The sequence below is a fragment of the Streptomyces sp. NBC_01017 genome, assembly GCF_045162795.1.
Lineage (GTDB): Bacteria > Actinomycetota > Actinomycetes > Streptomycetales > Streptomycetaceae > Streptomyces > Streptomyces machairae.
Genome location: NZ_CP108683.1, coordinates 8,529,078 through 8,584,796, shown reverse-complemented (window position 1 = coordinate 8,584,796; position 55,719 = coordinate 8,529,078). Strand labels below are relative to the sequence as shown.

Genomic DNA, 55,719 nt, shown 5'->3' with positions numbered 1-55,719 from the left:
GTGGATCAGCGCGACGAAGGCCGCGAGTGCCATGCGCCACTCGAAGGCGATCGCCAGATAGATCACCACAAGGACCAGGAAGATCCCGAGTCCCTGCCAGGCCTTGTTGGCGATCTGCTCACCCCAGCTGGGGCCGACCAGCTCGCCGGTGACGTCGCTCTCCTCGACGCCGAGCTTCTCTGCCAGTTCCGCCGAGACCTTGTTGGCCTGCTGGGTGTCGATGCCCGCGACCTGGATGCGCAGCGTGGCCTCGTCGCCTTCGCCGAGCTTCTGCACGATCGCGTCGTGGCCGGACGCCTCTTCCGCGTACTCCTGCGCCTGGGACACCGAGACGCTGGTCTTCGGGGTGTTGAAGACGGCCCCGCCCTGGAACTCGATGCCCATGTTCAGGCCGCGCACCGCCAGGCCGACGATGGCCGTGATGGTGATCAGGATCGAGAGGCCGTACCAGAGCTTGCGGTTGCCGACGAAGTCGTAGCCGACCTCGCCACGGTGCAGTCGGGCGCCGAGGTTGCCGAGCTTCGACATTCTCACGCCTCCTTCGGGTCGACAGGGCCGGCGGGGTGGGAAGGACGGCGCGTACGGCGCAGCGGTGGCTTGGCACCCAGTCGCTTGGGATCGAGACCGGACCAGCTGTGGCCACTGGAGAAGAACTTGCTGCGGGCCAGGAGCGTCAGCAGCGGCTTGGTGAACAGGAACACGACCACCACGTCGAGCAGGGTGGTCAGGCCGAGCGTGAACGCGAAGCCCTGGACCTTGCCGACGGTGACGATGAAGAGCACCGCGGCGGCGAGGAACGACACGAAGTCCGAGACCAGGATGGTGCGCCGGGCGCGCGGCCAGGCACGCTCGACGGCGGGCCGCAGCGAGCGGCCCTCGCGGATCTCGTCCCGGACGCGTTCGAAGTACACGATGAACGAGTCCGCTGTGATGCCGATGGCGACGATGGCACCGCAGACGGCCGGAAGATTCAGCGCGAAGCCGATGGTCGGGCCGAGCAGAGCCATGATCGTGTAGGTCAGGGCCGCGGAGATCAGCAGCGAGAGGATCGCGATCAGCGCCAGGCCGCGGTAGTAGACCAGCAGGTAGATGACGACCAGGGCGAGACCGATCGCACCGGCGATCAGACCGGCCTTCAGTTGCTCACCGCCGAGCGCGGCGGTCACCGTGGTGACGCTGTCCTCCTGGAAGGACAGCGGCAGGGCGCCGTACGACAGCATGTTGGCGAGGCTCTGCGCCGAATCCTGGTTGAAGTTGCCGGAGATCTCGGCGCTGCCGCCCGTCAGGGCTTCGCGGACGAACGGGTCGGAGACGACCTCGCCGTCCAGCACGATCGCGAACTGGTTCTGCGGGGACTGGTTCTTGGCCAGCTTGCCGGTGGTGGCGGCGAACTTCTTGCTGCCCTCGCCCGTGAACTTCATGTTCACGGTCCAGCCGGCGCCGCTCGTCGTCTGGAAGACGGCCTGGGCGCTCTTGACGTCCGTGCCGTCGACCTCGGCCGGGCCGAGGATGTACTTCTGCCACTGGCCCTGCGAGTTCTGACCGCAGGCGACGGTGGGATCGGTGGGCTTGGCGCCGTCACCGGCCTTGGCGCGGGCCGCCTTCTTCGAGCAGTCCAGCGCGGCGTACTGCGCTTCGAGCTTGCTGGTCGAGGAGTCGCCGGAGGGGGTGCTGCTCGCGGACGGGGAGCTGGTGGAAGAAGCGCTCGCGGACGGCGTGGTGTCGGCCTTCAGGGCGTCGGTGACCGCGCGGCCCTGCGTGGTGGAGCTCGCAGAGGGGCTGGTGGAGCCGGAGGGGGAGGTCGCCTTGTCCTTGTCGGCGGAGTCGCCGGACGCACCGCTGGAGGCGCTCGGCGAGGGGGTGGGGGTCGCACCGCCGCCCGACACCTCGGTGGCGACGACCGGCCGGAAGTACAGCTTGGCGGTGGTGCCTACCTGGGCCCGGGCTTCCTTGGAGTTCGTGCCCTTGGGGATGTTGACGATGATGTTCTTGTCGCCCTGGGTCTGAACCTCGGACTCCGAGACACCAAGACCATTGACACGGCGCTCCATGATCTCGACCGCGGTGTCCATGTTGGTCTTGTTGATCGCGGATTCCTGGCCGGGCTCGGCAACCGCGCGAAGCGTGATGCTCGTGCCGCCGGCCAGGTCGATACCGAGTCGCGGAGTGGTGTGCCCCGAGGCGAACATCCCTCCGGTGAGCGCCGCGATGGCGATCAGGATGAGGGCCAGCGAGCGCCCTGGCTTGCTCTGGGCGCTCGCGTTCCGGCCCTTCTTAGGTGCTGCCACCTTCTCGTACTCCCTCTCGGGCCGCCTCGCACCGGATCAACGGGCGGGCGGCCATGACATGGTGTCGGGATCCCGTGCGAGCTCAGCATGCCCGGGGGCGCGCAGGCGTGGCCCGCGCGCCCCGGAGCATCGCTACTTCGCGTCGGTGTCGCCGTCGGTCTTCTTCGGCTCGTCGTCCGTCTTCGCCTCGGCGGCCACGGCTTCGGACGGCTCCTCGACCTCGGCGTCCTTGTCCGCGTCCTTCTTTCCAAGGTCGACGGACTTCTCGTCGGAGGCGGCGGGCTCGTCGGCCTCGGTGAGGGAGGAGGCGTCGTCCGGGACGACATCGGACTTCAGGTCGTGCTCGATGCCGTGCACGATGCGGTTGTACTCGTCGTCGGAGAGGACGGCACCGATCGCGTTCTTGGCGAAGAGGAGCTCCACGCCCGGTCCGGCGTCAACGAGGACCGTGTCGTCGCTGACCTCCTTGACGGTGGCGTACAGGCCCCCGATGGTGCGGATGCCGCTGCCGGGCTGCATTTGGTTCCGCATGTCGGCCGCCTGCTGCTGCTTCTTCTTGGCCGACCGGGTCATCAGGAACATGGCCCCGATGAGCACGATGAACGGGAGGAGGGTCACGAGACTCACGGGTCGGAACTTCCTTCACACGACCGCGATGGTGAGCGGCCTGATGGTTGGGGGTATGTGTGCCGCCGACAAGGGCGGCATCGGCGGAGTCTAAGCGAGTCTCCGCGCATGGAACAACGCTCAGCATGGCACTGGGGTTCCTGCTCCGGCCAGTGTGCTCGCCGTGACCGGGCCATCACGTCCCGAACAGGTCCTGTTGTCCGTTTCCCGCAGCCTGCGAGCCCGGCGGGGTGAGGCCGAGATGCGCCCATGCCGCCGGGGTGGCGACCCTGCCGCGCGGGGTGCGGGCGAGCAGGCCCTCCCGTACGAGGAAGGGTTCCGCGACCTCCTCGACCGTCTCGCGCTCCTCTCCCACCGCGACGGCAAGCGTGGACAGGCCGACCGGGCCGCCGCCGAACAGTTTCAGCAGGGCCTCCAGAACACCGCGGTCGAGACGGTCGAGCCCGCGCGCATCGACCTCGTAGACGGCGAGGGCGGCGCCGGCGATGTCCCTCGTGATGATCCCGTCGGCCTTGACCTGGGCGTAGTCGCGGACGCGGCGCAGCAGGCGGTTGGCAATACGGGGCGTGCCGCGGGAGCGGCCGGCGATCTCGGCGGCGCCGTCGGCCTCGATCTCCACCTCGAGGAGGCTGGCCGAGCGGTGGATGACGCGCTCCAGCTCGACGGGCTCGTAGAACTCCATGTGCGCGGTGAAGCCGAACCGGTCGCGCAGCGGGGGCGGCAGCAGACCCGCGCGCGTGGTGGCGCCGACCAGGGTGAACGGGGGCAGCTCCAGCGGGATGGCGGTGGCACCCGGCCCCTTGCCGACGATGACGTCGACGCGGAAGTCCTCCATCGCCATGTACAGCATCTCCTCGGCGGGCCGGGACATGCGGTGGATCTCGTCGAGGAAGAGGACCTCGCCCTCCTGCAGGGAGGACAGGATCGCGGCGAGATCGCCGGCGTGCTGGATGGCGGGGCCGCTGGTGATGCGGATGGGGGCGCCCATCTCGGCCGCGATGATCATCGAGAGTGTGGTCTTGCCGAGGCCGGGGGCGCCGGAGAGCAGCACGTGGTCGGCGGTGGCGCCACGCGCGCGGGCGGCGCGCAGCACGAGGTCGAGCTGTTCGCGGACCTTCTCCTGGCCGATGAACTCGTCCAGGTCCTTCGGGCGCAGCGCGGCCTCTACGGCCTGGTCCTCACGGTCGGCGGACGCACCGACGAGCCGCTCGGCGGCGGGGGTGTCGGTGGTGTCGTCCCAGTTCATGGAGTGTGCCTCGCGGTCGCGGTCGGTTGGATCGTACGAGGATCAGGGCGTCCCCGGAGCGGCGCCTTCGGGCCTTTCCGTGGCACCGCTCGATCAGCGGGCTCTGTTCAGGGTCTGAAGCGCGGCCTTCAGCAGCTGCCCGACCTGGGGCGTGCCCTCGGCGGCCTCGGCCTGCGGAGCCACCGCGGCGACCGCCTCGTCGGCCTCGCGGGTCGCGTAGCCGAGGCCGATCAGCGCGGCGTGCAGCTGGTCGCGCCAGCCCTGGGTGACGGGAGCGCCCACCGCAGGCGCGCCGATGGGCTCGCCCAGGCGGTCCTTCAGCTCCAGGAGCAGCTTCTGGGCGCCCTTCTTGCCGATGCCGGGGACGGCGGTGAGCGACTTCTCGTCGGCGGTCGTAACGGCTCGGCGCAGGGCGTCGGGCGAGTGCACCGCCAGCATCGCCTGGGCCAGGCGCGGGCCGACTCCGCTCGCGGTCTGGAGCAGCTCGAACGTCTGCCGTTCGTCGTCGTCCGCGAAGCCGTACAGCGTGAGGGAGTCCTCGCGCACCACCAGCGAGGTGTGCAGCTTGGCGGGCTTGCCGAGGCGCAGGGTGGACAGGGTGTTCGGCGTGCACTGGACGGCCATGCCGACTCCGCCCACCTCGACGACCGCGGCGTCCGGAGCGAGTGCGGCCACTGTGCCACTGACGAAGGCGATCATGCCGTACGGCCTTTCGGTGCTTTGGCTGTGTGCAGGGCGACGGCCTGCTGGAGTCGGTTCTGCGCGGGGCCGCGCCAGATGTGGCAGATGGCGAGCGCGAGGGCGTCGGCGGCGTCGGCCGGCTTGGGCGGGGCGCTGAGCCGCAGCAGGCGGGTGACCATGGCGCCGACCTGGGCCTTGTCGGCGCGACCGCTGCCGGTGACGGCGGCCTTGACCTCGCTGGGCGTGTGCAGCGCGACGGGGATGCCGCGGCGCGCGGCGCAGAGCATGGCGACGGCGCTGGCCTGGGCGGTGCCCATCACCGTACGGACGTTGTGCTGGCTGAACACCCGCTCCACGGCGACGAATTCGGGCCTGTGCTCGTCCAGCCACTGCTCGATGCCCTGCTCGATGGCGACGAGGCGGTGTCCCAACTCGGCGTCCGCAGGCGTCCGTACGACGCCGACGCCGAGCATGGTGAGCGGGCGTCCGGCGACGCCCTCGACCACGCCGACTCCGCATCGGGTCAGCCCCGGGTCCACCCCCAGTACACGCACCCCGGTACCTTCCGTTCGATTGCCTGTTTGTGCAGGCTATCGGGTGCCACCGACAACGCCGGGCAGCAACTCCCGGCAAAGCGACGGGCCGACGGGTGCGTCCCGTCGGCCCGTTGAGCCAGTGCAGCTCGCGGCAGCGCTATGCGTCGACCTTTTCCATGATCTCGTCGCTGACATCGAAGTTGGCGAAGACGTTCTGCACGTCGTCGCTGTCCTCGAGCGCGTCGATCAGCTTGAAGATCTTCTTGGCGCCTTCCTCGTCCAGTTCGACCTGGACGGACGGCACGAAGCTGGAGTCGGCGGAGTCGTAGTCGATGCCGGCCTCCTGGAGGGCGGTGCGGACCGCGACCAGGTCGGTGGCCTCGCTGATGACCTCGTAGGACTCGCCGAGGTCGTTGACCTCCTCGGCGCCGGCGTCCAGGACGGCGGTGAGGACGTCGTCCTCGGTCAGCTCGCCCTTGGGGACGATGACGACGCCCTTGCGGCTGAACATGTAGGACACCGAGCCCGGGTCGGCCATGTTGCCGCCGTTGCGGGTCATGGCGACGCGGACGTCGGAGGCGGCGCGGTTGCGGTTGTCCGTCAGGCACTCGATGAGCACGGCGACGCCGTTCGGGCCGTAGCCCTCGTACATGATCGTCTCGTAGTCGGCGCCACCGGCCTCGAGACCGCCGCCACGCTTGACCGCGGAGTCGATGTTCTTGTTCGGAACCGACTGCTTCTTCGCCTTCTGGATGGCGTCGTACAGCGTCGGGTTGCCCTCGATGTCAACGCCACCCATGCGGGCCGCGACCTCGATGTTCTTGATCAGCTTCGCGAAGAGCTTGCCGCGTTTGGCGTCGATCACGGCCTTCTTGTGCTTCGTCGTAGCCCATTTAGAGTGGCCGGACATCTGCCTGTCTCCTTCGCGTAACCCATCTATGAACGAACGCCAGAGATCCTACAAGGACTCGGCTGTCCGGTCCGCGCGCACCATGTCGACGAAAAGGCCGTGCACGCGGTGGTCGCCGGTCAGTTCCGGGTGGAACGACGTGGCGAGCGCGTTGCCCTGGCGGACCGCGACGATGTGGCCGTCGTGCTCGGCGAGGACCTCGGCCTCGGCGCCGACGGACTCGACCCAGGGGGCGCGGATGAAGACGCCCTCCACAGGAGCGCCCGCGATGCCCTGCACGTCGACCGCCGCTTCGAAGGACTCGTTCTGACGTCCGAAGGCGTTGCGGCGCACGATCATGTCGATGCCGCCGATCGTCTCCTGGCCCGAGCGCGGGTCGAGGATCTTGTCGGCGAGCATGATCATGCCGGCGCAGGTGCCGTAGACGGGCATGCCGCCCCGCACGCGCGCGCGAAGGGGCTCCATCACGTCGAAGAGGACGGCCAGCTTGGAGATGGTCGTGGACTCGCCGCCGGGGATGACGAGGCCGTCCACCTCGGCGAGCTCTTCGGGGCGCCGCACCGGCCTGGCCACGGCGTCGGCCGCGGCCAGGGCGATGAGGTGCTCCCGTACGTCGCCCTGGAGGGCCAGGACGCCTATCACGGGTGTGTTGCTCATGGGATGTGGTGCCTTACCAGCCGCGGTTGGCGTAGCGCTCGGTCTCGGGGAGGGTGTCGCAGTTGATGCCGACCATGGCCTCGCCCAGGTTGCGGGACGCGTCCGCGATGATCTTCGGGTCGTCGAAGAAGGTGGTCGCCTTGACGATGGCGGCGGCGCGCTTGGCCGGGTCGCCGGACTTGAAGATGCCGGAGCCCACGAAGACGCCCTCGGCGCCGAGCTGGCGCATCAGGGCGGCGTCGGCCGGGGTGGCCACGCCACCGGCGGAGAACAGCACCACCGGGAGCTTGCCGAGCTCGGAGACTTCCTTGACCAGCTCGTACGGGGCGCGCAGGTCCTTGGCGGCGGCGTACAGCTCGTTGTTGTCGAAGCCGCGCAGCTTGGCGATCTCGTTCTTGATCTGGCGCAGGTGGCGGACGGCCTCGACGACGTTGCCGGTGCCGGCCTCGCCCTTGGAGCGGATCATGGCCGCGCCCTCGGCGATGCGGCGCAGGGCCTCGCCCAGGTTGGTGGCGCCACAGACGAAGGGGGTCGTGAAGGCCCACTTGTCGGAGTGGTTGACCTCGTCGGCCGGGGTGAGGACCTCGGACTCGTCGATGTAGTCGACGCCGAGGGACTGCAGGACCTGGGCCTCGACGAAGTGGCCGATGCGGGACTTGGCCATGACCGGGATGGAGACGGCATCGATGATGCCCTCGATCATGTCCGGGTCGGACATCCGGGCCACGCCGCCGTCCTTGCGGATGTCGGCGGGGACCCGCTCGAGGGCCATGACGGCGACGGCGCCCGCGTCCTCGGCGATCTTCGCCTGCTCCGGAGTGACGACGTCCATGATCACGCCGCCCTTGAGCTGCTCGGCCATGCCGCGCTTCACGCGTGCGGTGCCGGTCTCGGGGGCCTGGTTTTCGGAGATGGACACGGGTTGACCTCGCTGTGTGAAAGAGGGTTACTGCAAGCATCGAGGAAACGTGAGGTGTACGGGCCACTTCAAGGGCCAATGGTGAGGCGGTGGATCGTTTTGCCTGCCGGGGCGCCGCCCTGACCCGGCCGCGTTAACGTCCTTGCATGGAACAGCGCATCAGCCTGGTCACGCTGGGAGTCCTTGATGTGGCACGCTCCCGGGCCTTCTACGAGGCCCTGGGCTGGCGGGGCCAGGAGGTCGAGGAGACCGTCTTCTTCCAGGCGGGCGGACTTGCCCTGGTGTTGTGGGGCCGCGACAAACTGGCGCGGGACTGCGGGCTGACCGACGGCACGGCGGGCACGCCGGCCGGCTTCGGCGGGATCGCCCTGGCCCACAACGTGCGCTCCGACGCCGAGGTCGACGAGCTGCTGACGGCCGCGGAACGGGCCGGGGCGACCGTCACCAAGCCCGCGGCCACCAACGCCGTCGGCTTCTACTCCGGCGCCTTCGTCGACCCCGACGGCCACGCCTGGGAGGTCGCGCACAACCCCGGGTTCCCGCTCGCCGCCGACGGTTCCCTCACGATCCCCGACTTCGGCACGTCCTAGGCGGGCCGGTCCGCCAGGGCCGTCGGCGGCTCGTCGTCCATCTCGAAGGCCAGCGGAAACGGGGCGTGGCCCGCCAGGCGGAACAGGCGGACCTTGCGGTGGCGCCGCAGCGCCCTGGCCGCCCGTACGGCGTCGTTGTGGAAGCGGCGGGCCATCGGTACCCGGCGGACCGCCTCCGTCAGCTCACGGGCCGCTTCCTCGCCCCCGGGCGCCTCCCGGACGGCCTCCACCTGCTGGGACTCGGCGAACACGGCCCGCAGCGCCTGGCTCAGCTCGCTCTCGGCGACCTCCCGCTGCTCCTCCTCGGCCTGCCGGGCGGCGTGGGCGGCCTCGTACAGGACGATCGACGCGGCCGGATCCAGCACACCGGAGGTGGCCAGTTCCTGGGCCACCGAGGCACGGCGCAGCAGCTGCGCGTCGAGCGCGGCACGCGCCGCGTCGATCCTGGCGTGCAGCCGGTCCAGGCGGCCTGCCGTCCAGCTCAGGTAGAGGCCGATCGCCACGAGGACGACGAGGATCCAGATCAGAGTTGCGGTCACGGGCGGCACACTAGCTCCGCCGGGTCAGCCGAGGTTCGTGCGGGGCGTCGGTGTTGCGTGCGCGGCGGCGGTGTTGCCGTAGGACCGGCGCCTGACACAACTCGGCGCTCGCTCGCCCTCAGTCCCGCGCCAACCCCAGCCGAGCCCGCAACCCGCCGGCCCCGCCGCTCCCGGTCCGCTCGTCCGCGGCCACCGCTGTCGCCCCGGCCGTGACCGTCTCGTACACCGACAGGATGTCCGCCCCGACCGTCGACCAGTCGAAGCGGCGTACGTGCGCGCTCCCGCGCTTGCGCAGCTCGGCCCGGCGGACCGGGTCCTCCAAGAGGCGTACCGCCGTCTCGGCCAGGGCGTCCGCGTCCTCGTTGGCGAAGAGTTCGCCCGCCGCGCCCTGGTCGAGGACCTGGGCGAAGGCATCCAGGTCCGAGGCCAGGACGGGAGCGCCGGCCGACAGCGCCTCGACCAGGATGATCCCGAAGCTCTCGCCGCCGGTGTTGGGGGCCACGTACAGGTCGACGCTGCGCAGGAAGCGGGCCTTGTCCTCGTCGCTGACCATGCCGAGGAACTCGACGCGGGGGCGGAGCTCGGCGGGCAGGGACTCCACCGCCTCCTCCTCGTCGCCGCGGCCCGCCACCAGAAGCCTGGTCTGCGGGCGGGCGGCGAGGATCTTCGGCAGGGCTCTCATGAGGACCGGCAGGCCCTTGCGGGGCTCGTCGATGCGGCCCATGAAGCCGATCGTGTCGCCCTGCCAGTCGGGGTTGGGCTCGGCCTTGGCGAAGAAGTCGACGTCGACGCCGTTGGGGATGACGACCGCGTCGCCGCCGAGGTGTTCCACCAGCGTGCGGCGGGCGTACTCGCTCACCGCGATCCGGGCGCTGATCTTCTCCAGGGCCGCCTGGAGGATCGAGTACGCGGCGATCATCGCCCGCGAGCGCGGGTTGGAGGTGTGGAAGGTGGCCACGATGGGGCCCTGCGCGGCCCAGCAGGCCAGCAGGCCGAGGGACGGCGACGTCGGCTCGTGGATGTGGATGACGTCGAACCGGCCGTCGTGCAGCCAGCGGCGGACCCGGGCCGCCGAGAGGAAGCCGAAGTTCAGGCGGGCGACCGAGCCGTTGTACGGGACCGGCACCGCGCGGCCCGCCGAGACGACGTACGGCGGGAGCGGGGTGTCGTCGTCGGCCGGGGCCAAAACGGACACCTCGTGGCCGAGCCGGATGAAGTACTCGGCGAGGTCGCGGATGTGGAACTGGACGCCACCTGGCACGTCCCAGGAGTACGGACAGACGATGCCGATCCTCACGGACGCTCTCCCGCCGGGCCGTCGGCCGGTCGTGGTTCCAGGTCGGCGAGCCACAAGCGCTGGAGCATGTGCCAGTCCTCCGGATGTTCGGCGATCCCCGTGGCGAAGGCGTCGGCCAGCGCCTGTGTCATGACAGACGTCTTCTCGGCCCGGGTACCTGTCTCGGGTACCTCGATCGGGGGATGGATCCGCCCCTGCATGACGGGCGAGTCGTCGTACCAGAGCGTGACGGGGAGCAGGAGGGCCCCGGTCTGCTGGGCCAGCAGCGCCGGGCCGGCCGGCATCCGGGCCGTGTCGCCGAAGAAGTCGACCTCGACGCCGGACGCGGACAGGTCACGGTCGGAGACCAGGCAGACCAGGCCACCGTCGCGCAGCCTGCGGGCCAGCGTGCCGAAGGCGGTGCCACCGCTGTGCGGCAGGACCTCCATTCCGAGGCCCTCGCGGTAGGCGACGAAGCGGTCGTAGAGGGTTTCGGGCTTGAGGCGTTCGGCGACCGTGGTGAACGGCGTCTCCAGCTCGGTGGTGACCCACGCGCCCGCGAGGTCCCAGTTGGCCAGGTGCGGAAGGGCGAGTATCACGCCGTTCCCGGCGGCCAGGCCGTCGGTCAGGTGGTGGACGTCCTTGACGTCGAAGCCGCCCTTGACGCGCTCGGCGCTCCAGGCGGGCAGCCGGAAGGACTCCATCCAGTAGCGCAGGTACGACCGCATGCCCGCGCGCGAGAGCTCGGCCAGGCGCTCCGGGGTCGCGTCGGGCACCACACGCGCGTAGTTGCTCTCCAACCGCTGGACGCCCTTGCCCCGCTGCTTCCAGGCGAGGTCGGCGATGGTGCGGCCGAGCCGTACCGCCACCGGCTCGGGGAGCTTCTTGACGGTGCCCCAGCCGAGTCCGTACAGCGCGTCCGTGAGGCGGTCCTGGGCGCTCACTTGGCGGCCTCGCTCCCTTGGGAGGCCTCCCGCGGCTTGTCCTGCGTGTCCGCGGCGGCCTCCGCCTCGGCGGACTCGCGACGGACCGTGACGACGCGCTGGATCAGCGTGACGAGGCTGCCGACGGCGACGATCCACAGGGCGACGGGCAGCAGGTACTGGATGCCGGGCACCCCGAACTTGTGCAGGCCGGCGAAACCGGCCGCGACCAGCGAGATCACCAGTCGCTCGGCGCGCTCGACGAGACCGTTGACCGCGACCGGCAGGCCGATCGACTCGCCGCGTGCCTTGGTGTACGACACCACCTGGCCGCTGGCCAGGCAGAAGATCGAGACGGCGCACAGGACGAGGTCGTCGCCCCCACCGGCGTACCAGAGGATGAAGCCGCCGAAGATCGCGCCGTCGGCGACCCGGTCGAGCGTGGAGTCCAGGAAGGCACCCCAGCGGCTGGAGCGGCCGAGCTGGCGGGCCATGTTGCCGTCGACGAGGTCGGAGAACACGAACAGCGTGATCACGACCGTGCCCCAGAAGAACTCGCCCATGGGGTAGAAGACCAGCGCGCCCGCGACCACACCGGCGGTGCCGATGAGCGTGACCGTGTCCGGGCTGACGCCCCGCCGGATCAAAAACGCGGCGAACGGTGTGAGAACACGCGTGAAGAATGCACGCGCGTACTTGTTCAGCATGGCCTTCCCGAGGGTCGGTGTGGCGCCGCGGCCCCTGCTGGCCACCGGCTGGCCCATCGTAGCCACGCGTGCGTGCGTGCGACCGCCGGGCACTCGTACCCGGGTCCGGCGGGCAGGTCCACCCGCGGCGGATGGCGCGATCGCGTCCGCCGTATGGACGCACCGTGACGGGAGTGGAAAGCTCGAAGGACCGCGGGCGTCACCGGAGCCGCCATCGCACGCGGAACGGTATGTCCGCGCCCACAGTGACCTCACCGTGCACGGGAGGCAGGATCATGGGCGACAAGGCGAATGCACACCCCGGAGCCGCCGGCAGGGCTACAGCGGCCGACCACCCCGCGTCCGTACGGAATGTGGTACTGGTCGGCCACTCCGGATCGGGCAAGACCACCTTGGTGGAAGCCCTCGCACTCACGGCGGGGGCGGTGAACCGGGCGGGCCGTGTCGAGGACGGCGGCACCGTCTCGGACTACGACGAGATCGAGCACCGGCAGCAACGCTCGGTGCAGCTCTCCCTGGTGCCGGTCGAATGGGACGGCATCAAGGTCAACCTTCTGGACACCCCCGGATATGCCGACTTCGTCGGGGAGCTCAGGGCCGGTCTGCGAGCGGCGGACGCGGCCCTTTTCGTCGTCTCGGCCTCGGACGGTGTGGACGGCTCGACCCGCATGGTGTGGGAGGAGTGCGCGGCCGTCGGCATGCCGCGCGCGATCGTCGTCACGCACCTGGAGTCCGCGCGGGCCGACTACGAGGAGATGACGCGGATCTGCGCGGAGGCCTTCGGCGGCGAGGACCCGGACGCCGTGCTCCCGCTGTATCTGCCGCTGCACGGCCCGCAGGCCCCCGACGGGCACGCACCCGTGACCGGACTGATCGGGCTGCTGTCGCAGCAGCTGTTCGACTACTCCTCCGGGGAACGCAAGGAGTCCGAACCCGGCGACGACCAGCTGCCGCAGATCGAGGAGGCCCGCAACCGGCTGATCGAGGGGATCATCTCCGAGTCGGAGGACGAGACCCTGATGGACCGGTACCTCGGCGGCGAGCAGATCGACGTCAAGACGCTGATCGAGGACCTGGAACGGGCCGTCGCGCGCGGTGCCTTCCATCCCGTCCTGGCCGCGGCGCCCGCGGCCGACGGCGCCCGGCAGGGGCTCGGCACGATCGAGGTGCTGGAGCTGATCACGCGCGGGTTCCCGACGCCGCTGGAACGCGAGGCGCCCGCGGTCACCACGGTCGACGGCAAACCGCGCGCACTGAAGGTGTGCGACCCGGACGGGCCGCTGGTCGCGGAGGTGGTGAAGACCGCGTCCGACCCGTACGTCGGCCGGGTCTCGCTGGTACGGGTGTTCTCCGGCACTCTGCACCCCGACGAGACCGTGCACGTCTCCGGGCACGGCCTGGAGGACCGCGGCCACGAGGACCACGACGTCGACGAGCGGATCGGCGCCCTGTCGGCGCCCTTCGGCAAGCAGCAGCGCACGCTCAGCCACTGCATCGCCGGTGACCTCGCGTGCGTGGCGAAGCTGAGCCGCGCGGAGACCGGCGACACTCTGTCGGCCAAGGACGACCCGCTCCTGATGGAGCCGTGGCAGATGCCCGACCCGCTGCTGCCGCTCGCCATCCAGGCACACAGCAAGGCCGACGAGGACAAACTCTCGCAGGGCCTGTCCCGTCTGGTCGCCGAGGACCCCACCATGCGACTGGAACAGAACCAGGCCACCCACCAGGTCGTGCTGTGGTGTCTGGGCGAGGCTCACGCGGACGTCGCACTGGAGAGGCTGCGCAGGCGCTACGGCGTCCAGGTCGACGTCGTACCGCACATGGTCTCGCTGCGGGAGACGTTCGCGGGCAAGTCGGCGGGCCGCGGCCGGCATGTGAAGCAGTCCGGCGGGCACGGGCAGTACGCGATCTGCGAGATCGAGGTGGAGCCCCTGCCGGGCGGTTCGGGCATCGAGTTCGTGGACAAGGTCGTCGGCGGCGCGGTGCCACGGCAGTTCATCCCCTCGGTGGAGAAGGGCGTAAGGGCCCAGGCGGCCAAGGGAGTTGCGGCCGGCCATCCGCTCGTCGACGTCCGGGTCACGCTGCTCGACGGCAAGGCGCACTCGGTGGACTCCTCCGACGCCGCCTTCCAGACGGCCGGTGCGCTGGCGCTGCGTGAGGCGGCTGCCGACGCGAAGATCCATCTGCTGGAGCCGGTGGCCGAGGTGTCCGTCCTGGTCGGTGACGACTACGTCGGCGCCGTGATGAGCGACCTGTCCGGGCGGCGCGGCCGGGTTCTCGGCACCGAGCAGACCAACGGCAGCCGCACGCTCATCAGGGCCGAGGTGCCCGAGATCGAGATCGGGCGGTACGCCGTCGATCTCCGCTCGCTGTCACACGGCACCGCACGCTTCAACCGTTCGTACGCGCGGCACGAACCGATGCCGGCGCAGATCGCGGAAAGGATTCGGGAAGAGGCGCGCGTCGCCTCGTAGTTGGCGCCCGGCGCCACCAAGTGGCCTGTGTGGATCGCTCCCCTCCGCGTCGGCGGGCGGCTTCGGCCGTCCGCCGACGATTGTCGGTGGCGGAGGATACGCTGATCATTGATCAACAGGTGTGCGAAGTACGGAAGTCGGGAAGGCCGCAGAAGCGACAGTGGGCGGCGATCGGGGGCGGGAATGACCGTTGAGAGCGGTTACGCGGACATCTTCGGTCCGCAGGTGCCGCGCACGGCAGGTGAGGGCCAGACGGCGACGTTCGCGTTGGCCTCGGCGGCCTATCGGGACAATCCGTACGAGGACATCAAGAAGGCCGACAACGAATGGCACCAGACCGACATCAAGGCGGGCCGCGGCTGGGCGAGGATCTTCCGTCCCAACCTCGGTGAGGCCTTCTCGCGGGCCGTGGTCGACCGCATGCTCGGCAGTGGCCGCAAGCCCCTGATCCAGTCCTTCGGCACCGAGCCGCAGGTCGTCGTCGAGCACTGTCTGGCCGCGAACAACATCCGCAAGGCGCGCGACCGGATGCTCAGCGCCATCATGGTGATCTGCGGCGTGCTGTTCCTGCCCGGCCTGTTCGTGTGGCTGCTGGTCTTCACGCTGCGCACCACCATCGTCAAGCGGGACGAGAAGCGCGGCGGCGCCCTCGCCTCGGTGCTGCTGGTGGCGGCGGGCGCGCTCGCCGTGCTCTTCCTGCTCCGCATGCCGTTCACCGGCTTCTGGGGCTGGTATGCGCGGGCCTCGGTCCTCATGCCCGTGGTCGGCTGGTTCTGGGCCAAGCAGGTCTGCGAGCGCACCGCGAGGGATCTGCGGGAGCGCTGGGACAGCCTGCTGGCCGGCAGCAGCGTCGGCGCGAAGGTGCCGGAGGCGGTGCCGACCAGCCCCACCGAGACCCAGGCCGAGCAGCTGCGCCAGTCCCTGGCCAAGCTGAGCGCCGAGCAGCAGTCCAACTCCGTGTTCTACGCCGGGCCCAAGGGGATACTCGGCATGGGCACACGCTGGGGCAGCTGGCAGCTGGCCGAGGACCTGGTGGCCGCGGACTCCACGCGGGAGATCCACCCGTTCCGCAGTTGGGACGTCATCCGCTCGATCCACGACCAACTGCGCATGCTGGAGCGCGGTCCGCTGAACACCGGTGGTTTCCCCAAGCCTTCGATACGGCACTGGGTCGTCACGCCGATCGCGGAGGGCGCGAAGGCGGTGTCCCGGCCGGAGGGCACGGACGTCGAGGCGTACCAGGTCAAGAACCACGCGATACAGGACATCTGCAACAAGCAGCAGTTCGGCAGCGGTGACCGGCACTACCTGGGCGTCCAGTGGACGCTCTGGGACGGCCAGTTGATCATCACCATGCTGATCACGGTGACCGTGCTGCACGAGACGTTGCGCATCGAGGTGACCGGTCATGCCCTCGGTCCGGTGAACGGGCTCTTCCAGGAGAAGCCCGAGGCGCCGACCAAGGAGGTCACCAAGTCGTTCAAGCCGTGGGAGACCCGCAAGGTGAAGCTTCCGCTGGTCAACCCCGACGAGGTGGTGCGGCTGGCGGTGCGGGCCCCGATCTCCTGGTATCCGCCGCTGCTGAACTGGCTCGGCGGGACGATGGGGCTGCCCGAGCCGTTCGGACTGCGGCACGCGTGGGCGGACCAGCCGTGGCGGCACCGGTTCATGGCCGACGACGCGCTGCGCGCGGCCACGCCGGTGCTGCGGGTGGTGCATGCCGCGGCGATCAAGGTGCTGAACGAGAACGGCGTGGACACCGACAAGTTCGGTTCCCGGTCGGCGTTCCTGAGCACGGCGGTGCAGGATCCGATGCCGAGGAAGGCCGACGTGTACGACGCATAGCTGTGGTGCCCTCGGCTTTCGAGGGCACCCTCTACTGCAGGTTGTCGCGGATCAAGCCGCAGGCCAGGCCTCCGCCAGCATCTTCCGGGTGTCGGCCAGCAGCTGTGGCAGTACGCGTGTGTGCCCCACCACCGGCATGAAGTTCGTGTCGCCGCCCCAGCGCGGGACGATGTGCTGGTGGAGGTGGGCCGCGATGCCGGCGCCGGCGACCGTGCCCTGGTTCATGCCGATGTTGAAGCCGTGGGCCCCGGAGGCGGTGCGCAGGGCCGTCATCGCCTGCTTGGTGAGGGCGGCCAGCTCGACGGTCTCCGGCTCGGTGAGGTCGGTGTAGTCGGCGACGTGACGGTAGGGCACGACCATCAGGTGGCCGCCGTTGTACGGGTACAGGTTGAGGACCGCGTACACCTGCTCGCCGCGCTTGACGACCAGCCCGTCCTCGTCGGACTTGGCCGGGATCGAGCAGAAGGGGCAGCCGTCGTCCGCGCCGGGACCGGTCGGCTTGTTCTCACCCTGGATGTAGGCCATCCGATGGGGCGTCCACAGGCGCTGGAACGCGTCCTGGATCCCCACTCCCCACTGCTGCTCCGGCTCACTCGTCATGCGTGCAGCATATTGCTTCGCCCGTTCGCGGCGTGTCGCCGGGGCGACGGGAGGACGGCCACCGGCCAAGCTGGGCCGGTGGACGACGACAGCCCCTACGCCCGCTGGGAGCAGCGCACCGAGATCCCCCTGTTTCTGGCATCGCTGCTCTTCATCGGCGCCTATGCCGCCCGCGTCCTCGACGTGAGCATGGCGTCCGGCTGGCAGCGCCTGTGCGAGTTCACGATGCTCGCGCTCTGGCTGCTGTTCGCCGCGGACTACCTGGTGCGCCGGCACCTCAGCGGACAGCGCTTCTTGCGCTTCGCCAGAACGCACTTCCTGCACACGGTCGTGGTGATCCTGCCGCTGCTGCGGCCGCTGCGCATAGTCCCGCTCTACGACGCCATCCAGCATCGGCAGGGGGAGCCCCGGCTCTCCCTGCACGCGCGCGTGATCGCCTACGCGAGCCTGTCGACCCTGCTGCTCGGCTTCACCGGCGCGCTCGCGGTCTACCAGCAGGAACGTGGTGCGCCCGGGGCCACGATGCTGTCGTTCGGGGACGCCGTGTGGTGGGCCGCAGCGACCCTCAGCACGGTCGGCTACGGCGACATCACGCCGGTGACCACGGGCGGCCGGGCGATCGCGACGGTGATGATGGCCGGCGGGCTGGCCCTGCTCGGCGCGGTGACGGGATCGTTCTCGTCCTGGCTGCTGCAGATCTTCTCCAGCGAGAGCGACAGGAGGCCCCCGGAAAGCTGACGCTCCCGGGGGCCCTCGATCACCGCCGGATCAGATCTGCGTCCGCTCCTCGACCACCTTCGCGATCTTCGCGATGGCCTCGTCGAACGGGATGCCGTTCTCCTGCGAGCCGTCGCGGTAGCGGAAGGAGACGGCGTTGTTGGCCATGTCCTCGTCGCCCGCGATGACCATGAAGGGCACCTTCTGCTTCTGGGCGTTGCGGATCTTCTTCTGCATGCGGTCCGAGGAGGAGTCCACCTCGACCCGCAGGCCCTTCTTCTTGGCCGCCGCGGCGAACTTCTCCAGGTAGTCGACGTGCCCGTCGCCGATCGGGATGCCGAGGGCCTGGACCGGGGCCAGCCACGCCGGGAAGGCGCCCGCGTAGTGCTCCAGGAGCACCGCGAAGAACCGCTCGATCGAGCCGAACAGCGCGCGGTGGATCATGACCGGACGCTGCTTGGCGCCGTCCGGACCGGTGTACTCCAGGTCGAAGCGCTCAGGCAGGTTGAAGTCGAGCTGGATGGTCGACATCTGCCAGGTGCGGCCGATGGCGTCCTTGGTCTGGACGGAGATCTTCGGCCCGTAGAAGGCGGCGCCGCCCGGGTCCGGGACCAGGGGCAGACCCTGCTTCTCGGCGACCTGGCGCAGCGTCTCGGTCGCCTCCTCCCAGACCTCGTCCGAGCCGACGAACTTCTCCGGGTCCTTGGTGGACAGCTCCAGGTAGAAGTCGGTCAGGCCGTAGTCGCGGAGCAGGCCGAGGACGAAGGTGAGCGTCTTGTCGAGCTCCTCCGACATCTGCTCGCGCGTGCAGTAGATGTGCGCGTCGTCCTGCGTGAAACCACGCGCGCGCGTGAGGCCGTGCACGACGCCCGACTTCTCGTACCGGTACACGGTCCCGAACTCGAAGAGGCGCAGCGGCAGTTCACGGTAGGAACGCCCGCGCGCGTCGAAGATCAGGTTGTGCATCGGGCAGTTCATGGGCTTGAGGTAGTAGTCCACGCCCTCGTCGAGCTGCATGGGCGGGTACATGCCCTCGGCGTACCAGTCCAGGTGCCCGGACGTCTCGAAGAGCTTCCCCTTCGTCGCGTGCGGGGTGTAGACGAACTCGTAGCCCTCCTCCTCGTGGCGGCGGCGCGAGTAGTCCTCCATCACGCGGCGGACGATGCCGCCCTTGGGGTGGAAGACGGCGAGGCCGGAGCCGATCTGCTCGGGGATCGAGAACAGGTCGAGCTCGTTGCCCAGCTTGCGGTGGTCGCGCTTCTCGGCCTCGGCGAGGAAGTCGAGGTAGCCCTTGAGCTCGTCCTTGGTCGGCCAGGCGGTGCCGTAGATGCGCTGGAGCATCGGGTTCTTCTCGCTGCCGCGCCAGTAGGCGGCCGCGTTGCGCATCAGCTTGAACGCCGGGATCGCGCGGGTAGACGGCAGGTGCGGACCGCGGCAGAGGTCCTTCCAGCACAGGTCGCCGGTCTTGGCGTCCAGGTTGTCGTAGATCGTCAGCTCGCCGGCACCGACCTCGACGTCCGCGCCGTCGTCGGACGAGGCGGAGCCCTTGAGGCCGATCAGTTCCAGCTTGTAGGGCTCGGCGGCGAGTTCCGCACGGGCGTCCTCGTCGCTCACCACACGGCGGGCGAACTTCTGCCCGCGCTTCTGGATCTCCTGCATCTTCTTCTCGACGGCCTTGAGATCCTCGGGCGTGAACGGCTTCTCGACGTCGAAGTCGTAGTAGAAGCCGTCCTTGACGGGCGGGCCGATGCCCAGCTTGGCCTCGGGGAAGAGCTCCTGCACGGCCTGCGCCATCACGTGCGCGGTGGAGTGGCGCAGGATGTTCAGGCCGTCCTCGGAGGAGATCTCGACGCCCTCGACCTCCTCGCCCTCGGAGAGCACGTACGACAGATCCCTGAGCTCGCCGCCCACGCGCGCGGCGATGATCGAGCGCTCGCCGGCGAAGAGGTCGGCGGCCGTAGTGCCCGTCGTCACCACGCGTTCTTCCCGCTCGGAATCGCGTTGGATGATCACACGGACGTCTGACACCGGTCTCTCCTGACTGAAGGTGGAATGCGGCGCCATACCAGGAGCGCGCGCATTACGCGATCGTACCGACCTCGGAGGGCCGACCGCGAAACGGTCACCTTCAGTCCCGGGCGGGCATCCCTCAGTCCCCGGCGTCCTCCCCGCCGCAGGCCTCCTCGAAGAAGTCCAGGTCCTCCTGGAGCGACTTCATCAGCCGGTCCCGTTCGGCCTCGTCCACCTGTACCGGTACGACGCCGCAGGCCCCGGTGACCTTGCGGAAGCCGCCTCGGCTCTCCAGGCGCCCGTGCACCCGCACCGGCAGCCCGACCAGGTGGGCGTGCCCGGCGATGCGGTACGACTCCTCGTCCAGGGTCAGCCGGACGTACGGGATCTCGGCGCCGGCGATGACGCGCAGCCGTACGGTGCCCTCCCCGCGCGTTCCCGACCGGCGCATCCGTACGACCGCGCCGGTGATCCTGACCGGCACGGAGGGTTCCTCGCGCAGGTAGCGGGCCCCGGCCTCGCGCAGCACGGGCAGGTCGCCCGGCGAGAACTCCACCGGCTCGACCCCGCTCGCGCAGTCCTCGGGCACCCCTGCGGCGGGCGCCCACTCGACGGCGATGCGCGCCCCCTCCGTACCGCGGACGAGGGCGATCAGGGCCTCGGTGAGCTCGCGGCTGACGCCGGCCTCGACGGCACCGTCGAAGGCGTCCATCCCGCCGGTGGCCCGCTGGTAGTCGATGGCCTCGCGGGCGGCGTACAGGGCCTGGTGGAGACGTACGGCGAGCGGGCGGCCGGCGCCGACGGGCACGAAGGCGGCGAGGTGGCCGCCGCCGGCCGCGGAGCCGACGAAGACGCTCTCCAGCATCGCGGCGGCCGAGCGGCGGTGCCGGGCGCCGTAGTAGCCGGCACGCGCGCGCGTGGCGAGCGCCGCGGCGAGGAGCATCTGGCGGGCGGCGGTGCGCAGTTCCTCCTCGACGGTCCAGGGCGCGGCCCCGGCGGGCCCGCTCGGCGCGTCCCGCCACCAGCGGACCTCGTCGCTGGGCACGGCGAGCCCGACCAGCACCTCGCGCGCGGAGGGCATGCCGCTGCGGGAGAGCGCGACGAGCGCCTCGCCGAGCAGGTCGTCGCTGTCGGGGAAGGCGCGGGACTCGGGGACGAGCAAGCTCGTGCCGTTGCCGCCCGGTCCCGGCGGGGTCCAGCGGCCGTAGCGTCCCGCCGCTCCCCCGCGCCGCTGCCAGCCGTGCCGGTGCAGCAGGGCGCTGAGCACCGCGGGGTCCACCTCGCCGGGCTCGGGGGGACGGTCCCAGGACGCGTGGACCGGGTGCGGCCTGACTGGCCGTACCGGCTCCTCCAGGGGGCGGTGTGTCATGGTCTGCCTCCCGTACCGACCCGCGTCATGATCTCGCAGAGCGCCCGGTCGTCGAAGATGCGTGAGGTCGGTATCCGCACCGTGGTGCGGCGCCGGCCGGTGATCGCGTGGCCGGCGAGGTTGACCCAGTAGCAGCAGTGCCGCAGGTCGAGCCGGTCGTGACTGGCACGCAGCCAGTCGTCCTGGGTGCGCGGAACGAGCATCACGACGAGGATCTTGTGCACCGAGACCGGGGTGCGGGCGAGCTTCGCCAGGTGGTCGTTGTCGAGCGTGAAGGAGAAGAACCGGCCGCGCGGGTTCGGCGCGATCTGGTAAGTGGCCTTGAGCTGCACCTTTATGGTGACTTCGTCGTCGACCGTGTGGCCGGGCGCGCTGTGGCTGACGTGCCAGTCGATGCCGTTGTCCGGAAATGGCTGCGACAGGGAGCACCCGGCCGCCGCCGCGACGGCGTGCAGATACCCCACCTGCAGTGTCTCCATGCAGGCGGTGGTGGCGAGTGAACCGCGATGGGGGCCCGTGCGTTCGGGCAGCAGCCCGCCCCGCTCGGGCTGCGCTATCGCCATGACCAACAGCCTTCCACGCAGAGTAAATCCCCGTACCGGGCCGCTGAACTGCAAAGACCCGCACTCCTGTTGTGTCCTCCCGGCGTACGCCGCAAACAGCCCGGGTATCACCAAACGGGCAGAAGACGGTACGTCAGCTGCCGTGGGTGAACGAGGGGTTGTGTTGGTATGGCGTGCTGGTATGAGGGCCCGCTGGTGGCGTTCGACACGGAGACGACAGGCGTGGACGTCGAGACCGACCGGATTGTTTCGGCGGCCGTCGTCGTCCAGGACGCCCCGGGTACCCGGCCGCGGGTGACCCAGTGGCTGGTGAACCCGGGTGTCCCGGTGCCGGAAGCGGCAACGGCGGTACACGGACTGACGGAGGAGCATCTCCAGCGCAACGGCCGCTGGCCGGCGCCGGTGATGCAGGAGATAGCCGAGGAGTTGGCCGGTCAGGCCGCGACGGCCCGGCCGATCGTGGTGATGAACGCGCCTTTCGATCTGACGCTGCTGGACCGCGAGTTGCGCCGTCATCGCGCCTCCTCGCTGGACCACTGGTTCGAGACGACGCCCTTGCTGGTGCTCGATCCGCGCGTCCTGGACAAGCATCTGGACCGCTACCGCAAGGGTCGCCGCACCCTGACCGACCTGTGTGCGCACTACGGCGTCACGCTGGACGGCGCGCACGACGCGGCGGCCGACGCATTGGCCTCACTGGAGGTCGTACGGGCGGTGGGACGCCGTTTCGCCGCCCGGATGGAGCGCCTGTCCCCCGCCGAACTGCACACGCTTCAGGCGGTGTGGCACGCGGCACAGGCACGCGGGCTGCAGGCGTGGTTCGCCCGCAGCGGCAGCGACGAGGCGGTGGACCCGGCGTGGCCGCTGCGCCCGGATCTGCCGGCGGCCGCATAGGAGGTGGAGCGCACAAAAAAGCCGGTCCGCTGTGGCGGACCGGCTTTTCCCGGTGGGCGATACTGGGTTCGAACCAGTGACCTCTTCGGTGTGAACGAAGCGCTCTCCCACTGAGCTAATCGCCCGGGAACGGACTGAACAATACAGGCCCCCTCACGGTTCCTTCAAACCGCTTGATGGCCGCCGTCATGGCCGCCTTGCCGAGCACGGGCCAAGTGGGCTGCCAGGCCCCGCCGTCCGGAGCGCATCATCAGCCAGTGGTTGGCGCGGAAGACGGGCCGCCCGGGTACGGCGAACCGCCTCAGCAGGGGCTTGTTGACATCGACGACCTGCTCGTAGCGCGCGATGGTCCCGCTGCCGTCCGGAGCCACGGTGACGGTCCAGCGCACCCAGCCGTCGAGGTCGCCGGACATGGCGATCTCGAGCACGCCCGCCCCGCGCTCCCGCCGCACCTCGCGTGCGGTGAAGGTCATGTCGTACGGGAGGACGGAGCGGATCGTGATCACGCCGCTGGTGTCGTCGAGCCGGTTCACCTCGCGCACCTGGGGCCACCAGCGGGGGTAGCCCTCGGCCTGTTCCAGCAGGTCGTAGACGGTGCCGGGTGGTGCGGGCAGGGCCCACAGGCTGCGGAAGCGGTAGTGGCTCCAGTCCATGGGCCGAGTCTGCCCGCATCCAGGGGGTTCGCACCGTGTCTGAGTACGTTCTGAGTACGCGTACTCATGCTCTGCGACGTGACCTGGACCACACTCCACACATGCGAGCGCCGCCGCCCGTGCGGCGGCGCTCCTCCTGCCCGACCGGCCTCCCCGGCAGGCCGCTAGGACGGCATCCTGTCGCCCAGCAGCGCCAGGTTCTCAATGGCGGCGAGCCCGTACAGCGCGGTGTCGTTGGTGGACACCCAGGCGGCCTCGCTGCCCGGGACCAGCGCGTCGGGGCCGCTCAGCTTCTCCGTCCGCCACGGCGCCGACTCCTTGTAGCCGTCGGAGTTGTAGAACTTCTCCCACGCGCGCGTGGCGAGCTTCTCGTCGCCGGTCCGGACGGCGGCGTACGCGTCGAGGCGCGAGTGCCCCTGGAAGAGCAGCAGGGAGCCGAAGTTGGAGCCGTAGCGTGCCGCCTGCTCGGTCTTCGTCGCGTTGAAGTAGCGGCAGTAGTCGTAGTACGCCTCGTTGAACTTCGGCATGTCGACCAGGCCGATCAGCTCGGCGCACAGTTCGTTCAGGCCGAAGACCGCGGAGAGGTGGGAGACGCCGACGACGGGCTTGTCGGCGACGGCGAACCTGCCGGTGTCGAGGTCGTAGAAGCCGCTGCCCTGCACGAAGCCGTATGGCTGGGCGGCGATCGTCTCCATGGTGGACAGGACCCGCGCCTTGGCCTTCTCCCACTTGGGGCCCTTGCGCTCCCACTCCGTCAGCCACGCCGAGACCAGCCCGCTCCAGTCGGTGCCGAAGCCGATCGACAGGGCGTGCCGGTCGGGGGTGTACGGCTCGGTGCGGATCTTGCGGATCGGGTCGAGGACGAGGAAGGTCTCGTCGGAGTCGACGTTGGCGTGCATGAGGTCGCCGACGCGTTCGTCCGCGGTGAGAAAGTAGTAGTAGCGGCGGTACGTGGTGTTGGCGATGCGCTGCTGCTTGGCGCTGTCGGCGTAGTGCTGCACGCCGTGCCGGGTGCCGAGGCCGGCCCATTCGCCGAGGTGGTAGACGTCGACCTCACCGGTGTGCCGGGTCATGGCCTCGGCGAACCGGAAGATGTCCGCGCGTCCGCTCCTCAGGTACGCGAACCACAGCCACAGGTCGGGCGAGAGCTCGGAGTTGTCCCAGGCGTAGCCGCCGATGTCGTACCGCCACTGGTGCCTGACGGTGTCGTAGGTGTGCATGATGTCGCCGTAGTCCCAGAAGCCGTACCAACGGCGCATCTCCACCTGGTCCTTGTAGTAGGTGAAGAGGAAGTCGAGGTGGTCCTCGATCTTCGCCTTGGCCGGCGTGGAGCGGTCCGGCTCGGAGTACAGGCCCGGCCCGAAGACACCCGCCCCGATGAGCTGCGCGGGCGGGGCGGCGAGCTGCGGCAGCACCCGTACGGCCTCGACCTGTCGGGCCAGAGTCTCGGGTGAGGGCGTCGACTCGTTGGCCCAGAAGAGGAGTTCGGAGGTACGGGCGATGCCGTAGGGGGTGCCGAACTCGGGCTCGTAGTCCTCGTAGGTGATGTTGAGGCCTTCGAGCTGCTCGGGGTAGGTGTCCTGGCCCATGCCGTCGTGGTAGAAGCGCAGGTCCATGGGCTGTGCCTCGGGCGACCAGAGCCACATGGTGACCTCGGCCGCGTCGGTGTGGGCGTCGCGGATGTCGAGCTGGGCCGGGAACTTCTCCCAGAAGTCCCGCAGCCCGAAGGAGAGCCCGCCGCTGACGCCCCCGACGTATCCGAAGCCGGAGGCACGCCTGCCGCCGCCGGCGCCGATCCAGCCGTAGCCCTTCTTCGTGCGCTTGCGCAGGGTGAAGCCGTCGGCGGAGAGCTGGGAGAGGGTGTAGTCGCCCCACTCCGGGATGTACTGCAGCCGGGTGGTCACGCGCTGGTCCCAGGTGGACGGGTCGGGCAGCTTCTCCCCCGCGAACTGCGCCGCCTGTACGGCCGTTCCCGGATCGCGCCGCAGCCCGGTGATGCCCTTGACGGCCTCGCGGAGCATGCCGGTGCCCTCGCCGCCGATGCGGACGTGGCGGTCGTACGACTCGTCCCGCATCGGGACGGTGAAGCGCACGCCGAGGCCGCGGATGAAGTCGCCGCTCGCCTTGCCCGGCTCCTGCGTGCCGTCGTACGTGATGGTGTGGACCATGCGGAAGGAGTCGGCACCGGCGTAGAAGTAGAGGCGGATGGAGAACGGGAGCCAACTCCGGCCCCCCTTTCGGTGCTTGCCGTCGATACGGACGACGGCGCGGACGGGGCCCTCCTGCTCGACGGTGACCTCGGAGATGGCTCCCTCGAAACGCTCGGTCTTCACCGAGCCCTGGTCCTCGTCCTCGATCTCGGGCTGGCGGATCAGCACGAGGCGGCCGTTCCTGGCGATCTCGGTGGAGCCGCGGGTGACCGACTTGATGAGTGTCGCCCCCGACTTGCCGATCTTCGCGGTGATGACGCCGGTGGAGACGGTGATCACGCCGCCGCTCTTGTCGACGGTGACCTTCTTCTCCGGTACGGCGGCCTCACCGGCCCTCAAGGACAGCTTGCCGGTGCCCGAACTGACCGCGTGGGCGGTCCACTTGAGCGAGCCGTCGGGCCAGTGGGCGATCGGCCAGGACTGGACCGGCACCTCCTTGCCGTCCGCGTCCCTGACCGCGAAATCCTGGTCCTGCCGATAGGCGCCCTTCGGCCAGGGGACGCCGACGGTGGAGCCGGGCGCGGCACCGAGGCCGCCGTCCTCCAGCCAGTCCAGGGTCACAGGGTCATCGTCGGCTCCGGCGCCTCTCGGCGCGGCCTGCGCGCCCTTGGCTCCTGGCGCCCAGCTGAACTGCGCGGCGGCTCCGGCGACGGCGGCCGCCTTGAGGAGGGACCTGCGGGGGATGGGGGACATGACCTTTCCTTTCCATGGGCAGATGGTCAGGGGCATGACAGAGAGAGGCGGCGCCCGGAGCGCCGGCCTTGTGCGAGGCACCGCCGCTTCAGCGGTGCCGGTACCGCTCCTCCACGGCGACGGCCGCCGCTACGACGGCCCCGAGAACAGGGACCGCCAGCGGCGCGGCGAACCAGGCGGAGGCGGCCACGACGGCCAGCCCGCCGATGATCAGGAAGGTCCCGGCGGGGTCGAGCACGGTACGGCGGCCGGCGCCGGCGAGCAGTCCCCGCCAGCCGGCGTCGGGCGTCCAGACCGCCGCGGCCCGCAGCAGGGACACGACGGCACCGATCAGCGCGAACACCCCGATGGCCCCGACGAGCGGCCCGCCGGGAATCCCGGCCCGCGCGGCCTGGACGTCCACCCGGACCGCGCCCGCCACGGCCCACCCGGCGAGCCCGACGACCCACCCACGCCGCACGGCCACCCGGAAGTCGGCGACGAACTCCCGCAGACCACCGCCCTCGTGGGCGATGCGGCGACGCAGATGCCGGGCCCCGGCGGCGAGGGCGGGCGGATAGGTGACCACGCCGAGGGAGGCCACCGCGATCCACACACCGGTCAGCAGACACTCGGCGAACACACCGAACTTCTCGGCGAAGACGGACTCCCCGCGTGACGTACGAGCCTTCGCCCGCGCTTGGGCCATCGTGACCGCCCCCCTCAGCCCTTCAGTCCGGAGGTCGCCATGCCGTCGATCAGATACCGCTGGAAGGCCAGGAAGAAGGCCAGGACCGGCAGCAGGGCGACGAGCGACATGGCGATCATGCCGCCGTAGTTCGCGATGCCCTCCTGGTCGACGAACATCTTCAGGCCGAGGGAGACGGTGTACTTGTCGGGCTCGTTGAGGTAGATCAGCGGGCCCATGAAGTCGTTCCAGGCGTTGATGAAGGTGAAGATCGCGCTGGTGATCAGGGCCGGCCGGCACAGCGGCAGCATGATCGACCAGTAGATCCGGAAGTGCCCGCAGCCGTCGAGGCGGGCCGCCTCGTCGAGTTCCTTGGGCAGGTTCCGCATGAACTGCACCATCAGGAAGACGAAGAACGCCTCCGTGGCGAGGTACTTCCCCAGCAGCAGCGGGGTGTAGGTGTTGATCATCTCCATGTTGCGGAACAGCACGTACTGCGGGATCAGCAGCACGTGGTACGGCAGCAGGAGGGTGCCGATCATCAGCGTGAACAGCAGATTCCGGCCCGCGAACCGGATCCTCGCGAAGGCGTACGCGGTCAGCGAGCAGGACACCACGATCCCGATCACCGACCCGACCGCGAGGAAGAGCGAGTTGAGGAAGAAGGTGGAGATCGAGATGTCGGCGATGCCGTCGGCGAGGCTGGTGTAGTTGGAGACGCTCGGGTCGCCCGGGAAGAGGTCCAGGCTGCCGATGATGTCCTCGCTCTTCTTGAACGAGCCGCCGACGACCCAGATCACCGGGTAGAGGATCACCGCGAGGACCAGCAGGGACCCGATGTGCCAGGCCACGGAACCGGGCAGTCGGCGGCGCAGCGCTCCGGCCCGCGCGGAGGGCGCCGGCTTGATGTGCGCCGGCTGGATGTCGGTTGCCGGTGCGCTCATCAGGCGCCCTCCTCGTAGTGCACCCAGCGCTTCTGGGACCAGAACAGCACCGCCGTCACCAGGGCGACCGCGACGAGCAGCATCCAGGCCATGGCGGAGGCCAAACCCATCCGGCTGTTCTCGAAGCCCTGGACGTACAGATAGCAGGTGTAGACCATCGAGCCGTCGGCCGGACCGCAGGCGTTGCCTCCGGCGCCGCCGCCGACGATGTAGGCCGAGCTGAAGATCTGGAAGGAGTGGATGGTCTCCAGCAGGACGTTGAAGAAGAGGACCGGGGAGATCATCGGCAGGGTGATGTTCCAGAACCGCCGCAGCTTGCCGGCCCCGTCGACCTCGGCCGCCTCGTACAACTCGCGCGGGACCTGCTTGAGGCCGGCGAGGAAGATGACCATGGGGGCGCCGAACTGCCAGACGGTGAGCGCCACCAGGCTGTAGATGATCAGGTCCGGATCGCCCGTCCAGCCGCCGACGTCGATCCCGAAGACCTTCTGCGTACGGTCGACGATCGCGTCGTCCGAGAAGATCGCCTTCCAGACGATGGCGACGGAGACGCTCGCGCCGATCAGCGACGGGGCGTAGAAGGCGGCCCGGTAGAAGGCCTGCCCGCGCCGCTTCTGGGCCAGGAGGAGCGCCACGCCGAGGGCCGCGAGCAGCTTGAGCGGCGTGCCGACGACGACGTACCAGAGCGTCACCTGCACCGAGTGACGCCAGCGCGGGTCGCCGAACATCTCGGAGAAGTTGTCGAGGCCGATCCACTTGGGCGCGTCGAAGAGGTTGTAGTCGGTGAAGGCGAAGTAGAGCGAGGCGATCATCGGGCCTGCCGTGAGCAGCAGGAACCCGGCGATCCAGGGGGACATGAAGAGATAGCCGGCCAGGTTCTCCCGGCGGACCCGCCGCTTGAGGGCGGCGGGACGCTCGGGCCGCACCGGGCCGTGCCGCGGCTCGGAGCCCTTGGCCGGGCCCGCCACCGCAGGGGCGTGTGTCACGGCGGTTCCCATCAGCCGGCGAGAGCCGTCTTCGACTCGGTGAAGAACTGCTTGACGGCCTCGTCCACCGACCGCTTGCCCAGCGCGAGCTCCTCGGCGATGCGCAGGAACGCGGCCTCGCAGATGTCCGCGCCGTTCGGGTGCGGGGTGATGGGCTCCAGGACGCCCGCCTCGACGAGGGAGGTCTCGTAGGCGGCGATCCCCTTGTTGACCTCGTCCGTCGGCTGGAACGCGTCGAACTGGGCCTGGGTCGCGGGCACACCCCGGTCATAGCCCATGATCTTGGCGACCTCGGGGTCGTGCACCATGAAGTCGATGAACTGGGCGACCTCCTTGGGGTGCTCGGTGCGCCTGGAAGCGCTGAGCATCAAGGAGCCCAGGTACTGGCCGGTCTTCTTGCCGTCGGTGGTCGGGATGGGGGCGAGGCCGTACTCGCTCTTGCCCTCGGACGTGTAGCGGACCGTGAAGTTGTCCCAGGTGAACTCGCCGCCGGCGAGCTCGGCGGAGACGGCCGACTTGGGCTTGATCTGGGCGACCTTCTTGGCGTCGGCGTAGACGCCCTCCTGCACGCCCTTCTCGGCCTTGGTCCACCAGTCCGTCAGATCCGCCTCGGTGAAGCCGAGTCCGTCCTCGGTGAAGAACGCCTTGCCGTTCTGTCGGAGATAGAGGTCGTAGAGGTACATGACCCCGTACATGCCGCTGTCCCCGGCGCGCCCCGCCCTGTCGCGGATCCTCTTCATCGCCGCGTCGAAGTCGTCCCAGGTCCAGCCCTGTTCCGGCTTCACGCCCGCCTTGGTGTAGACGGGCTTGTCGATGACCAGGGCCATCGAGTTGGAACCGACGGGAACTCCGAGGAGCTTTCCGTCGATCTCGCCGAACTTCTCCAGTCCCGCGCGGAAGCCGTCCATCGACAGATTGCCGGCCTCGACCTGCTCATTGAGATCGAGCAGCACATTCTTCGCATCGTATTTGCGCAGGAAGCCGATGGCATTCTGGAACACGTCCGGCGGATTCCCCCCGGAGGCCTGGGTGTTGAACTTCTTCCAGAAGTCGGTGTACGGCTGAAAGTCCGTCTTGACCTTGATCTTCGGGTACTTCTTGTGGAACAGCTCAATGGTCTTGTTGATGCGCTCGGCGCGGTCCTCGGCACCCCACCACGCGTAACGGATCGTCACCGTCCCATCGGCGGAGGCCCCTCCGTCCCCACCGCAGCCCGTCGTCGCGGCCAGCCCGAGTGTGGCCGCCGTGGCGCCGGCGGCCTTCAGGATCGTACGCCTCTCAACATTCCTGCTGGTTCTCACGGTCGAGCCTCCCCGCAGCGTCGCTGCCGCCTGCATGAATCGTTTCAAGTAAGCGCTTGCTGGCACAAGCTACGGAGGGCCTCGGGGTGCGTCAATGATTCGGACAGGAATTTCTTGGCGGCCGGCAGGGCGGGGCGACGGCACATGGAGGCGAGCCAGCCGGGCCGTGTGCCCGGGTTTCTCGCGTCGACGCAGGTCAGAGGCGTGAGATCGGGGCCTCGCACAGCGAGTGCGGCGTACGTCCGTCCCGGTCGGCCGACGGTCGGTCGGTCACGGGTGAGTTGACGGGATGCCACCTAGGCAGGGCACGCCCCTGCCGGGCCGGGTGACGCATGCCGACCGGAAACGACGGCGGCCCGCCTGCACAGTCGCAGGCGGGCCGCCGGATCCGGGTGGGCGATACTGGGTTCGAACCAGTGACCTCTTCGGTGTGAACGAAGCGCTCTCCCACTGAGCTAATCGCCCGGACGCAGAGAGAACATTACCCCATGTCAGGGGGTGCGAGTGACCAGCGCGAACCCGCAGCGGCCGACGTCCGCACCCCCGTCGCGGATCACTGGTCCTTGATCTTCCAAGGCATCACTATGCCGAACTTCCACAGGTAGATCCCGAGGATCACACCCACGATCACCAAGCCGATCGACGTCAGGATGATGTTGCGACGGCGCACCTTCGGGTCGAGGGCCCGCTGGGCCGCCTCGGTGACCTTGCGCTTGGTCCAGCGCAACACGAGCTGGGCCCATACGAACTCGGTCGCCCAGACCGCCATGCCCCCGAAGATGACCACCCAGCCGGGACCCGGCAGAGGCAGCAGGATGATGCCGGTGACGACTATCGCCAGGCCGATGACGAAGACGCCCACCTGCCAGCTCAGATGCAGCGCTCTACGCGCCTTGACGAACTCCGGAGCTTTTGAGCCGAGCCCCTGCTCGCTGTCGCCTTTCACACCGTCCACTTCGGTCTCGTCGTCAGCCACGGCAACCTCGCCCGGCTCGTTACTCCCCGTATTCATACGGCCAAACCCTACCGGACGGAAACCAGTCACCGGAATGGGCGTACCTCGCGAACGGGTTCTCGGCCGGAAGAGTTACGTAAACACACGCAAAACACTCAGAGGGGTTTACAACGGCACCGTAGGTGGCATGTCGATTTCGCCGACGTGCGAATCCCCGAGCGCACACTGAGCGAAAGGCCCTGGCGCTTATGAACACCACGGTCAGCTGCGAGCTGCACCTGCGCCTCGTTGTGTCGAGCGAGTCATCCCTGCCTGTCCCCGCAGGCCTGCGGTACGACACGGCCGACCCCTACGCCGTGCACGCCACCTTCCACACCGGAGCCGAGGAGACCGTCGAGTGGGTGTTCGCCCGCGACCTCCTCGCGGAGGGCCTCCACCGACCCACCGGAACCGGCGACGTCCGTGTCTGGCCGTCGCGCAGTCACGGTCAGGGCGTCGTCTGCATCGCCCTGAGCTCTCCGGAGGGCGAGGCTCTGCTCGAGGCCCCGGCACGGGCTCTGGAGTCCTTCCTGAAGCGAACGGATGCCGCGGTGCCCCCCGGTACGGAGCATCGGCATTTCGATCTCGATCAGGAGCTCTCGCACATCCTGGCGGAAAGCTAGGCCGAGGCCCCCGCAAGCCGCCCGGCGCCGTCGACTCGGGGAGACGGCTCGGGCCAAGACAACCGCATAGGGCACACATCAGCGCCGCCTCCGCTCCGCGGGGGCGGCGTTGGCGCGCTCGGGGAGGGCGGGTGGGTCGGTGACCGTGAGTACACGCCGACGGTTCCCGTCCGGGCGGCCCGGACGGGAACCGTCGGCGCTGCTGCGGCGTTGTATTCGAAGCCACGTACGGTCGTGGCCGGTCTGTGGGCGCTGCGAGCCACTACCATCGGCCAGCATCGGCGGGCGCCCCGCCCGACCTCAGGCCAGGGAGCGAAACGTGCTGATCACCCATGACACCCGGTGTGCGCTCGATGCCGTGGTGGATCTGGTGAACACCGCACCGGAAGGCGACGAGACGCCGGACGCACTGCCGGACGTCGCGGCGCTCGCCGATTTCGTAGAAAAGCACGAAATCAGCGATGTCGGTGTCCTCTCGGAGTTCGATCTCTCCGCGGTGCGCAAGGTGCGCGGGCGGTTCGCCGAGATCTTCGCGGAGCCCGACCCCCGGACCGCTGCCGGGCTGATCAACGATCTCATCGCCGCCGCCGGAACCACCCCCCGGCTCACGGACCACGACGGCTACGACTGGCATGTGCACTACTTCGCCCCCGGCGCCTCCATCGGCGACCACCTGGCGGCCGACTGCGGCATGGCGCTGGCGTTCTTCGTGGTGGCCGGAGAGCAGGAGCGGCTGCGGCGCTGTGAGGCGCCGGACTGCCGGCACGCCTTCGTGGACCTCTCCCGCAACCGTTCGCGACGCTACTGCGACAGCCGCACCTGCGGAAACCGTCTGCATGTCGCCGCCTACCGGGCTCGCCGCAAGGAAGCGGCGGGCTGAGCGGTTCGGCGAGATGCCGGTGTCTACGCGGGCCCCGGCGGGTGGCGCCGGGGGCCGCGGGTACGGCTCAGAGCAGCAGCAGATCGTGCAGCGCAGCCATGAGCAGCAGACACCCGATCACCGCAAGGAAGATCATCAGCGGTGGCTGGGAAAGGGCGAAGAGGCACCCGCGGGGCTCGTCCTGAGGTGGCGCGGCCTCGCTTTGTGTCGTGTCCAGCATCTCGCGGCGATGATGACGTAGTTGTCCCTCGTCGCGCGATCAACACGCCCGGGATGAGCGGGAGTTCGCCGAATTCCGCGATGTCCGCTTCGAGTGATGATCGCTTACGGCCGGACGGCGACCCACTGTGTCGTTTCAGTCCTGCGTGCGGGCGTCATATGCCGTGCTTCTTGAGGATCGCCTCGATGTCGCTGAAGTCGTCCGAGGCCCCGGCCTTGGGCGCGGCCGCGGGCCGGGTCGGCTGACGGGAGGCCGCACCCAGCGAGGGTGCCGAGGCCGCCGGGGCCACCGCCTCACGCTGTGCGCCGGCCTTGGCTTCCTTGCGCTCCTTGCGCGTGCTGCCACGGCGGCGCTCCACCGCGCGGCTGCTCGCGAACAGCAGCCACGCGACGCCGAGCACTCCGAAGCCCGCCCACGCGGTCGGGCTGAACGCGGTGTCCGCCAGCCAGTCGACGACACCGGTCATCACCAGCCCCAGGGGCACCAGCGAGTACGCGGCGATGCGCGTGGCCGCGAGGAAACGCTTGCGGTACGCCGTGATCGCCGCGATGCCCAGGCCGGCCGCGGCGGCGGCGGAACAGACGGTCTCGGCAATCATCCGGTCCTCCAGGGCAGGCTGAGTCGGTCAGGGCACTTCGTCCCTTCCATCCTGCACCGTGGCAACCCCGCCCGGCCATGCCTGGGCCCGACATCAGGGACATCTCCGGGTCATCTCCTCCGCAGGTCCCGGTCGCGGCAGTACGGCAAGGCGTCGGCGTCCGGGCCTGGTCCGGCGAGGAACCCGGTCGGGTTGGGTGGCCCGCGCCGGTGCTGGGAGACTGGAGCCATGAGCGACTCCTCCCCCGACCGCCCCGCCGCCCCCGTCCTGGACGTCTGGTGCGAGCTGCAGTGCCCCGACTGCCGCAGCGCCCTGGACGATCTCCGTGCCCTGCGGGCCCGCTACGGCGACCGGCTGGAGCTGCGGTTGCGGCACTTCCCGCTGGAGAAGCACAAGCACGCCTTCGCCGGTGCACAGGCCGCCGAGGAGGCTTTCGAGCAGGGACAGGGGTGGCCGTACGTGGAGGCCGTGCTGGGCCGGGTCGAGGAACTGAACCGTAAGGGTGAACCCTTCCTGGTCGAGGCGGCCGGGGAACTCGGCCTGGACACCGAGGAGTTCGACACCGCGCTGGTCGACGGCCGGCACATCTTGATCGTCGACGCCGACCAGGCCGAGGGCAAGGCGATCGGCGTGACCGGCACGCCCACCTATGTGATCGGCGGCGAGCGCCTCGACGGCGGCAAGAGCCAGGAGGGGCTGCGCGAGCGCATCGAGGAGATCGCGGACCGGCTGCTGGCCGAGCCGAGTGCCTGACTCTGCCGTGGCCCTCGGCCGGCCGACGGCTACAGCAGCGTCTTGTACAGGGCGTACTGCGTCGTCTCGTAGCCGAGTGACTCGTAGAGCCGCTCGGCCGGGACGTTGTCCGCGAAGACATTGAGACCGATGACCCGCTGCCCCGCGGCGATCGCCTGGGTCTCGGCCGCCAGCATCAGCGTGCGTCCGTGTCCCTTGCCCCGGTGGGCCGGGTAGGTCTCCACATCGAAGACGAACGCGCGGCCTTCGCGCTTCGCCACCCACAGAGTGCCCACCGGGGTTCCCTGGTGCTCGAGGACGCTCAGGAACACATCCGGCGTGCGCAGACCGTCCGGCAGCAGTGCCGCATGGTCCCGCTCGGACTTGGCCCGTGCCTCGGCCTCCGGGACCCCACGCTCGGCCCAGCTGCGGGCGTATCCCTCCCGGCTCTCGTCCAGCCAGGACCCGTACTCGGCGTCCGTCATGGGCCGCGCCCGGCTGCCCCGGGGCAGATCGGGCCCAGTGTCGCCGAGCGCCTTCTCCATGCCGCGATTGCGTACGACGTAGCCGAGCGCCGTGGCGAGGCGCAGGCCCGGTCCGGCGTCACCGGCGACCGTCGCCTCGATGCGCCGACAGCCCCAGCCGCGCGCCACCTCCTCCGCGGCGAGGGCGGCCACCGTGCCCCGGCCGCGGCGCCGGTCCGGTTCCTCGATCCGCAGCTCGGATATTCGGGCCACCGTGTCACCGAAGACGGGATGGGTGCCGAGGTGGAGTACACCCACGGGGCGGCCGTTCACACACACCTGGAAGCGGCGCGAACGGGTCCCGTCCTCGTTGTGCTGAAGCGGCTCGGTCGGCCGCAGGGTCGTGGTCATCAGGGGTTGTTCTACCCACCGCACCGGCCCACGGCAGCTCATTTTTTCGCGTGCTCGTCGCTCTTACGGATCGAGGTCGTCGCCCGACCGCTCGGCGAAGATCCGCATGGCCTTGGCGGTCACCGGACCCGGTGCGCCCGGCAGTTCGCGGTCGTCGACGCGGTGTACGGCCTGCACGTCCCGGAGAGTGGACGTGAGGAAGACCTCGTCGGCCCGCTCGAGGGCGTCCAGCGGCAGGTCCGTCTCCTTCGCGCCGGTCCACTCGATCGCCAGCACGCGCGTGATGCCCGCGAGGCAGCCCGAGGCGATCGGCGGGGTGTGGATCTCGCCGTCCAGGACGACGAAGACATTCGAGCCGGTGCCCTCGCAGAGCTGCCCGACGGTGTTGGCGAACAGGGCCTCGGAGGCGCCGTGTTGGTGGGCGCGGGCGAGGGCGACGACGTTCTCGGCGTAGGAGGTCGTCTTCAGTCCGGTGAGCGCCCCGCGCTCGTTGCGGGTCCAGGGCACGGTGATGACGGCCGTGGAGTCGGGGCGCCGGGCGGTCTCGCCGAGAGCGACGACGAGGGTCGGTCCGTGCTCGCCACGGTCGGAGCCGAGGGGACCGTGGCCGCCGGTGTAGGTGATGCGCAGCCGGCCGAGCGGCATCGGGTTGGCCGCCATGACGGCGGCGCAGGCGCGGCGCACCTCGTCCTGGTCGGGGTCGGGCAGACCGAGACCACGTGCCGAGCGCGTCAGCCGGTCGAGGTGCCGGGTCAGCGCGAACGGACGGCCGTCCACCGCCTTCACCGTCTCGAAGATGCCGTCGCCCACGGTCAGCCCGTGGTCGAAGACGGAGACACGGGCGGACTCCATGTCCTGCAGCCCGCCGTCCAGCCAGATCTTCACGATTGCAGTCCCTCTCCAGTCACCTCGTACACCCCCGACGCTACCGCGAGCAGCCGCGACGCCTTCAGCTCGGTCTCCCGCCACTCCCCCTCGGGGTCCGACCCCCAGGTGATCCCCGCGCCGGTGCCGAAACGCAGCACGCCCTCGGCCCGGTCGATCCAGAAGGTACGGATCCCGACGGCCAGCTCGCCGACACCCCGGTCGGCGTCGACCCACCCGATGCCACCGCAGTACGGGCCCCGGGGCGCCGTCTCCAACGCGTCGATGATCCGCAGAGCGCTCGACTTGGGCGCACCGGTGACCGAGCCGGGCGGGAAGGCGGCGCCGAGCAGCTCGGGCCAGCCGGCGCCGGCGCCCAGCTCGCCGCGGACGGTGGACACCAGATGAACAAGTCCCGGGTGCTTCTCGACGGCGCACAGATCGGGCACGGTCACCGTCCCGGTGGCGCACACGCGGCCGATGTCGTTGCGCACCAGGTCCACGATCATCACGTTCTCGGCGTAGTCCTTCTCCAGCAGGTCCGCCTCGGTCCGCCCGGTTCCCTTGATCGGCCCGGACTCGACAACACGCCCGTCGCGACGCACAAAGAGCTCGGGTGACGCGGTGGCTATCTCAACCCCGTGCCCCGGCAGCCGGATCGTTCCTGCGTACGGCGCCGGGTTACCGCGGGCCAGCAGGGCCGTGAGGTCGTCCACATCCGCGTCCGGCCCGATCGGCGCGCTCAGGACGCGACACAGATTCGCCTGATAGACCTCGCCGGCCGCTATGTGCTCGCGGATGCGCCGTACGCCCGCCGTGTACGCGACGCGGTCGAGCGACGACGTCCAGTCACCGGCAGCCGGACCGAGCCACCGCCCCGGCACGGGCGCGGGCACCGGCTCCTCTCGTACGTCCCGGAAGCGGGCGCAGGTCAGACCGCCCTCGAAGTCGGCACAGACTGCCCAGAAACCGCTGGAGTCCAGGGCCGCTGGGTCGTTGGTCACATCGAGGAGGCCGGTGGCCACGCGATCGCCGAAGCGGGCGAGGGGAGGGAGGTCGGACACGCAGTCGAGTCTATGGCGGGTGTCCTGCGGGTGACCTGGCCATGTCCCGTCGGGAGCCGTCGGCAGGTCCCTGAGCAGGCGCAGCGCAGCACGCTGCACAAACGCGTTTTTGTGCTGGCCCCGGAATCCGCTAGAGTTCAACTCGTCGCCGGGCCGCGCGAGCGGAACGAAACGACAAGCGGACGTAGCTCAGTTGGTAGAGCGCAACCTTGCCAAGGTTGAGGTCGCGAGTTCGAGCCTCGTCGTCCGCTCGAAGGAACAGGGGATCTTCCCGACCCCCTACACTCCTGGTGGAGTGGCCGAGAGGCGAGGCAACGGCCTGCAAAGCCGTCTACACGGGTTCAAATCCCGTCTCCACCTCCAAGGACGATTAGCTCAGCGGGAGAGCGCTTCCCTGACACGGAAGAGGTCACTGGTTCAATCCCAGTATCGTCCACTGGATCTTCGACAGATCATCGAAGGTCTGACCCGCGCGATTAGCTCAGCGGGAGAGCGCTTCCCTGACACGGAAGAGGTCACTGGTTCAATCCCAGTATCGCGCACGCAGCAACTTCGTGATCTTCAGGTATGTCTGTTCGATCATGGTCCCGAGGACGATTAGCTCAGCGGGAGAGCGCTTCCCTGACACGGAAGAGGTCACTGGTTCAATCCCAGTATCGTCCACACACCGAAGCCCCCGGTCCGACGACCGGGGGCTTCTTCGTGCCGCTGCGGCTCAGCTGGAGAACAGCATGTGGCCGAAACTCTTGTGACGCTTGTGGCCGTAGTGACCACCGTGACCGCCGTGGTGGCCACCGTGCGGGGCGCCCCACGCCGGGGCCTGCGGGGCGGCGGCCGGGTAGGCCTGCGGGGCGGCCGGAGGCGGCGGGGCCGGCTGGGCCCACTGGGACTCCAGGCGGGTCAGCGACTCCAGCTCGCCGTAGTCGAGAAAGATGCCGCGGCAACCGCTGCACTGCTCGATCTGGACGCCGTTGCGGTTGTACGTGTGCATGGGGGCTCGGCACTTCGGACACTGCATGGTCGGCTCAACTCCTCGCCGGTCGATCCTGCTTCGCGTATCGCCAGAACAGACTCTGTCCGGCTGCGGTCGGTTGCACCCTACTTTGCGTAATCCCGGGTCAACTCAGGGGGGACGGAAGCCATTCGGTCACAGGCGTCCACGAGCGACTGCTCGACCTCGTCCAGGAGACGCCCCTCGGCCAAGGCCTTGGTGATCGCCCTTGCGGCGGTCTGCACGGTGAGGGCGCGGGCCGGGATGTCCAGAGCGGGCCAGGGGTCGCCGTCCGCGGGAACGGCCGGTCCGCCGGCGGCGCGGTACGCCGACAGGAATCGCTCCCACTCCTCGGGCGACAGCAGCCCGCAGGCGTACCAGGCGGCCGGACGCCCGAGGTCCCAGGCCGGCATGCCCACGCCGAGGTCGTCGACGTCGATGAGCAGCCAAGGGCCGTCCGGGGCCGGGTGGCGGACGAGTTGGCCGAGGTGGAGGTCGCCGTGGCAGAGGGTGCTGGTGTCGGGCTGCGAGGCCTCGCCGCGGGCCCAGGCGGGGAGGGTGTCCCAGGCGCGGAGGACGGCGGCGGTGTCGGCGGCCGGGCTGTCGCCCTTTTGTGTGCGGAGGCGGTCCACGGCGTGGGCGGCCTTGGCCGGGCCGCGCATGGGGCGCAACGTCACCGAGGCGTCGGTCGAGGTCCGGTGGAGGCGGGCGAGGAGGGTGGCTGCCGCTTCCCAGGGGGCCGCGTCGGGATCGCCGGGGTCCACGGGGGTGCCGTACGGCCAGAAGGTGACCAGTCGGCCGTGAAGGTCGGCGGGTATGGGGGTGAGCGGGGCCAGGAGTATGCCGGGGAGGTTGGCGGCGGTGGTGAGGCGGGGGGTGAGTTCGGTGGGGGTGAGGTCCGGGGCGTGGGCCTTGGCGACGGTGTCGGCGTGCCGGACGACGGTGGCGTCGGGGCGGTCGGCGAGGGTGACGGTTGCTCCGCAGGGACAGGGGTGGGGGCGTGTGTGTGCCGTGGCCTCGGCGTGTGCGGAGAGGGCGGGTAGGAGGGGGTTCGGGGTCACTGGGGTCCCTTGTGTGCGGGGAGGACTGGGCCGAGGGTACGTGGGTGACGGGGTTGGCTTGGGTGGGGGCTGCTTGCCGGCGGCCCGGGCCGGGCGTCCGGGGTGCGCCCGGATGTCTCGCCCCCGCCGCCCCTACCCTTCCCGTCCTTGAAGGGGCTCCGCCCCTTCGACCCCGGCCCTGGGGGCTGCCGCCCTAAGACCCCCGCTTCGGCCCTGAACGGGCCTCGTCCTCAAACGCCCCCAGAGGGGGTGCCCCCGGACGGGCTGAAGTGCCTGGACCGGCGTCAAGAGGCGCACGCACTCCGCCATCGGCCCGTAGGGAAAAGCAATGCCGGCGCAGCTCCCCAGCTGCGCCGGCATTTTTGCCGTCCGCCGCACCCCCGTCCCCACGGGGTTTCATGGATGGATGTCCCCGCCCGGACCGCTCTTCCGGGCCTGGGGTCGCCGCTCAGCGCCCCAGCATCACACCCACGGACGACGCCTGTGTGGCCACTGTCTCCCAGCCGTCGAAGACGACGAGGAGCAGGACCGCCAGGGGAAGGGCCATGAGCGTCGCCACCAAGGGGTGGCGGCGGCCCTGGCGGCGCGGGCTCAGCAGCGTGCGCTGCTGCGTGCGGATCAGTGTCCGCGGTGCCGTCTGGGCCATGGTCCCTCTCCTGACCTGTGTCAGTTGTCGTTGGCAGCGGCGGGTGTCTGACCTCGGGGGACGAGTGCTGCACCCGCCGCTTGACCTCAAATCTAGGCGGCCGGGCCACGCCGGGCGTCATGCCCTCGTACCGATTGGCGGGCCTCCCGGAGGATGAGCCATCACCTGAGGAGTACTCCCCTGGGTGGAGACGAGGTCCTAGGTCTCGGGGTCTTCCCCGAGGGGACGCCCGGTCTACACCGGTTTCTCCGAGCTGTCCTCGCGCGGCACAGGCTGCTCGACCAGCGCGAGAACCCGGTTCGCCATGAACCGCGCCGTACGCACGACAGTCCCGCTTCGGGTGACTTCGCTCACTTCCACGACACCTCGGCGCACCGCCGTCTCCACCCGGCGGCCCGCCCTGCTCGCCACGACCTCATAGGTGCGGGTCGTGTCCCCCGCATCCACGACTATCTCCACGCGATCACCCTTCACGGGCCCAATCCCCCTTCTGCGATGGGTGGTTGGGGGACATTGCGGGGCGAAGTCGCCCTGCTCGCCAGCCCCCTGACCACCCTTCAAGTCTCCCACCCACCACTGACAATCCATCGGCCCGAGAGGGCGCGGCCTCTGCGCACGGCGGCCCGTGGAAACGTAAGCTGTGGCTCGTCAGACGGACCGGGTAGCGGGGATGAACATGGCGATGATGCGCCTGAGGCGCGAGGACCCGCGCGTCGTCGGCTCGTTCAGGCTTCACAGACGGCTCGGCGCAGGCGGAATGGGCGTCGTCTACCTGGGCTCCGACAAGAAGGGGCAGCGGGTCGCGCTCAAGGTGATCCGGCCCGATCTGGCGGAGGATCAGGAGTTCCGCTCTCGGTTCGCGCGTGAGGTGTCGGCGGCACGGCGGATTCGCGGTGGCTGTACGGCACGCCTCGTGGCCGCGGACCTCGAGGCGGATCGGCCGTGGTTCGCCACCCAGTACGTGCCCGGGCCCTCCCTGCACGACAAGGTCGCCGACGAGGGGGCGCTCGGCGCGGCCGATGTCGCCGCCGTCGGGGCCGCCCTGTCCGAGGGCCTGGTCGCCGTCCACGAGGCCGGTGTCGTCCACCGGGATCTCAAGCCCTCCAACATCCTGCTGTCCCCCAAGGGCCCGCGGATCATCGACTTCGGCATCGCCTGGGCGACGGGGGCCTCGACCCTCACCCACGTCGGCACCGCGGTGGGCTCCCCCGGCTTCCTCGCCCCGGAGCAGGTGCGCGGCGCCGCGGTCACTCCGGCCACGGACGTCTTCTCCCTCGGCGCCACCCTCGCCTACGCGTCCATGGGCGACTCGCCCTTCGGACACGGCAGCTCCGAGGTGATGCTGTACCGCGTCGTCCACGAGGAGCCCCAACTGCACGGCGTGCCGGACGCGCTCGCTCCGCTGGTGCGGGCATGTCTCGCGAAGGCCCCGGAGGAGCGGCCCAGCACGCTGCAGCTCTCGCTGCGTCTGAAGGAGATCGCGGCCCGGGAGGCGCAGGGGCTGGCGGACGTACGCCCGCCCGCGCCGCGTTCCGGAGAGGCGGACCGGCCGACCGGGCGGCTCGCCGACACCTACCCGGAACAGCAGCGTCTCCAGCGCCGCCCGCAGGGCACTCCCCCGCCGCGCGGTGTTGCCGCCCCCCGCGGCAACGGTGCGTCCCGCGGACCTGGTCCCGCGCGTGACGGGGTTCCCTCGCGGGGCGGCAGCGCCCTGCCCGGCGGTACGGCCTCGGCCCGGCCCGGCCCCCGGCCGATCCCCGCCTCGCGCAAAGCCCCACGCTCGGGCGGCGGCGGCAGCCGGCCCGCGCCACGCAACGGCGCAGGCCGCCCGGCGCCGCGGACGGGAAGCGGTCGGCGGCCCGCCAACCCGCAGCTGCTGCGGCAGCGGCTGTTCGTGTTCGTCGTGGTGACGCTGCTCGTGGCGCTCGGCATCGCGGCGGCGCAGGGCTGCCAGGGCCCGGACCGCGGGCTCGGCGGTGACGGGGACGTCGTACGGCCGCAGCACGAGCAGCGGCAGGAGCAGGTGGAACCCGGATACACGCCGCTGGATGAGGACGACCTGATGTCCCAGCGGTACGAGTCGACCTTCGAGATCCGCGACTAGGCGACGGGCTCGGGCGGAAGGGGCCTCACAGGGTCGGCAGGATCCGTTCGAAGAACTCCCGGTCGCCCTCGAAGACCGGGTCCAGGGACAGGAACTCCTCCGGTGTGACCCAGCGGGCCTCGGCCACCTCGCCCGGGTCGGGGACGATGTCGCCGGTCTCGGCGTTCGCCGTCCACCAGTGGAGGCGGAAGCGGCCGTCGTCCGTCTCGGACTCCCAGACCTTGGCCAGGGGTACGACGGCGAGGCCGACCTCCTCGCGGACCTCTCGGACGACGGCCTCCCGCTGGGTCTCCCCCGGCTCGATCCTGCCGCTGAGCGGTTGCCAGTAGCCGGGGCGTGCGACGGCCGGGCCACGGCGGATGGCGAGGACTCGGTCGGCTCGGAGGAGGACCGCCACGATCGCCTCGCGTTGTGCCATCGCCGTACGGCCTAGATCTGCGGGCGGCCCGAGGCCACCGCGTAGAAGGCGACCGCTGCCGCCGCGCCGACGTTGAGGGAGTCGACGCCGTGGGACATCGGGATGCGGACCCATTCGTCGGCGGCGACCAGGGCCTGGGTGGAGAGACCGTCGCCCTCGGCGCCGAGCATCAGGGCGACCCGGTCCATCCGGTGCGGGGCGGCCTCGTCGAGGGTCTTGGCCTTCTCGTCGGGGGTGAGGGCGAGGAGGGTGAAGCCCGCCTCGCGGACCGACTCCAGGCCCTTGGGCCAGGTGTCGAGGCGGGCGTACGGGACCGAGAAGACCGCGCCCATCGAGACCTTGACGCTGCGGCGGTACAAGGGGTCTGCGCAGTCCGGGGAAAGCAGGACCGCGTCCATGCCGAGGGCTGCCGCCGAGCGGAAGATGGCGCCGATGTTGGTGTGGTCGTTGACCGACTCCATGACCACCACGCGGCGGGCGGACTGGAGGAGTTGGGTGGCCGTCGGGAGCGGTTTGCGCTGCATGGAGGCGAGCGCGCCGCGGTGCACGTGGTAGCCGGTGACCTGCTCGGCGAGCTCCGGGGTGACCGCGTAGACCGGGGCCGGGAGCTCGTCGATGACATCGCGCATGACGTCGACCCACTTGGCCGAGAGCAGCATCGACCGCATCTCGTAGCCGGTTTCCTTGGCCCGTCTGATGACCTTCTCGCCCTCGGCGATGAACAGGCCCTCGGCCGGCTCGCGCTTGCGGCGCAGTTCGACGTCGGTCAGGCCCGTGTAGTCGCGCAGGCGCGGGTCGTCGGGGTCATCGACGGTGATGAGATCGGCCACAGGGTGATACTGCCTTGTCCTGGGTGTGGTGCCAACGGTTCGGTACGGGTTGGGTTACCCGCGGTTACGCGGAAGGGTTCGGTCCGCTCGGCCCCACGTTCACGACGTCGCCGATGACGATGACCGCCGGCGGCTTCACCTCGTGGGCGAGCACGGTCTCGGCGGCCGTCGCGAGGGTCGCGTTCACCCGGCGCTGGGCGGCCGTCGTGCCCTCCTGGACCAGGGCGACAGGCGTGTCGGGGGACTTGCCGTGGGCGATGAGGGTCTCGGCGACCTTCCCGATCGTGGCGACGCCCATCAGGATCACCAGCGTGCCGGTGAGCTTGGCGACGGACGGCCAGTCGACCAGGGAGCGCTCGTCGTCGGGGGCGATGTGGCCGCTGACCACCGTGAACTCATGGGCGACGCCCCGGTGGGTGACCGGGATGCCGGCGGCGCCCGGCACCGAGATCGAGCTGGAGATGCCGGGCACGACCGTGCACGGGACGCCGGCCTCGGCCAGCGCCTGGACCTCCTCCATGCCACGGCCGTAGACGAAGGGGTCGCCGCCCTTGAGACGTACGACCGACTTGCCCTGCTTGGCGTGTTCGATCAGCGCGTTGTTGATGGCCTCCTGGGCCATGAACCTGCCGTACGGCAGCTTCGCCGCGTCGATCACCTCGACGCTCGACGGCAGTTCCGCGAGCAGGTCGCGCGGGCCCAGGTGGTCGGTGATGACCACGTCGGCCTCGGCGAGCAGGCGGCGGCCGCGCACGGTGATCAGGTCCGGGTCGCCGGGGCCGCCGCCGACGAGGGCGACTCCGGCGGTACGGGTGCGGTGGTGCGGGGCGACGAGAGTGCCGTCGCGCAGGCCCTCGACGACCGCGTCGCGGATCGCGGCGGTGTGCCGGGGGTCGCGGCCGCGCGCGTCGCTGGTGAGGACCGCGACCGTGACGCCCTCGCTGGTTCCCGTGGCCGGGGTCCAGGCGGTGGCGGCGTCGGCGTCGTCGGAGCGGACGCACCAGACGCGGTGGCGCTCCGCTTCCAAGGAGGCGCGGGTGTTGGCGTCGTCGTCGCTGGTGGCGATCAGGGCGTACCAGGCGTCGGCGAGGTCGCCGTCCTCGTAGGGGCGCTTCTGCCAGGTGATCTCGCCTGCGTCCGCCATGGCTTCGACGGAGGGGGTCGCGTCGGGGGACACGAGGTGGATGTCCGCGCCCGCCGCGATGAGGGCCGGGAGGCGGCGCTGTGCCACCTGGCCGCCGCCGAGGACGACGACCCGGCGGCCGGTGAGGCGGAGGCCTACGGGGTAGGCGGGGTGTTCGGCCATGAGGTGCGGCTCCTCGTCCTGGCAATGCGATGGGTGCTACGGCACTGGAGCAGCCCTGACGTGCGGATTTTAAGGGGTTGGTTCAGAGTACGGCCGGGGTGGGGTGCACGCAGGAGCGCGTGCCCCACCCCGGTCCGGAGTCACTTCTCGGTGACGCCCGCCGAGTCGAACGTCGCCACCTCGTGCATGGCCCGTGCCGTGCTCTGGACCAGCGGGAGGGCCAGCAGGGCGCCGGTGCCCTCGCCCAGGCGGAGGTCGAGGTCGACCAGGGGGCGCAGGCCCAGTTTGTTGAGGGCGGCCACGTGGCCGGGCTCCGCGCTGCGGTGGCCGGCGATGCAGGCCGCGAGGACCTCGGGGGCGATGGCGCGGGCGACCAGGGCGGCGGCGCCGGCGCTGACGCCGTCCAGGATCACCGGCGTACGGAGCGACGCGCCGCCCAGCAGGAGGCCGACCAGCGCGGCGTGTTCGAAGCCGCCGATCGCCGCCAGGACGCCGATGGGGTCGGCCGGGTCGGGCTGGTGGACATCGAGGGCGCGGCGGACGACCTCGGTCTTGCGGGCGAGGGTCTCGTCGTTGATGCCGGTGCCGCGGCCGGTGACCTCGGCCGGGTCGGCGCCGGTGTAGACGGAGATCAGGGCGGCCGAGGCGGTCGTGTTGGCGATGCCCATCTCGCCCGTCAGCAGCGCCTTGTTGCCGGCCGCCACCAGGTCGCGGGCCGTCTCGATGCCCACCTCGATGGCCTGCTTGGCCTCCTCGCGGGACATCGCGGGGCCGGTCGTCATGTCGGAGGTGCCCGCGCGGACCTTGCGGGGCAGCAGGCCGGGGGTGGCGGGCAGATCCGCCGCCACGCCGACGTCCACGACGCACACCTCCGCGCCCACCTGGCCCGCGAACGCGTTGCAGACCGCGCCGCCGCCGAGGAAGTTGGCGACCATCTGGGCCGTCACCTCCTGCGGCCAGGGGGTGACGCCCTGGGCGTGGACGCCGTGGTCACCGGCGAAGATCGCGACGGCCGCGGGCTCCGGGATCGGCGGCGGGCACTGCCGCGACAGCCCGGACAGCTGGGCGGAGATGATCTCCAGCATGCCGAGCGCGCCGGCTGGCTTCGTCATGCGCTTCTGCCGCTCCCAGGCCTCGCCGAGCGCCTTGGCGTCCAGCGGGCGGATCTGGGCGACGGTCTCGGCGAGCAGGTCGTGCGGCTCCTCGCCGGGCAGGGCGCGACGGCCGTACGTCTCCTCGTGAACGACCCAGGACAGCGGGCGCCGCTTGGACCAGCCGGCCTGCAGCAGCTCGGGCTCGTCCGGGAACTCGTCGACATACCCGACGCACAGGTAGGCGATGACCTCCAGGTGCTCGGGCAGGCCGAGGGCGCGGACCATCTCGCGCTCGTCGAAGAAGCTGACCCAGCCGACGCCGAGGCCCTCGGCGCGCGCGGCGAGCCAGAGGTTCTCGACCGCGAGCGCGGCGGAGTACGGCGCCATCTGCGGCTGGGTGTGCCGGCCGAGGGTGTGGCGGCCGCCGCGGGTCGGGTCGGCGGTGACGACGATGTTCACCGGGGTGTCGAGGATGGCCTCGATCTTCAGTTCCTTGAACTGCTTCGCCCGGCCCTTGGGCAGCGACTTGGCGTACGCCTCACGCTGGCGCATGGCGAGCTCGTGCATGGTCCGGCGGGTGTCGGCCGAGCGGATGACGACGAAGTCCCAGGGCTGGGAGTGACCGACGGAGGGCGCGGTGTGGGCGGCCTCCAGGACCCGGAGCAGCACCTCGTGCGGGATGGGGTCGCTGCGGAAGCCGTTGCGGATGTCGCGCCGCTCGCGCATGACCTTGAGGACGGCCTCGCGTTCGGCGTCGTCGTAGGCGGGCGCGGCCGGGCCGGTGGGCTGCGGTGCTTCTTCCACGGACGCCGTGCTCTCTTCTCCGGGGTCTTCCTGGTCGGCGGCCCGGGTGTCCAGGTCCTCCGCGAGTTGTACGAGTTCGGGGTCTCCGTCGCGGGGTGCCGGAACGGCGGCGACGGGAGCCGGTGCCTCCTGAGTGGGGAGGACGATCGGCTGCGGCGGGGTCGGGGCGAGGTGCGGGGTGGTGGGCACCGAGCCCTCGACCGGGACGAACTGGCCCAGCGGCTGGTCGGGCGCGGGCTCCTGGGCGATACCGGCCGGGACGAAGGCCGGGGCCTCCCCCTCGCCGGACGCCGTGGGCTCCAGGGGTGACTGTGCCGGGTGCTCGGTGCCCTGCGCGGGCTGGACGGCCACGGACCGCAGCTGCGGGCCGGCGGGCTCGGCGACGAAGGGCTCGGGCGCCTCGGCCGGGTCGGGCTGGGCGGCGGCCGGTTGCGGGACGGCGGCCGGTTGCTGGGCGGCTTCGGCTTCGGCTTCGGCTTCGGCGGAGACTGCGGCCAGTGGCTGCGGGGCCACGGCGGGCTCGGCGGTGACGTCCGGGGCCTGCTGGGCGTCCGGGAACTGTGCCGCGGGGGCCGCGACGGCCGCCGGGTCCGCCACGGGGACTTCACCGTCGACGGCGCGCGCGGTCACGGCGACCGCCTGTGCTTCGGCTTCGACGTCGGGCAGAGCGGCGTGCTGTGGCGGCTGCTGCTGGAACGCCTGCTCGGCGTCCGCGAGTTGCGGGGCCGGGTCCGGGGTTACGGCGGCGGAGGCGTCGTCGGTGGGCACGGTCACGGCGTCCGTGGGCTGCACGAACGGCGCGAGGTGCTCGGCCGACGCGGGCTCGGCTTGCTGCGCCGTGTCGAGCGCGGCCGCGGCCGGGACGGCGTCCGGGGCCGGCTGCGGGTCCACGGGGGCGGCGGCCTCGGGGGCCTCGGGGGCCTGCGGTGCGTCCGGGAACTGGCCGGCTTCCGGGAACTGGGCCGCCTCGGGTGTTGCGGGCTCGACAACCTGAGCGGGGGCCTCGGGCGCGGGAGCGTCGAGAAGCGGGGCCGCTTCCGGAGCGGGGGCCTCCGGGACCTGGACAGCTTCAGGGGCAGGGACGCCGGGGATCGGGGCGCCTTCAGGAGCCGGCGCCTCGGGAGGCAGCGCAGCCTCAGGGACCGTCCGCTCGGGCAGCGGCGCGGCTTCAGGAGCCGCCTGCTCAGGAAGCTGCACGGCCTCAGGAGCCGCCTGCTCAGGAAGCTGCACGGCCTCAGGAGCCGCCTGCTCAGGAAGCTGCACGGCTTCAGCCGCGGGCATCTCCGAACCGTGCCCGGCGTCAGCAACCGGCGCCTCGGCAAGCTGAGCGACCCCGTCCACGGCCGCATCGGCAGCGAGGTCCGCCTGCGCCTGCCCGGCACCCGCGTCGGCCTCGCTCACCGGGACATCCTCAGCAGCGGTATCAAGCGCAACCGCAGGAGCTGCGACCTCATCGGCACCGGAATCGGCCGCGTCCACCACAGCGACGCCGGCGTCCGAAACCACGGCCACAACCTGGTCGGCCTCGGGAACGGGAGCAGCCGCGACCTCATCGGAGCCAGGAGCAAACGCTGCCCCCGCCACCTCATCGGCGGCCTGCGCGACGCCCTCTCCCGCAACCGAGCCCGGCTCGGCAGCCGACGCGGCATCGTCGCCCGACGGCTCCTGGGTGGCGGACACGCCCTCCTGCGGAGCAGGCGCGCCGGCCTCGGCCACTTGAACGGCACCCGCTTCGGCGCCGCCCTCCATGGCCACCTGCACCGCAGCCGCCTGCTGTCCGGCCGGAACAACCGTTTCGGCAGCCGGCACCTCGGTGCTCACCGGTGCGGGGGCCTGGGCGGCCGTGCCCCAGGCGGATGCCGGCTGCGGGGCCGACGCCTCGTGGTGCTGCGGGGCGTCCAGGTACTCGGGGCCGGGCTGGCGGGCGGGGGCGGCGACGGCGCCGCGGTCGGCAAGGGAGCGGACCGGGCTGGCGGAGGCGTCGGGGATGAGCGGGCCGAGGTGCAGGGGGCGCCGGGGGGTGATCGGCGGAATCGGTGCCGAAGGGGCCGGCAGACGGACGGCGCTGAGGTCGACCGAACCGCTGTCGCGGCCGGACATCTCGTGCGCACCCGGCTCGTGCATGGCCTCGACGACCGGCTCCGGCGTGGGCGGGACGACCTCGGTGCCCCAGGCGCCCTGCGAGCCGGGCAGCAGCAGGTCTTCGTCCTCAGCAGTCGTCTCGGAGAGGTAGGTGTACGTACCGTGCGCCGCGGGGGCGCCCGGCTGCTCCACCATGCCTGCGCTCTCCGGCAGTCCCTCGCCCGGGACCTGGCCGGTGTCGGTCATGCGTACCCCTCGCCCATCGGTTAGTGCTTCCACGACCAGCTCACCGGGGACGGCGCACCGACCGCCCCCGTAGTGAAGAACGAGCGTGCGTGCCCAGCGGCACGAGCGACCCGCCCAAAAAGGCGACAAAGCCACTGAGTGGCATTGTCGTGGCCGTTCGACCGTCGCGACAGGCTGATCCGCGACAGGCCGCTGTGGACTGCGCCACGTTGCGCGTCCTCCGGTTTCGCCGTACCACACCCACCCCAAATGGGGAGCGTTTTTCCGGACATTGACCGACGAAGTGCCGGGCGGCCGAGTGCAGTACAACGATCGGCCAGCCTACCGCGCGCGGTACGACAACCGGATCACGGGGAGGGCCCGCGATTACCCTGCGCGGTCGTTCAGTACCCCGCTGAGCAGGAACGCGACCGTGCGCTCCCGCTCCGTCCAGGCACGTGTGTCCAGTTGCACGGACTGCAGGAGGGCGCACTCCACGTCGTAGCCGTGCTGGGTGAGGTCGCGGCCGATGAGTTCGGCTTCGTCGCGGGTCGCGGCGTGGGTGACGATGCGCTGCGGGCGCCGGTCGGCGACGGCGGAGACGACGGCCGCTCCCCCGCCTCCGACGCGGACGACGTCCGGTTCGGGGAGGTTCTCCAGCACGTGCGGGGCCCTGCCGTGGACGATCTGGAGCTGGACCCCGAAGCCGCGGGCGTTGGCTTCGGTGCGCTCGCAGGCCCGCGGGTCGCGGTCGACTGCGATGACGGCGGCGCCCGCCCTGGCCGCCTCGGCGGCGAAGGCGCCGCTGCCGCAGCCGATGTCCCACACCAGGTCGCCGACGCGGGGGCCGAGCCGGACGAGTTGGGCCGAGCGGAGCGGTTCCAGCTCGCCCTCGCCCATGAGACCGCCGTAGGCCTCGGCGGGCAGCGTCCAGCCGCGCGGCGCGGCAAAGGAGTCACGGCCGGCGATCCACCCGCCGCCCTCCGTGGCGGCCACCTTGCCGCCGATGACGATCACTACGTTCGGGTCCCGCCAGGTGTGGTCGGCGGCCTTGTCGGAGGTGACGACGGTGACCTGTTCACCTTCGGTGCCCAGTTCCTCGCAGATGACGAAGGTGCGGTGGACGCCTTCGAGGAGGAGGCCGAGTTCGGCGGGGCCCGCGCCGGGTGAGGTGAGGACGGCGACCTTGGTGTGGGCGCGGCACACATTGACCGCGCGGCGCAGGGTGCGGGGATGTGCGACGACCACCTGTGCGTCGTCCCAGGGCATGCCCGCCCGGGCGAAGGCGGCGGCGACGGAGGAGACCGCGGGGACGACCTCGACCTCCAGGCCGAACTCGGGCGCGCGCAGGGTCCGTACGACTCCGAAGAAGCCGGGGTCGCCGTCGGCGAACACGACCGCGGTGCCGCGGTGGCCTGCGATCCGGCGGGCGGCGAGGGCGACGCTGCCGAGGCGGATGCGCTCTGCGGCGGGCGGCACCGCGGGGAGCGCCAGGTGGTGGGCGGCACCGGCCACCAGCGTGGCGGCGCCCAGGGCGGAGCGTGCCGCGGCGGTCAGCGGCGAGCCGTCCCAGCCGATCACCGTGACGCGGTCGGCCATCGTCGTCTCTCTCCAGGGTTTGCGCAGGTCGTCGTCGGACAGCCCGAGGGGCAGGCTCCGTGAGGGTACCTGGTCGCGGCGCGGGCACCCCGGGTGCCCGTGGGTTCGCTACCCGTCAGTTCCAGTCACCGAACGAGGTGAAACCGTCGGCCGGCTGATCGCCGACGCCTTCGAGGTCCTCGGGCAGCAGGCTCCAGATGATGAGGTCCGTGCGGACGTCGATCCACTCGCCGCTGTCGGTCCTGGCGCGCGCTATCCAGGCGCCGCGCAGCACGCCCTCGCTGATACAGCCGATCTTCTGCGCCACCTGCTGGGAGGCGGTGTTGTCGGCGGCGGTGCGCAGTTCCAGCCGTTCGAACTTCTGGTCCTGGAAGAGCCACTGCGCGGTGGCCAGGGCTGCCTCGGAGGCGTAGCCCTCGCCGCGGGCCCAGGGCGCGACGACGTAGGAGATCTCGCTGGAGCGGACACGCCAGTCGGTGTGCTGGAGGCGGACGATGCCGACGAGACGCTGGGTGAGGAACTCGGAGACGGCGAAGACGATGCCGTGTCCCTCGGTGCGTTCGGCGGGGGCGAGTTCGGTGATCCAGGCGCGGGCGTCGGCCTCGGTGTAGGGCTGCGGCACGGAGGTCCAGGCGGTGACCAGTTCGTCGTTCATCATCTCCGTGAACGACTCGGTGTCCAGGTCTTCGAAGGGCCGCAGCACCAACCGCTCCGTGCTGATGGAGATGTTGGGGAAGGTGCTAGTCATGCGCCACTCCGTAACCTTCGGAAACCTGCAGGGCCTGCTGAACTGCCCAGCATGCAGCATGAAAGCACTGAACTGCACCACGGGGTCCACACCAGGTGAAGGAGTGGACCCCGTGCGTGGCGATACGCCGTATACGCCCCGTCAGCCGGAAGTGACCGGCAGGACCGAGCCCTTGTACTTGTCCTCGATGAACTTCTTCACGTCGGACGAGGCGAGGAGCTTCGCGAGCTTCTCGACCCGGGGGTCGTCCTCGTTGCCCTTCTTCACGGCCAGGAGGTTGGCGTAGGGGTTGTCCTTCGCCGACTCCAGGAGGATGGCGTCCTCGGTGGGGCTGAGGCCGGCGTCCTGCGCGTAGTTGTTGTTGATCACCGCCACGGCCACGTCGTCGAGCGAGCGGGGCAGTTGGGCGGGTTCCAGCTCCTGGAACTTCAGGTGCCGGGGGTTGGCGGCGATGTCCGCCGGGGACGCGTCCGTGCCCGCGCCCTTCTTGAGCGTGATGACGCCCTTGGAGGCGAGCAGCTTCAGGGCGCGGCCCTCGTTGGTGGTGTCGTTCGGCACGGCGACGGTGGCTCCGTCGGCGAGCTTCGTGACGTCGGTGACCTTGTTCGAGTAGACGCCCATGGGCGGCAGATAGGCCTTGACCACGGGGACCAGGTCGGTCCCCTTGGACTTGTTGAACTCGTCCAGGTAGGGCTCGTTCTGGTAGAGGTTCGCGTCCAGCGAGCCTTCCTGGAGGGCGGTGTTCGGCAGGACGTAGTCCGTGAACTCCCTGATCTCCAGCTTCAGCCCGGCCTTCGCGGCGAGATCGTCCTTGACGTACGTCAGGACCTCGCCGGCCGGGACGGCGGTGGCGCCGACGACCAGGGTGTCGTCGTCACCACCGCCGGAGCCCGAGCCACAGGCGGTGAGGCCGAGGGAGAGTGCGCCCGCGAGCGCAGCCGTGAGCAGTACGGGGCGTCGGCGCTTCACGATGCTCATCAGAAGGCCGCGACGACCGCGCCGTCGTACTTGTCCTCGATGAACTTCTTCACCTCGGGCGAGGTGAGGAGCTTCGCGAGCTTCTGCACGCGCGGGTCGTCCTCGTTCCCCTTCTTCACCGCGAGGAAGTTGCCGTACGGGTTGTCCTCGGGCGACTCGGCGGCGATGGCGTCGTCGGCCGGGCTGAGGTCGGCCTCCAGCGCATAGTTGCCGTTGATGACGGCGGCGTCGACGTCGCCGAGGGAGCGCGGCAGCTGGGCGGCCTCCAGCTCCTTGAAGTTCAGGTTCTTGGGGTTGGAGGCGACGTCCTTGGGGGTCGCGTCGTAGCCGACGTCCGACTTCAGCTTGATGACGCCGTTGGCTTCCAGCAGCTTGAGCGCGCGGGCCTCGTTGGTGGTGTCGTTCGGCAGGGCGACCGTGGCGCCCTTCTTGAGGTCCGTGAGCTTCTTGACGCCCTGGGAGTACACGCCGAGCGGCTCCAGGTGCACGGTGGCGTTCGGCACGGCGACGACGTCGGTGCCGTTCTTCTTGTTGAAGTCGTCCAGGTACGGCTGGTGCTGGAAGTAGTTGGCGTCGACCTCACCCTGCTGGACGGCCGTGTTCGGCGTCACGTAGTCGGTGAACTCCCGGACCTCGAGCTCGAGGCCCGCCTTCTTCGCGAGGTTGTCCTTGATGTAGGTGAGGATCTCGCCCTGCGGGGTCGGCGTGGCCGCGACCTTCAGCGGGGCGCTCGCGTCGGAGCCGGAGTCCTTGTCCGAGCCACAGGCGGAGAGCCCGAGGGTGAGGGCTCCGGCGGCGAGGACAGCAGTGGTGATCTTGGCGGTGTTACGCACGAAAAGTGCCTTTCCTTATGGGTGGTGCGACCCCGACTTGGGTTTCGGGGGGTTCTGGGTGCCCGTCCGGGAGGGTTCAGACGGTCTTGCTCGTGGCCGTGGAGGCCTTGAGCAGGCGGAGTTTGGGCGCCGCGCCCGAGTGGCCGCCCCGGTGGTGCAGGGAGCGGGCGGCGTAGTCGCCGGCGAACTGGATGAGGGAGATGACGACGGCGAGGACCGCGACGGTCAGCCACATCAGTTCGGTCTCGAAGCGCTGGTAGCCGTAGCGGATGGCGATGTCGCCGAGGCCGCCGGCGCCGACCGTGCCGGCCATGGCCGAGTAGCCGATGAGGGCGACGATCGTGGTCGTGGTGCTGGCGATGAGGGACGGCAGCGACTCGGGTACGAGGACCTTGCGGACGACGGTCCAGGTGTTGCCGCCCATCGACTGCACGGCCTCGACGAGCCCGCCGTCCACTTCGCGGACAGCCGTCTCAACAAGGCGGGCGAAGAAGGGGATCGCACCGATCGCGAGCGGCACGATGGCGGCCTCGCGGCCGATGGTCGTGCCGGTGATCGAGCGCGTGAAGCCCATCAGCGCGACCATCAGGATGATGAACGGCATCGAGCGGGCGACGTTCACGATCTGCCCGATGACCTTGTTGGCGAGGACGTTCTGCAGCAGGCCGCCCTTGTCGGTGAGGACGAGGAGGATGCCGAGCGGGAGGCCGCCGACGACCGCGATGAGGGTGGACCAGCCGACCATGTAGAGGGTGTCCCAACACGCCTGCTCCAGCAGGGGCTGCATCTCGGACCAGGTCACTTGGCACCTTCCTTCACCAGCGCGGAGACGGGCTCCCGGGCCTCTTGGCCGACGACGTCGATCTGCAGGCCCTGTTCGCGCAGGAAGCCGATCGGCACGACGTTGTCCTCGTAGCGGCCGGGCAGCTCGATGCGCATCCGGCCGACCTGGAGGCCGCCGACGGTGTCGATGGCGGCGCCGAGGATCGAGATGTCGATGTTGTAGGTGCGCGAGAGCTGCGAGATGACCGGCTGGGTGGCGGCCTCGCCCTGGAAGGTCACGTCGACGACGGTGCGGTCGTCGGCGGAAGCCTCGCCGCCCACCGGGAAGAGCGCGGAGGCCAGTTCGGAGCCGGGGGTCGCGAGCAGCTCGCTGACCGTGCCGGACTCCACGACGCGGCCGTTCTCCATGAGCGCGGCCGAGTCGCAGATCGACTTCACGACGTCCATTTCGTGGGTGATGAGCAGGACGGTCAGGCCCAGCTGCCGGTTCAGGTCGCGCAGCAGCTGGAGGATGGAGCGGGTGGTCTCCGGGTCGAGGGCGCTGGTGGCCTCGTCGGAGAGCAGCACCTTGGGGTCGCCGGCCAATGCGCGGGCGATGCCGACGCGCTGCTTCTGGCCGCCGGAGAGCTGGGCGGGGTAGGCCTTGGCCTTGTCGGCGAGGCCCACCAGGTCGAGCAGTTCGAGTGCCTTGCGGGAGCGGTCCTTGCCGGACGTGCCGAGGATTTCGAGCGGCAGCTCGACGTTGTCCTGGACCGTCCGCGAGGACAGCAGGTTGAAGTGCTGGAAGACCATGCCGATACGGCTGCGCGCCCGGCGCAGCTCCCGGCCGGCCCGGGGACCGCGTCCCGCCAGGGCCGTGAGGTCCTGCCCGGCGACGGACACCGTGCCGGCGGTGGGGCGCTCCAGCAGGTTGATGCAGCGGATGAGGGAGGACTTGCCGGCGCCGGACTGGCCGATGACGCCGTAGACCTCGCCTTCGCGGACGTGCAGGTCGACGCCGTCGAGGGCGGTGACCTCACGGCCGCGCGAGCGATAGACCTTGGTCAGGCCCGAGGTGGTGATCACAGGGTTTCCGTCACTGTCGAGTGCACGGCGCATCGTGGGCACCGAACACGGGGCATTCGTGGTCGAAGGCGGCCGGAGCGCAGCACGATTTCCCGCGAACGCGGTGGAACCGGGGGCAGACGTGTGCGTGGGGCGCGGCTCAGTCACGTACGTGGGGCGTACGGGCGGACATGAGCGGGCTCTCGCTTCGGGGCGCGAGGCTCAGATGGTGCAGGGGCCCTCTAGAAGGCGCACATTCGACACATACAACGAGCACCGGGCGCAAGGGTCGCCTCGGTCGCAAGGGTGCGGCAGCTCGTCGTGGTCATGCGATCAGTAAACCAGACGTACGGTCCTTACCGACCGCCGCTGTCCGCATTCTGGACAGCGGCGGGACAGCTCTCAGGCGCGTACGGAGATCTCGACGCCGGCGTCGGTGACCAGGGCGGACAGGGCCGACAGGTCCTTCACCACGTAGTCGGCGTCGAGCTCGTGGGCCTGGTGGGTTGTGGTGAACGCCACGGTGGTCATTCCGGCGGCACGACCGGCCGCCAGACCGGCGGGGGCGTCCTCGAAGACGACGCAGTGCGCGGGGTCGACGCCCAGCTGCCGGGCGGCGAGGAGGTAGGGCTCGGGGTCGGGCTTGCCGCGCGTGATGTCGTCGGCGGCGATCAGGGTCTTGGGCAGGATGCCGACGGCGTCGAGGCGGGCCTCGGCGAGGCGCCGGGTGGCGGAGGTAACGACGGCCCAGCGGTCGGCGGGCAGCGAGTCGAGGAAGTCCTTGGTGCCGGGCAGCAGGTGCACGCCGCCGTTGGGCACGTCCTCCACCTCCAGCGTCTCGATCCGCGCGAGGGCCTCCGGCACGATGTCGGCGGGCAGCAGGTCGGCGGCTATCTCCACGGCCGGCCGCCCGTGCAGCTCGATCCGCCCGAACGCCTCGGCCGTGATCCCGTACTCACCGGCCCACCGCGCCCAGCAGCGGTCCACGGAATCGAGGGAGGAGACCAGGGTGCCGTCGTTGTCGAACAGGAGGGCGCGTGCGTGGATCGTCATGGTCCAGACCCTACGGGGCCGCCGGAGCCTGCCGGTCACGGCCTCGGGCGTCGATCAGCACGCGACCGGCGCCGGCCGACCGACCGAAGCCGGGCGCCGGAGTCGGGCGCCGGGGCCGGGCGCATCAGGCCTTTTGGACCGTAATAGGCTCGCCACATGTTTGATGCCCTGACGCTGGTGACCGGTGTCGCCGCGCTGCTGCTCGCCGCGTGGTGCGGTTGGGCGGCGTACCGCGATCAGCCGACCAAGGACTGGCACTTCATCGGCATGGCCGTGGTGACGGTCCTGGCTCTGGTGCAGCTGGTGATCGGGATCGTGCTGCTGGCACGGGGCGAGAAGCCGGAGCAGGGCACGACGATCTTCGTGGCGTATCTGCTGGGCTCGTTCGCGTGCATTCCGGCCGCCGGGTTCATGTCGCTGGCCGAGCGGAGCAAGTGGGGTTCGG

At 70.4% G+C, this 55,719-nt stretch carries 54 protein-coding genes and 7 tRNA genes (2 of these 61 running past the window's edge); 15 read left to right on the top strand and 46 right to left on the bottom strand.

Going from position 1 to position 55,719, the window contains the following annotated elements; all coding sequences use genetic code 11:
- The 9 genes from secF to pdxS all read right to left on the bottom strand — a co-directional run.
- On the bottom strand, positions 1-528 hold the 5' end (the start) of the coding sequence (gene secF, locus OG331_RS39465) for a protein translocase subunit SecF (protein WP_406205796.1). The gene continues 597 nt to the left of window position 1, outside the view; 528 of the gene's 1,125 nt are visible here — the first part of the coding sequence; the start codon lies at positions 526-528; the stop codon falls past the left edge of the window.
- Between the two features lie 2 nt (positions 529-530).
- Positions 531-2,288, bottom strand: coding sequence for a protein translocase subunit SecD (gene secD, locus OG331_RS39460; protein WP_406205793.1), 1,758 nt, complete (start codon positions 2,286-2,288; stop codon positions 531-533).
- A 132-nt stretch (positions 2,289-2,420) separates the two neighbouring features.
- Complete coding sequence (gene yajC, locus OG331_RS39455; protein WP_406205790.1) at positions 2,421-2,915, bottom strand: preprotein translocase subunit YajC; 495 nt, start codon at positions 2,913-2,915, stop codon at positions 2,421-2,423.
- Positions 2,916-3,090: 175 nt separating this feature from the next.
- Entirely contained in the window at positions 3,091-4,161 is a 1,071-nt protein-coding gene (gene ruvB / locus OG331_RS39450; protein ID WP_406205787.1) for a Holliday junction branch migration DNA helicase RuvB, read from the bottom strand.
- Between the two features lie 93 nt (positions 4,162-4,254).
- Positions 4,255-4,860: a Holliday junction branch migration protein RuvA gene (ruvA, locus tag OG331_RS39445; protein WP_383240434.1), complete on the bottom strand. Its 606-nt coding sequence runs from the start codon at positions 4,858-4,860 to the stop codon at positions 4,255-4,257.
- Complete coding sequence (gene ruvC / locus OG331_RS39440; protein WP_406205783.1) at positions 4,857-5,396, bottom strand: crossover junction endodeoxyribonuclease RuvC; 540 nt, start codon at positions 5,394-5,396, stop codon at positions 4,857-4,859. The genes ruvA and ruvC overlap by 4 nt, the downstream gene beginning before the upstream one ends.
- Positions 5,397-5,535: 139 nt before the next feature.
- Positions 5,536-6,288, bottom strand: a complete 753-nt coding sequence (locus OG331_RS39435) for a YebC/PmpR family DNA-binding transcriptional regulator (RefSeq protein ID WP_328882874.1) — start codon at positions 6,286-6,288, stop codon at positions 5,536-5,538.
- 48 nt (positions 6,289-6,336) lie between these two features.
- Positions 6,337-6,945, bottom strand: a complete 609-nt coding sequence (pdxT, locus tag OG331_RS39430) for a pyridoxal 5'-phosphate synthase glutaminase subunit PdxT (RefSeq protein ID WP_406205780.1) — start codon at positions 6,943-6,945, stop codon at positions 6,337-6,339.
- A 13-nt stretch (positions 6,946-6,958) separates the two neighbouring features.
- Positions 6,959-7,864 carry a pyridoxal 5'-phosphate synthase lyase subunit PdxS gene (pdxS, locus tag OG331_RS39425; RefSeq protein WP_363051336.1) on the bottom strand — a complete coding sequence of 302 codons (906 nt, stop codon included), beginning with the start codon at positions 7,862-7,864 and terminating at the stop codon, positions 6,959-6,961.
- A gap of 146 nt (positions 7,865-8,010) precedes the next feature.
- Between pdxS and OG331_RS39420 the strand changes: the two genes are divergently transcribed.
- Positions 8,011-8,454 carry a VOC family protein gene (locus OG331_RS39420; RefSeq protein WP_406205777.1) on the top strand — a complete coding sequence of 148 codons (444 nt, stop codon included), beginning with the start codon at positions 8,011-8,013 and terminating at the stop codon, positions 8,452-8,454.
- Here OG331_RS39420 and OG331_RS39415 read toward each other — a convergent pair.
- The 4 genes from OG331_RS39415 to pgsA all read right to left on the bottom strand — a co-directional run bounded on the left by OG331_RS39415 (position 8,451) and on the right by pgsA (position 11,956).
- Positions 8,451-8,993: a hypothetical protein gene (locus OG331_RS39415; protein ID WP_406205775.1), complete on the bottom strand. Its 543-nt coding sequence runs from the start codon at positions 8,991-8,993 to the stop codon at positions 8,451-8,453. The genes OG331_RS39420 and OG331_RS39415 overlap by 4 nt on opposite strands.
- Before the next feature lie 118 nt (positions 8,994-9,111).
- Positions 9,112-10,290 carry a glycosyltransferase family 4 protein gene (locus OG331_RS39410; RefSeq protein ID WP_406205772.1) on the bottom strand — a complete coding sequence of 393 codons (1,179 nt, stop codon included), beginning with the start codon at positions 10,288-10,290 and terminating at the stop codon, positions 9,112-9,114.
- Positions 10,287-11,213, bottom strand: coding sequence for a phosphatidylinositol mannoside acyltransferase (locus OG331_RS39405; RefSeq protein WP_406205769.1), 927 nt, complete (start codon positions 11,211-11,213; stop codon positions 10,287-10,289). Before OG331_RS39405 ends, OG331_RS39410 begins: the two co-directional genes overlap by 4 nt.
- Positions 11,210-11,956, bottom strand: a complete 747-nt coding sequence (pgsA, locus tag OG331_RS39400) for a phosphatidylinositol phosphate synthase (protein ID WP_406210606.1) — start codon at positions 11,954-11,956, stop codon at positions 11,210-11,212. The genes OG331_RS39405 and pgsA overlap by 4 nt, the downstream gene beginning before the upstream one ends.
- 218 nt (positions 11,957-12,174) lie before the next feature.
- Here pgsA and OG331_RS39395 point away from each other — a divergent pair, with 218 nt between their 5' ends.
- Both OG331_RS39395 and OG331_RS39390 read left to right on the top strand, forming a co-directional pair.
- Positions 12,175-14,373 (top strand): elongation factor G-like protein EF-G2, encoded by a 2,199-nt coding sequence (locus tag OG331_RS39395; protein WP_406205767.1) that lies wholly within the window; start codon positions 12,175-12,177, stop codon positions 14,371-14,373.
- A 183-nt stretch (positions 14,374-14,556) separates the two neighbouring features.
- Complete coding sequence (locus OG331_RS39390; RefSeq protein ID WP_406205764.1) at positions 14,557-16,218, top strand: hypothetical protein; 1,662 nt, start codon at positions 14,557-14,559, stop codon at positions 16,216-16,218.
- A 51-nt stretch (positions 16,219-16,269) separates the two neighbouring features.
- Here OG331_RS39390 and OG331_RS39385 read toward each other — a convergent pair whose 3' ends face one another.
- The gene (locus OG331_RS39385) at positions 16,270-16,818 is read right to left on the bottom strand and encodes an HIT domain-containing protein (protein ID WP_234762993.1); all 549 of its coding nucleotides are present in this window, start codon (positions 16,816-16,818) and stop codon (positions 16,270-16,272) included.
- A gap of 78 nt (positions 16,819-16,896) precedes the next feature.
- Here OG331_RS39385 and OG331_RS39380 point away from each other — a divergent pair, with 78 nt between their 5' ends.
- Positions 16,897-17,556 carry a potassium channel family protein gene (locus tag OG331_RS39380; RefSeq protein WP_406205760.1) on the top strand — a complete coding sequence of 220 codons (660 nt, stop codon included), beginning with the start codon at positions 16,897-16,899 and terminating at the stop codon, positions 17,554-17,556.
- 30 nt (positions 17,557-17,586) lie between these two features.
- Here the strand turns inward: OG331_RS39380 and thrS are convergent, their stop codons facing one another.
- The 3 genes from thrS to OG331_RS39365 all read right to left on the bottom strand — a co-directional run bounded on the left by thrS (position 17,587) and on the right by OG331_RS39365 (position 21,477).
- Positions 17,587-19,563: a threonine--tRNA ligase gene (gene thrS, locus OG331_RS39375; protein WP_406205757.1), complete on the bottom strand. Its 1,977-nt coding sequence runs from the start codon at positions 19,561-19,563 to the stop codon at positions 17,587-17,589.
- 121 nt (positions 19,564-19,684) lie between these two features.
- Positions 19,685-20,914, bottom strand: coding sequence for a hypothetical protein (locus OG331_RS39370; protein ID WP_365066720.1), 1,230 nt, complete (start codon positions 20,912-20,914; stop codon positions 19,685-19,687).
- Positions 20,911-21,477 (bottom strand): DUF4365 domain-containing protein, encoded by a 567-nt coding sequence (locus tag OG331_RS39365; protein WP_362381170.1) that lies wholly within the window; start codon positions 21,475-21,477, stop codon positions 20,911-20,913. The genes OG331_RS39370 and OG331_RS39365 overlap by 4 nt, the downstream gene beginning before the upstream one ends.
- Positions 21,478-21,645: 168 nt before the next feature.
- Here OG331_RS39365 and OG331_RS39360 point away from each other — a divergent pair, with 168 nt between their 5' ends.
- Complete coding sequence (locus OG331_RS39360) at positions 21,646-22,371, top strand: 3'-5' exonuclease (protein WP_406205754.1); 726 nt, start codon at positions 21,646-21,648, stop codon at positions 22,369-22,371.
- A gap of 53 nt (positions 22,372-22,424) precedes the next feature.
- Here the strand turns inward: OG331_RS39360 and OG331_RS39355 are convergent.
- From OG331_RS39355 to OG331_RS39315, 9 genes are all read right to left on the bottom strand, one after another.
- Positions 22,425-22,496: transfer RNA gene (locus OG331_RS39355), tRNA-Val, on the bottom strand.
- A 39-nt stretch (positions 22,497-22,535) separates the two neighbouring features.
- On the bottom strand, positions 22,536-23,024 hold the full coding sequence (locus OG331_RS39350) for an SRPBCC family protein (RefSeq protein WP_406205751.1): 489 nt from the start codon (positions 23,022-23,024) through the stop codon (positions 22,536-22,538).
- Positions 23,025-23,188: 164 nt separating this feature from the next.
- Entirely contained in the window at positions 23,189-25,927 is a 2,739-nt protein-coding gene (locus OG331_RS39345) for a Tat pathway signal sequence domain protein (RefSeq protein WP_406205748.1), read from the bottom strand.
- An 88-nt stretch (positions 25,928-26,015) separates the two neighbouring features.
- Positions 26,016-26,615, bottom strand: a complete 600-nt coding sequence (locus OG331_RS39340; RefSeq protein WP_406205745.1) for a hypothetical protein — start codon at positions 26,613-26,615, stop codon at positions 26,016-26,018.
- A 14-nt stretch (positions 26,616-26,629) separates the two neighbouring features.
- On the bottom strand, positions 26,630-27,538 hold the full coding sequence (locus OG331_RS39335; RefSeq protein WP_406205743.1) for a carbohydrate ABC transporter permease: 909 nt from the start codon (positions 27,536-27,538) through the stop codon (positions 26,630-26,632).
- Positions 27,538-28,536: a carbohydrate ABC transporter permease gene (locus OG331_RS39330; RefSeq protein ID WP_406205740.1), complete on the bottom strand. Its 999-nt coding sequence runs from the start codon at positions 28,534-28,536 to the stop codon at positions 27,538-27,540. The genes OG331_RS39335 and OG331_RS39330 overlap by 1 nt, the downstream gene beginning before the upstream one ends.
- Positions 28,536-29,861: an ABC transporter substrate-binding protein gene (locus OG331_RS39325; RefSeq protein ID WP_406205737.1), complete on the bottom strand. Its 1,326-nt coding sequence runs from the start codon at positions 29,859-29,861 to the stop codon at positions 28,536-28,538. Before OG331_RS39325 ends, OG331_RS39330 begins: the two co-directional genes overlap by 1 nt.
- Before the next feature lie 357 nt (positions 29,862-30,218).
- Positions 30,219-30,290, bottom strand: a tRNA-Val gene (locus OG331_RS39320).
- Positions 30,291-30,378: 88 nt separating this feature from the next.
- Positions 30,379-30,837, bottom strand: coding sequence for a TIGR02611 family protein (locus tag OG331_RS39315; RefSeq protein ID WP_384194977.1), 459 nt, complete (start codon positions 30,835-30,837; stop codon positions 30,379-30,381).
- Positions 30,838-31,028: 191 nt separating this feature from the next.
- On the opposite strand from OG331_RS39315, the gene OG331_RS39310 reads away from it, so the two are divergent.
- Both OG331_RS39310 and OG331_RS39305 read left to right on the top strand, forming a co-directional pair.
- Positions 31,029-31,442, top strand: a complete 414-nt coding sequence (locus OG331_RS39310) for an SsgA family sporulation/cell division regulator (RefSeq protein ID WP_004002642.1) — start codon at positions 31,029-31,031, stop codon at positions 31,440-31,442.
- A gap of 319 nt (positions 31,443-31,761) precedes the next feature.
- Positions 31,762-32,322, top strand: a complete 561-nt coding sequence (locus OG331_RS39305; RefSeq protein ID WP_406205733.1) for a CGNR zinc finger domain-containing protein — start codon at positions 31,762-31,764, stop codon at positions 32,320-32,322.
- Positions 32,323-32,389: 67 nt separating this feature from the next.
- Here OG331_RS39305 and OG331_RS39300 read toward each other — a convergent pair whose 3' ends face one another.
- Positions 32,390-32,542 (bottom strand): hypothetical protein, encoded by a 153-nt coding sequence (locus OG331_RS39300; protein ID WP_004002639.1) that lies wholly within the window; start codon positions 32,540-32,542, stop codon positions 32,390-32,392.
- Between the two features lie 154 nt (positions 32,543-32,696).
- Positions 32,697-33,140 carry a hypothetical protein gene (locus OG331_RS39295; RefSeq protein WP_406205730.1) on the bottom strand — a complete coding sequence of 148 codons (444 nt, stop codon included), beginning with the start codon at positions 33,138-33,140 and terminating at the stop codon, positions 32,697-32,699.
- A 228-nt stretch (positions 33,141-33,368) separates the two neighbouring features.
- Here OG331_RS39295 and OG331_RS39290 point away from each other — a divergent pair, with 228 nt between their 5' ends.
- Complete coding sequence (locus tag OG331_RS39290) at positions 33,369-33,893, top strand: DsbA family protein (RefSeq protein ID WP_406205727.1); 525 nt, start codon at positions 33,369-33,371, stop codon at positions 33,891-33,893.
- Between the two features lie 29 nt (positions 33,894-33,922).
- Here the strand turns inward: OG331_RS39290 and OG331_RS39285 are convergent, their stop codons facing one another.
- From OG331_RS39285 to OG331_RS39275, 3 genes are all read right to left on the bottom strand, one after another.
- The gene (locus tag OG331_RS39285) at positions 33,923-34,747 is read right to left on the bottom strand and encodes a GNAT family N-acetyltransferase (RefSeq protein WP_406205724.1); all 825 of its coding nucleotides are present in this window, start codon (positions 34,745-34,747) and stop codon (positions 33,923-33,925) included.
- 63 nt (positions 34,748-34,810) lie between these two features.
- Complete coding sequence (locus OG331_RS39280; RefSeq protein ID WP_406205721.1) at positions 34,811-35,632, bottom strand: aminotransferase class IV; 822 nt, start codon at positions 35,630-35,632, stop codon at positions 34,811-34,813.
- Positions 35,629-36,675, bottom strand: coding sequence for a chorismate-binding protein (locus OG331_RS39275; protein ID WP_406205718.1), 1,047 nt, complete (start codon positions 36,673-36,675; stop codon positions 35,629-35,631). Before OG331_RS39275 ends, OG331_RS39280 begins: the two co-directional genes overlap by 4 nt.
- 178 nt (positions 36,676-36,853) lie before the next feature.
- Here OG331_RS39275 and OG331_RS39270 point away from each other — a divergent pair.
- The 5 genes from OG331_RS39270 to OG331_RS39250 all read left to right on the top strand — a co-directional run bounded on the left by OG331_RS39270 (position 36,854) and on the right by OG331_RS39250 (position 37,338).
- Positions 36,854-36,926 (top strand) — tRNA-Gly (locus OG331_RS39270).
- Positions 36,927-36,964: 38 nt separating this feature from the next.
- A tRNA-Cys gene (locus tag OG331_RS39265) sits at positions 36,965-37,038 on the top strand.
- Position 37,039: 1 nt separating this feature from the next.
- A tRNA-Val gene (locus tag OG331_RS39260) sits at positions 37,040-37,111 on the top strand.
- Between the two features lie 34 nt (positions 37,112-37,145).
- Positions 37,146-37,217 (top strand) — tRNA-Val (locus OG331_RS39255).
- A 49-nt stretch (positions 37,218-37,266) separates the two neighbouring features.
- Positions 37,267-37,338, top strand: a tRNA-Val gene (locus OG331_RS39250).
- A gap of 52 nt (positions 37,339-37,390) precedes the next feature.
- On the opposite strand, the gene OG331_RS39245 is transcribed toward OG331_RS39250, so the two are convergent.
- The 4 genes from OG331_RS39245 to OG331_RS39230 form a co-directional block, all read right to left on the bottom strand.
- The gene (locus OG331_RS39245) at positions 37,391-37,693 is read right to left on the bottom strand and encodes a zf-TFIIB domain-containing protein (RefSeq protein ID WP_328882845.1); all 303 of its coding nucleotides are present in this window, start codon (positions 37,691-37,693) and stop codon (positions 37,391-37,393) included.
- 80 nt (positions 37,694-37,773) lie between these two features.
- Positions 37,774-38,727: a phosphotransferase gene (locus OG331_RS39240; protein ID WP_406205715.1), complete on the bottom strand. Its 954-nt coding sequence runs from the start codon at positions 38,725-38,727 to the stop codon at positions 37,774-37,776.
- A gap of 448 nt (positions 38,728-39,175) precedes the next feature.
- A complete protein-coding gene (locus tag OG331_RS39235) occupies positions 39,176-39,373 on the bottom strand; it encodes a hypothetical protein (protein WP_406205713.1) in 198 nt (65 codons plus the stop codon).
- Between the two features lie 234 nt (positions 39,374-39,607).
- Complete coding sequence (locus OG331_RS39230; protein ID WP_328428941.1) at positions 39,608-39,847, bottom strand: hypothetical protein; 240 nt, start codon at positions 39,845-39,847, stop codon at positions 39,608-39,610.
- Between the two features lie 196 nt (positions 39,848-40,043).
- Here OG331_RS39230 and OG331_RS39225 point away from each other — a divergent pair, with 196 nt between their 5' ends.
- Complete coding sequence (locus tag OG331_RS39225) at positions 40,044-41,477, top strand: protein kinase domain-containing protein (protein ID WP_406210604.1); 1,434 nt, start codon at positions 40,044-40,046, stop codon at positions 41,475-41,477.
- A 25-nt stretch (positions 41,478-41,502) separates the two neighbouring features.
- Here the strand turns inward: OG331_RS39225 and OG331_RS39220 are convergent, their stop codons facing one another.
- The 11 genes from OG331_RS39220 to OG331_RS39170 form a co-directional block, all read right to left on the bottom strand.
- Entirely contained in the window at positions 41,503-41,895 is a 393-nt protein-coding gene (locus OG331_RS39220) for an NUDIX domain-containing protein (protein ID WP_406205709.1), read from the bottom strand.
- 11 nt (positions 41,896-41,906) lie between these two features.
- Positions 41,907-42,725, bottom strand: a complete 819-nt coding sequence (locus tag OG331_RS39215) for a TrmH family RNA methyltransferase (RefSeq protein ID WP_406205707.1) — start codon at positions 42,723-42,725, stop codon at positions 41,907-41,909.
- 64 nt (positions 42,726-42,789) lie between these two features.
- Positions 42,790-44,031 (bottom strand): uroporphyrinogen-III C-methyltransferase, encoded by a 1,242-nt coding sequence (gene cobA / locus OG331_RS39210; RefSeq protein ID WP_406205704.1) that lies wholly within the window; start codon positions 44,029-44,031, stop codon positions 42,790-42,792.
- A gap of 140 nt (positions 44,032-44,171) precedes the next feature.
- Positions 44,172-48,257, bottom strand: a complete 4,086-nt coding sequence (gene cobT / locus OG331_RS39205; protein ID WP_406205701.1) for a nicotinate-nucleotide--dimethylbenzimidazole phosphoribosyltransferase — start codon at positions 48,255-48,257, stop codon at positions 44,172-44,174.
- 366 nt (positions 48,258-48,623) lie between these two features.
- On the bottom strand, positions 48,624-49,835 hold the full coding sequence (gene cbiE, locus OG331_RS39200; protein WP_406205698.1) for a precorrin-6y C5,15-methyltransferase (decarboxylating) subunit CbiE: 1,212 nt from the start codon (positions 49,833-49,835) through the stop codon (positions 48,624-48,626).
- Between the two features lie 115 nt (positions 49,836-49,950).
- A complete protein-coding gene (locus OG331_RS39195; RefSeq protein ID WP_406205695.1) occupies positions 49,951-50,583 on the bottom strand; it encodes a GNAT family N-acetyltransferase in 633 nt (210 codons plus the stop codon).
- Positions 50,584-50,724: 141 nt separating this feature from the next.
- Entirely contained in the window at positions 50,725-51,561 is an 837-nt protein-coding gene (locus tag OG331_RS39190; RefSeq protein ID WP_406205692.1) for a MetQ/NlpA family ABC transporter substrate-binding protein, read from the bottom strand.
- Positions 51,561-52,394 carry a MetQ/NlpA family ABC transporter substrate-binding protein gene (locus tag OG331_RS39185; protein ID WP_406205689.1) on the bottom strand — a complete coding sequence of 278 codons (834 nt, stop codon included), beginning with the start codon at positions 52,392-52,394 and terminating at the stop codon, positions 51,561-51,563. The genes OG331_RS39190 and OG331_RS39185 overlap by 1 nt, the downstream gene beginning before the upstream one ends.
- A gap of 76 nt (positions 52,395-52,470) precedes the next feature.
- Complete coding sequence (locus tag OG331_RS39180; protein WP_406205686.1) at positions 52,471-53,196, bottom strand: methionine ABC transporter permease; 726 nt, start codon at positions 53,194-53,196, stop codon at positions 52,471-52,473.
- On the bottom strand, positions 53,193-54,242 hold the full coding sequence (locus OG331_RS39175; protein ID WP_406210601.1) for a methionine ABC transporter ATP-binding protein: 1,050 nt from the start codon (positions 54,240-54,242) through the stop codon (positions 53,193-53,195). Before OG331_RS39175 ends, OG331_RS39180 begins: the two co-directional genes overlap by 4 nt.
- Before the next feature lie 381 nt (positions 54,243-54,623).
- The gene (locus OG331_RS39170; RefSeq protein ID WP_406205683.1) at positions 54,624-55,274 is read right to left on the bottom strand and encodes an HAD-IA family hydrolase; all 651 of its coding nucleotides are present in this window, start codon (positions 55,272-55,274) and stop codon (positions 54,624-54,626) included.
- 156 nt (positions 55,275-55,430) lie between these two features.
- Between OG331_RS39170 and OG331_RS39165 the strand changes: the two genes are divergently transcribed.
- Positions 55,431-55,719, top strand: the 5' portion of a protein-coding gene (locus tag OG331_RS39165; RefSeq protein ID WP_369269913.1) for a hypothetical protein. Its footprint extends 71 nt past the window's final position; only the first 289 of its 360 coding nucleotides appear in the window; the start codon lies at positions 55,431-55,433; the stop codon falls past the right edge of the window.

Bases quoted from the DNA above. Each gene is read 5' to 3' on its own strand.
- OG331_RS39370 (WP_365066720.1), bottom strand. From the start codon at position 20,914: ATGACACACCGCCCCCTGGAGGAGCCGGTACGGCCAGTCAGGCCGCAC.
- ruvB (WP_406205787.1), bottom strand. From the start codon at position 4,161: ATGAACTGGGACGACACCACCGACACCCCCGCCGCCGAGCGGCTCGTC.
- OG331_RS39285 (WP_406205724.1), bottom strand. From the start codon at position 34,747: ATGACCACGACCCTGCGGCCGACCGAGCCGCTTCAGCACAACGAGGAC.
- OG331_RS39435 (WP_328882874.1), bottom strand. From the start codon at position 6,288: ATGTCCGGCCACTCTAAATGGGCTACGACGAAGCACAAGAAGGCCGTG.
- cbiE (WP_406205698.1), bottom strand. From the start codon at position 49,835: ATGGCCGACCGCGTCACGGTGATCGGCTGGGACGGCTCGCCGCTGACC.
- OG331_RS39195 (WP_406205695.1), bottom strand. From the start codon at position 50,583: ATGACTAGCACCTTCCCCAACATCTCCATCAGCACGGAGCGGTTGGTG.
- OG331_RS39365 (WP_362381170.1), bottom strand. From the start codon at position 21,477: ATGGCGATAGCGCAGCCCGAGCGGGGCGGGCTGCTGCCCGAACGCACG.
- cobA (WP_406205704.1), bottom strand. From the start codon at position 44,031: ATGGCCGAACACCCCGCCTACCCCGTAGGCCTCCGCCTCACCGGCCGC.
- OG331_RS39315 (WP_384194977.1), bottom strand. From the start codon at position 30,837: ATGAATACGGGGAGTAACGAGCCGGGCGAGGTTGCCGTGGCTGACGAC.
- OG331_RS39290 (WP_406205727.1), top strand. From the start codon at position 33,369: ATGAGCGACTCCTCCCCCGACCGCCCCGCCGCCCCCGTCCTGGACGTC.
- OG331_RS39395 (WP_406205767.1), top strand. From the start codon at position 12,175: ATGGGCGACAAGGCGAATGCACACCCCGGAGCCGCCGGCAGGGCTACA.
- OG331_RS39385 (WP_234762993.1), bottom strand. From the start codon at position 16,818: ATGACGAGTGAGCCGGAGCAGCAGTGGGGAGTGGGGATCCAGGACGCG.
- OG331_RS39295 (WP_406205730.1), bottom strand. From the start codon at position 33,140: ATGATTGCCGAGACCGTCTGTTCCGCCGCCGCCGCGGCCGGCCTGGGC.
- pgsA (WP_406210606.1), bottom strand. From the start codon at position 11,956: ATGGGCCAGCCGGTGGCCAGCAGGGGCCGCGGCGCCACACCGACCCTC.
- OG331_RS39310 (WP_004002642.1), top strand. From the start codon at position 31,029: ATGAACACCACGGTCAGCTGCGAGCTGCACCTGCGCCTCGTTGTGTCG.
- OG331_RS39345 (WP_406205748.1), bottom strand. From the start codon at position 25,927: ATGTCCCCCATCCCCCGCAGGTCCCTCCTCAAGGCGGCCGCCGTCGCC.
- pdxT (WP_406205780.1), bottom strand. From the start codon at position 6,945: ATGAGCAACACACCCGTGATAGGCGTCCTGGCCCTCCAGGGCGACGTA.
- OG331_RS39245 (WP_328882845.1), bottom strand. From the start codon at position 37,693: ATGCAGTGTCCGAAGTGCCGAGCCCCCATGCACACGTACAACCGCAAC.
- OG331_RS39350 (WP_406205751.1), bottom strand. From the start codon at position 23,024: ATGGACTGGAGCCACTACCGCTTCCGCAGCCTGTGGGCCCTGCCCGCA.
- OG331_RS39170 (WP_406205683.1), bottom strand. From the start codon at position 55,274: ATGACGATCCACGCACGCGCCCTCCTGTTCGACAACGACGGCACCCTG.
- OG331_RS39235 (WP_406205713.1), bottom strand. From the start codon at position 39,373: ATGGCCCAGACGGCACCGCGGACACTGATCCGCACGCAGCAGCGCACG.
- ruvA (WP_383240434.1), bottom strand. From the start codon at position 4,860: ATGATCGCCTTCGTCAGTGGCACAGTGGCCGCACTCGCTCCGGACGCC.
- OG331_RS39220 (WP_406205709.1), bottom strand. From the start codon at position 41,895: ATGGCACAACGCGAGGCGATCGTGGCGGTCCTCCTCCGAGCCGACCGA.
- OG331_RS39330 (WP_406205740.1), bottom strand. From the start codon at position 28,536: ATGGGAACCGCCGTGACACACGCCCCTGCGGTGGCGGGCCCGGCCAAG.
- OG331_RS39360 (WP_406205754.1), top strand. From the start codon at position 21,646: ATGGCGTGCTGGTATGAGGGCCCGCTGGTGGCGTTCGACACGGAGACG.
- OG331_RS39190 (WP_406205692.1), bottom strand. From the start codon at position 51,561: ATGAGCATCGTGAAGCGCCGACGCCCCGTACTGCTCACGGCTGCGCTC.
- OG331_RS39225 (WP_406210604.1), top strand. From the start codon at position 40,044: ATGAACATGGCGATGATGCGCCTGAGGCGCGAGGACCCGCGCGTCGTC.
- OG331_RS39335 (WP_406205743.1), bottom strand. From the start codon at position 27,538: ATGAGCGCACCGGCAACCGACATCCAGCCGGCGCACATCAAGCCGGCG.
- OG331_RS39390 (WP_406205764.1), top strand. From the start codon at position 14,557: ATGACCGTTGAGAGCGGTTACGCGGACATCTTCGGTCCGCAGGTGCCG.
- OG331_RS39300 (WP_004002639.1), bottom strand. From the start codon at position 32,542: ATGCTGGACACGACACAAAGCGAGGCCGCGCCACCTCAGGACGAGCCC.
- cobT (WP_406205701.1), bottom strand. From the start codon at position 48,257: ATGACCGACACCGGCCAGGTCCCGGGCGAGGGACTGCCGGAGAGCGCA.
- OG331_RS39420 (WP_406205777.1), top strand. From the start codon at position 8,011: ATGGAACAGCGCATCAGCCTGGTCACGCTGGGAGTCCTTGATGTGGCA.
- OG331_RS39325 (WP_406205737.1), bottom strand. From the start codon at position 29,861: ATGCAGGCGGCAGCGACGCTGCGGGGAGGCTCGACCGTGAGAACCAGC.
- OG331_RS39340 (WP_406205745.1), bottom strand. From the start codon at position 26,615: ATGGCCCAAGCGCGGGCGAAGGCTCGTACGTCACGCGGGGAGTCCGTC.